This is a genomic window from Collinsella aerofaciens, assembly GCF_005844325.1.
In the GTDB taxonomy this organism is placed as follows: Bacteria; Actinomycetota; Coriobacteriia; order Coriobacteriales; family Coriobacteriaceae; genus Collinsella; species Collinsella aerofaciens_G.
The window spans coordinates 1-57,671 of record NZ_SPFY01000004.1; the positions used below are offsets into that span (position 1 = coordinate 1).

General features: G+C 62.1%; 47 protein-coding genes and 4 tRNA genes. 4 read left to right on the top strand and 47 right to left on the bottom strand.

Translation table 11 applies throughout. The features are described from left to right. Positions 1-114: 114 nt before the first annotated feature. The 29 genes from FGQ61_RS02160 to FGQ61_RS02295 all read right to left on the bottom strand — a co-directional run bounded on the left by FGQ61_RS02160 (position 115) and on the right by FGQ61_RS02295 (position 37,018). Entirely contained in the window at positions 115-1,458 is a 1,344-nt protein-coding gene (locus FGQ61_RS02160) for a bifunctional folylpolyglutamate synthase/dihydrofolate synthase (RefSeq protein ID WP_138374429.1), read from the bottom strand. Between the two features lie 277 nt (positions 1,459-1,735). Next, a complete protein-coding gene (locus FGQ61_RS02165) occupies positions 1,736-4,432 on the bottom strand; it encodes a valine--tRNA ligase (protein WP_138374430.1) in 2,697 nt (898 codons plus the stop codon). A 338-nt stretch (positions 4,433-4,770) separates the two neighbouring features. Then, positions 4,771-6,180: an ATP-dependent Clp protease ATP-binding subunit ClpX gene (clpX, locus tag FGQ61_RS02170; RefSeq protein WP_138374431.1), complete on the bottom strand. Its 1,410-nt coding sequence runs from the start codon at positions 6,178-6,180 to the stop codon at positions 4,771-4,773. Between the two features lies 1 nt (position 6,181). After that, entirely contained in the window at positions 6,182-6,802 is a 621-nt protein-coding gene (locus FGQ61_RS02175) for an ATP-dependent Clp protease proteolytic subunit (RefSeq protein ID WP_022095182.1), read from the bottom strand. Positions 6,803-6,963: 161 nt separating this feature from the next. Continuing rightward, positions 6,964-8,265, bottom strand: a complete 1,302-nt coding sequence (tig, locus tag FGQ61_RS02180) for a trigger factor (protein WP_171021479.1) — start codon at positions 8,263-8,265, stop codon at positions 6,964-6,966. A gap of 87 nt (positions 8,266-8,352) precedes the next feature. Further along, a tRNA-Leu gene (locus FGQ61_RS02185) sits at positions 8,353-8,436 on the bottom strand. A 427-nt stretch (positions 8,437-8,863) separates the two neighbouring features. Further along, positions 8,864-11,695 (bottom strand): molybdopterin-dependent oxidoreductase, encoded by a 2,832-nt coding sequence (locus FGQ61_RS02190; RefSeq protein ID WP_138374433.1) that lies wholly within the window; start codon positions 11,693-11,695, stop codon positions 8,864-8,866. Further along, the gene (locus FGQ61_RS02195) at positions 11,695-12,597 is read right to left on the bottom strand and encodes an FAD binding domain-containing protein (RefSeq protein ID WP_212745427.1); all 903 of its coding nucleotides are present in this window, start codon (positions 12,595-12,597) and stop codon (positions 11,695-11,697) included. The genes FGQ61_RS02190 and FGQ61_RS02195 overlap by 1 nt, the downstream gene beginning before the upstream one ends. 241 nt (positions 12,598-12,838) lie before the next feature. Further along, entirely contained in the window at positions 12,839-14,194 is a 1,356-nt protein-coding gene (gdhA, locus tag FGQ61_RS02200) for an NADP-specific glutamate dehydrogenase (protein WP_138374435.1), read from the bottom strand. A gap of 257 nt (positions 14,195-14,451) precedes the next feature. After that, positions 14,452-14,847, bottom strand: coding sequence for a putative Se/S carrier protein (locus FGQ61_RS02205; protein ID WP_138374436.1), 396 nt, complete (start codon positions 14,845-14,847; stop codon positions 14,452-14,454). A 15-nt stretch (positions 14,848-14,862) separates the two neighbouring features. Next, a complete protein-coding gene (mobA, locus tag FGQ61_RS02210) occupies positions 14,863-15,495 on the bottom strand; it encodes a molybdenum cofactor guanylyltransferase (protein WP_171021480.1) in 633 nt (210 codons plus the stop codon). Positions 15,496-15,650: 155 nt separating this feature from the next. After that, a tRNA-Sec gene (locus tag FGQ61_RS09565) sits at positions 15,651-15,747 on the bottom strand. A gap of 149 nt (positions 15,748-15,896) precedes the next feature. Further along, a complete protein-coding gene (gene selB, locus FGQ61_RS02215) occupies positions 15,897-17,864 on the bottom strand; it encodes a selenocysteine-specific translation elongation factor (protein ID WP_138374438.1) in 1,968 nt (655 codons plus the stop codon). Beyond that, complete coding sequence (gene selA / locus FGQ61_RS02220; RefSeq protein WP_212745428.1) at positions 17,861-19,318, bottom strand: L-seryl-tRNA(Sec) selenium transferase; 1,458 nt, start codon at positions 19,316-19,318, stop codon at positions 17,861-17,863. Before selA ends, selB begins: the two co-directional genes overlap by 4 nt. A gap of 52 nt (positions 19,319-19,370) precedes the next feature. After that, the gene (locus FGQ61_RS02225; protein WP_138374439.1) at positions 19,371-21,488 is read right to left on the bottom strand and encodes a molybdopterin-containing oxidoreductase family protein; all 2,118 of its coding nucleotides are present in this window, start codon (positions 21,486-21,488) and stop codon (positions 19,371-19,373) included. A gap of 122 nt (positions 21,489-21,610) precedes the next feature. Beyond that, positions 21,611-22,450, bottom strand: a complete 840-nt coding sequence (locus FGQ61_RS02230) for a formate/nitrite transporter family protein (RefSeq protein WP_138374440.1) — start codon at positions 22,448-22,450, stop codon at positions 21,611-21,613. 39 nt (positions 22,451-22,489) lie between these two features. Further along, the gene (gene hycI / locus FGQ61_RS02235; protein ID WP_117847581.1) at positions 22,490-22,993 is read right to left on the bottom strand and encodes a hydrogenase maturation peptidase HycI; all 504 of its coding nucleotides are present in this window, start codon (positions 22,991-22,993) and stop codon (positions 22,490-22,492) included. Further along, the gene (locus tag FGQ61_RS02240) at positions 22,993-23,574 is read right to left on the bottom strand and encodes a formate hydrogenlyase maturation HycH family protein (RefSeq protein ID WP_138374441.1); all 582 of its coding nucleotides are present in this window, start codon (positions 23,572-23,574) and stop codon (positions 22,993-22,995) included. The genes hycI and FGQ61_RS02240 overlap by 1 nt, the downstream gene beginning before the upstream one ends. Next, the gene (locus FGQ61_RS02245; RefSeq protein ID WP_006234107.1) at positions 23,575-24,357 is read right to left on the bottom strand and encodes an NADH-quinone oxidoreductase subunit B family protein; all 783 of its coding nucleotides are present in this window, start codon (positions 24,355-24,357) and stop codon (positions 23,575-23,577) included. A gap of 2 nt (positions 24,358-24,359) precedes the next feature. Continuing rightward, positions 24,360-25,076 (bottom strand): formate hydrogenlyase complex iron-sulfur subunit, encoded by a 717-nt coding sequence (locus FGQ61_RS02250; protein WP_070097519.1) that lies wholly within the window; start codon positions 25,074-25,076, stop codon positions 24,360-24,362. Position 25,077: 1 nt separating this feature from the next. Further along, entirely contained in the window at positions 25,078-26,850 is a 1,773-nt protein-coding gene (locus FGQ61_RS02255; RefSeq protein ID WP_118259006.1) for a hydrogenase large subunit, read from the bottom strand. 3 nt (positions 26,851-26,853) lie between these two features. Continuing rightward, a complete protein-coding gene (locus tag FGQ61_RS02260) occupies positions 26,854-28,413 on the bottom strand; it encodes a hydrogenase 4 subunit F (RefSeq protein WP_138374442.1) in 1,560 nt (519 codons plus the stop codon). A 3-nt stretch (positions 28,414-28,416) separates the two neighbouring features. After that, positions 28,417-29,070 (bottom strand): hydrogenase 4 membrane subunit, encoded by a 654-nt coding sequence (hyfE, locus tag FGQ61_RS02265; protein WP_089571633.1) that lies wholly within the window; start codon positions 29,068-29,070, stop codon positions 28,417-28,419. 13 nt (positions 29,071-29,083) lie between these two features. After that, a complete protein-coding gene (locus FGQ61_RS02270) occupies positions 29,084-30,541 on the bottom strand; it encodes a hydrogenase 4 subunit D (RefSeq protein ID WP_138374443.1) in 1,458 nt (485 codons plus the stop codon). Positions 30,542-30,556: 15 nt separating this feature from the next. Beyond that, a complete protein-coding gene (locus FGQ61_RS02275) occupies positions 30,557-31,483 on the bottom strand; it encodes a respiratory chain complex I subunit 1 family protein (protein WP_022095201.1) in 927 nt (308 codons plus the stop codon). Between the two features lie 12 nt (positions 31,484-31,495). Further along, positions 31,496-33,514: a hydrogenase 4 subunit B gene (gene hyfB / locus FGQ61_RS02280; RefSeq protein ID WP_138374444.1), complete on the bottom strand. Its 2,019-nt coding sequence runs from the start codon at positions 33,512-33,514 to the stop codon at positions 31,496-31,498. Further along, entirely contained in the window at positions 33,507-34,124 is a 618-nt protein-coding gene (locus FGQ61_RS02285) for a 4Fe-4S dicluster domain-containing protein (RefSeq protein WP_022095203.1), read from the bottom strand. Before FGQ61_RS02285 ends, hyfB begins: the two co-directional genes overlap by 8 nt. A 78-nt stretch (positions 34,125-34,202) precedes the next feature. Beyond that, positions 34,203-36,425: a formate dehydrogenase subunit alpha gene (gene fdhF / locus FGQ61_RS02290; protein WP_138374445.1), complete on the bottom strand. Its 2,223-nt coding sequence runs from the start codon at positions 36,423-36,425 to the stop codon at positions 34,203-34,205. 74 nt (positions 36,426-36,499) lie between these two features. Next, positions 36,500-37,018 (bottom strand): 4Fe-4S dicluster domain-containing protein, encoded by a 519-nt coding sequence (locus FGQ61_RS02295; protein ID WP_138374446.1) that lies wholly within the window; start codon positions 37,016-37,018, stop codon positions 36,500-36,502. A gap of 427 nt (positions 37,019-37,445) precedes the next feature. Here FGQ61_RS02295 and FGQ61_RS02300 point away from each other — a divergent pair, with 427 nt between their 5' ends. Next, positions 37,446-37,769 carry a type II toxin-antitoxin system RelB/DinJ family antitoxin gene (locus tag FGQ61_RS02300; protein ID WP_055286157.1) on the top strand — a complete coding sequence of 108 codons (324 nt, stop codon included), beginning with the start codon at positions 37,446-37,448 and terminating at the stop codon, positions 37,767-37,769. Next, complete coding sequence (locus FGQ61_RS02305; RefSeq protein ID WP_195211959.1) at positions 37,762-38,238, top strand: PIN domain-containing protein; 477 nt, start codon at positions 37,762-37,764, stop codon at positions 38,236-38,238. The genes FGQ61_RS02300 and FGQ61_RS02305 overlap by 8 nt, the downstream gene beginning before the upstream one ends. Positions 38,239-38,348: 110 nt before the next feature. On the opposite strand, the gene FGQ61_RS02310 is transcribed toward FGQ61_RS02305, so the two are convergent. From FGQ61_RS02310 to FGQ61_RS02385, 16 genes are all read right to left on the bottom strand, one after another. After that, positions 38,349-39,350: a hypothetical protein gene (locus tag FGQ61_RS02310; RefSeq protein ID WP_138374447.1), complete on the bottom strand. Its 1,002-nt coding sequence runs from the start codon at positions 39,348-39,350 to the stop codon at positions 38,349-38,351. A 333-nt stretch (positions 39,351-39,683) separates the two neighbouring features. After that, positions 39,684-39,757 (bottom strand) — tRNA-Gly (locus FGQ61_RS02315). Between the two features lie 6 nt (positions 39,758-39,763). Beyond that, positions 39,764-39,840 (bottom strand) — tRNA-Pro (locus tag FGQ61_RS02320). A gap of 91 nt (positions 39,841-39,931) precedes the next feature. Continuing rightward, positions 39,932-41,290 carry a branched-chain amino acid transport system II carrier protein gene (gene brnQ / locus FGQ61_RS02325; protein ID WP_138374448.1) on the bottom strand — a complete coding sequence of 453 codons (1,359 nt, stop codon included), beginning with the start codon at positions 41,288-41,290 and terminating at the stop codon, positions 39,932-39,934. 67 nt (positions 41,291-41,357) lie between these two features. Continuing rightward, complete coding sequence (locus FGQ61_RS02330; protein WP_138374449.1) at positions 41,358-42,497, bottom strand: aminotransferase class V-fold PLP-dependent enzyme; 1,140 nt, start codon at positions 42,495-42,497, stop codon at positions 41,358-41,360. Further along, positions 42,494-42,745, bottom strand: a complete 252-nt coding sequence (locus FGQ61_RS02335) for a putative Se/S carrier protein (protein WP_117847551.1) — start codon at positions 42,743-42,745, stop codon at positions 42,494-42,496. Before FGQ61_RS02335 ends, FGQ61_RS02330 begins: the two co-directional genes overlap by 4 nt. A gap of 19 nt (positions 42,746-42,764) precedes the next feature. Further along, positions 42,765-43,391, bottom strand: coding sequence for a sulfurtransferase-like selenium metabolism protein YedF (gene yedF / locus FGQ61_RS02340; RefSeq protein WP_138374450.1), 627 nt, complete (start codon positions 43,389-43,391; stop codon positions 42,765-42,767). A 59-nt stretch (positions 43,392-43,450) separates the two neighbouring features. Further along, positions 43,451-44,500 (bottom strand): selenide, water dikinase SelD, encoded by a 1,050-nt coding sequence (gene selD, locus FGQ61_RS02345; RefSeq protein WP_138374451.1) that lies wholly within the window; start codon positions 44,498-44,500, stop codon positions 43,451-43,453. 70 nt (positions 44,501-44,570) lie between these two features. Next, complete coding sequence (locus tag FGQ61_RS02350) at positions 44,571-45,335, bottom strand: acyl-CoA dehydratase activase (RefSeq protein ID WP_138374452.1); 765 nt, start codon at positions 45,333-45,335, stop codon at positions 44,571-44,573. A gap of 50 nt (positions 45,336-45,385) precedes the next feature. Then, a complete protein-coding gene (locus tag FGQ61_RS02355; protein WP_138374453.1) occupies positions 45,386-46,549 on the bottom strand; it encodes a double-cubane-cluster-containing anaerobic reductase in 1,164 nt (387 codons plus the stop codon). Between the two features lie 154 nt (positions 46,550-46,703). Then, positions 46,704-47,987: a double-cubane-cluster-containing anaerobic reductase gene (locus FGQ61_RS02360; protein WP_138374454.1), complete on the bottom strand. Its 1,284-nt coding sequence runs from the start codon at positions 47,985-47,987 to the stop codon at positions 46,704-46,706. Positions 47,988-48,432: 445 nt separating this feature from the next. Continuing rightward, entirely contained in the window at positions 48,433-49,503 is a 1,071-nt protein-coding gene (locus FGQ61_RS02365; RefSeq protein WP_138374455.1) for a sulfate/molybdate ABC transporter ATP-binding protein, read from the bottom strand. A 3-nt stretch (positions 49,504-49,506) separates the two neighbouring features. Continuing rightward, positions 49,507-50,949: a molybdate ABC transporter permease subunit gene (gene modB / locus FGQ61_RS02370; RefSeq protein ID WP_232219771.1), complete on the bottom strand. Its 1,443-nt coding sequence runs from the start codon at positions 50,947-50,949 to the stop codon at positions 49,507-49,509. Positions 50,950-51,017: 68 nt separating this feature from the next. Then, positions 51,018-51,887, bottom strand: coding sequence for a molybdate ABC transporter substrate-binding protein (gene modA / locus FGQ61_RS02375; protein ID WP_138374456.1), 870 nt, complete (start codon positions 51,885-51,887; stop codon positions 51,018-51,020). Between the two features lie 203 nt (positions 51,888-52,090). Beyond that, a complete protein-coding gene (locus tag FGQ61_RS02380; RefSeq protein ID WP_035138021.1) occupies positions 52,091-52,570 on the bottom strand; it encodes a MogA/MoaB family molybdenum cofactor biosynthesis protein in 480 nt (159 codons plus the stop codon). Between the two features lie 10 nt (positions 52,571-52,580). Then, positions 52,581-53,843 (bottom strand): molybdopterin molybdotransferase MoeA, encoded by a 1,263-nt coding sequence (locus FGQ61_RS02385; protein WP_138374457.1) that lies wholly within the window; start codon positions 53,841-53,843, stop codon positions 52,581-52,583. Positions 53,844-54,053: 210 nt separating this feature from the next. On the opposite strand from FGQ61_RS02385, the gene FGQ61_RS02390 reads away from it, so the two are divergent. Together FGQ61_RS02390 and FGQ61_RS02395 are read left to right on the top strand one after the other, a co-directional pair. Beyond that, complete coding sequence (locus FGQ61_RS02390; protein WP_171021481.1) at positions 54,054-55,475, top strand: chloride channel protein; 1,422 nt, start codon at positions 54,054-54,056, stop codon at positions 55,473-55,475. A gap of 87 nt (positions 55,476-55,562) precedes the next feature. Then, positions 55,563-56,525, top strand: coding sequence for a diacylglycerol/lipid kinase family protein (locus FGQ61_RS02395; RefSeq protein WP_138374458.1), 963 nt, complete (start codon positions 55,563-55,565; stop codon positions 56,523-56,525). Between the two features lie 87 nt (positions 56,526-56,612). Here the strand turns inward: FGQ61_RS02395 and FGQ61_RS02400 are convergent, their stop codons facing one another. Beyond that, positions 56,613-56,993: a peptide chain release factor family protein gene (locus FGQ61_RS02400; RefSeq protein ID WP_171021482.1), complete on the bottom strand. Its 381-nt coding sequence runs from the start codon at positions 56,991-56,993 to the stop codon at positions 56,613-56,615. An 82-nt stretch (positions 56,994-57,075) separates the two neighbouring features. Beyond that, positions 57,076-57,654 (bottom strand): xanthine phosphoribosyltransferase, encoded by a 579-nt coding sequence (locus tag FGQ61_RS02405; protein WP_022095227.1) that lies wholly within the window; start codon positions 57,652-57,654, stop codon positions 57,076-57,078. Positions 57,655-57,671: the final 17 nt, after the last annotated feature.

Sequence of the window (57,671 nt, forward strand, 5' to 3'; positions counted from 1 at the left end):
ACCGCAGGAAGCTTGGATACGCCTAGGCGCGGTCCAAGAAATCGTCCGCACCCCCGATGGGCTGCTAGAACCCAAAAACAGGAACTATTTCACCGCAACTGATGAGGGGATGGGTTAGCGAAGCAGGCCGGCTACTTCGCCGGCTAGGGTGATGGTGCCGGCTGCTACGAAGGACTCGCCCGCGGCATCGAAGGCAGCGAGGGCCTCGGACACGCTCGGGTATACGCCCACGAGCTTATCGGCATCAACGAGGGCGGCGAGCTCCTCTGCCGGCAGGGCGCGATCGGAATCGGTCTGGGTCACGACCACGCGGGGGAACGCCGGGATCAACACGCCGACGATACCCGCCACGTCCTTATCGGCCAGCGCGGCACACAGCAGCGTGGGGCGATTCTCTACGCACGGATCGATCTCGTCCAGCGCGCTCACAAAGTTCTCGCAGCTCTGAGGGTTATGGCAGGCGTCGATCAGCTTGAGCGGATCGGTGCCCAACACATCAAATCGACCCGGCGTGGGACAGCCCATAAGCGACACATCGAGCTTGTCATGGTCGAGCTCGCGGCCCAGATAGCCCTCGCACAGCATAATCGCGCACGCGGCATTCTGCGGCTGATAGGCCGGCTTGACCATGCTCGACGTATAGATCGCACGCGGCGTAGTGCAGCTAAACTCAACCGTATCGCCCACATGAGCCGGCACTTTAGTCGTGGTGTGGCTCACCACGAACGGCACGACGCCGCACTCACGGCAACGGGCATCCATCACGCGCTGAACGCTCGCCTCGTGCGTACCCTCACCCAAAACAACCAAGCGCCCGGGTTTGATAACCGCAGCCTTCTCACCCGCAATGGCCTCGAGCGTGTCGCCCAAAATGCGTGTGTGATCGAGCCCAATGCCCGTAATGGCGACAGCCACGGGATCGGTCGCGCTCGTGGCATCCCAACGCCCGCCCATGCCAACCTCGAGCACGGCAACATCCACCGCGGCCTCGGCAAACACTACAAGCGCGGCAGCCGTCAGCAGGTCAAACGGCGTGATGGTATAGGCGCGCTCCCCCGCCGCCACACGACGGGCATTCACGCGACGCCCCGCCTCGACAGCTGCCGAAACGCCACGGGCAAAGGCCTCGTCGCTCACTACGCGTCCGTCAACCTCCATGCGCTCGGGATAGCGAACAAGCTGCGGCGACGTATACAGCGCGGTCTTGAGCCCCTCGCCGCGAAGGATAGCAGCCGAAAAACGCGTAGTCGAAGTCTTGCCATTGGTGCCGGCTACCTGAATGCAATCAAAATACTCATCCGGACGCCCCAGCTCATCGAGCATATCGACAACCGTCTCAAGCAGAGGACCAGCATCCCCAGAAATCCGCCCCGTATCGGCAGCCAGCCCAACAGCCTCACCAAACGAAAGCAACTCAAACGAGAACGGCACAGAATACGACCCCGAACGCTTAGGCATAAACCAAAGTCCCCTCAACATAAAAAGAGGCCCGAATCAACAACGAGCCCCTCCCATACAAAATATCAGCCAAACACCGCTTTGCAGCAGAATCAAGGCCACAACCCAGTGGCCCTTACCGGCAGGCAGCAAACGCCCCGTAACCGCTATGGGAGCGGATTGGGGCTTTGCTCGATACAAGTTCCGCACGAGCCGAAGGCCACTTAATGTGGCCTTCGTGCGAGCAGGACTGTCCGCAGTAGCGAGCAAAGCCCCAAACCGCGTCCCCCAGTAACGCTTACGAGAAGTCAGCAACCTGGGCAGTCAGCGCCGCCAGGATCTCCTTGAGCTCAGCTGCACGGTCCCTCTTCTTCTGGACCACGGCAGGCGCGGCCTTAGCCACAAAGCCCTCGTTGGCCAGCGTCTTCTCGCAGCCGGCGAGCTCCTTCTGGGCCGCGGCGATCTCCTTCTCCAGGCGTGCCTTCTCGGCCGAAAGGTCGACCTTGCCCTCGAGCACCACAAAGACCTCGACGCCGCTGTCAACAACAGCGATGCTCGCAGCCGGCTTCTCAACGTCGGTACCCATAACCAGCGAAGCGGTGTTGGCCAGCGGCTCAATCGTGGAGCGTAGGCTCTCGAGCTTCTCGATGTCCTCGGCACCAGCGCGCACGACAACGTCAAGCTCGGCCTTGGGGCTCAAGCGATAACGCGAACGGGTAGCGCGGGCGGCAGACACGACGGTACGGCACAGCTCAAACGCGCGCTCGGCGTCCTCGTCAACATACTTGGCGTAGTCGGCGGGCTCGGGCCACTTGGCGATCATGAGCGCCTCGGCGCGGTCCACGTTGCCCACGGCGTCCAGATCGAGCACGCTCGCCGGCATGTTGTCCCAGATCTCCTCGGTGACAAACGGCATGAGCGGGTGCATCAGGCGAATGGAGGTGTCAAGCACAAAAATCAGGTTGCGCTGAGCCTGCAGACGGCCCTCGCCCTTCAAGCGGGCCTTGGTGACCTCGACGTACCAGTCGCAGACCTCGTTCCAGAAGAACTGCTGCACGCCGCGGGCCATATCGCCAAAGGTGTAGTTCTCAATACCCTCGGTGACCATCTTGACGGCCTTGGCCAGGCGGCTGAACATCCAGGCGTCGGCCGGCGTCTCAACGACGGGCTCGCCGGGCGTGTAGCCCTCCATGTTCATGAGCAGGAAGCGGCTGGCGTTCCAGATCTTGGTCACAAACGACTTGGCCTGCTCGGTGCGCGAGCTGTCGATAAGCTTCTTGGTCTTCTTATCGATGTTCGCGTCGAACTTAACGTCCTGGTTGTTGGTGCACAGCGTAAGCAGGTTGTAGCGCATGGCGTCGGCGCCGTACATGCCAATGAGGTCCATGGGGTCAACGCCGTTGCCCTTGGACTTGGACATGCGGCTGCCGTCCTTGGCAAGGATCGTCGGGTAGATGACGACGTCCTTAAACGGCACCTCGTCCAGGAAGTACAGCGAGCTCATGACCATGCGAGCAACCCACAGCGCGATGATGTCGCGCGCGGTGACGAGCGCTGTCGTGGGGTGATGTCCCTCGAGCAGCTCCGGCTTTTGCGGCCAGCCCTGCGTGGCGAAAGTCCACAGCTGAGAGCTGAACCAGGTGTCCAACACGTTCTCGTCCTGATGCACGTGATGACCGCCGCACTTGGGGCACACGTCGGTGTCCTCGGTAAGGGCGTCCTCCCAGCCGCAGTCCTCGCAGTAGAACACGGGGATGCGGTGGCCCCACCACAGCTGGCGGCTGATGCACCAGTCCTTGAGGTTCTCCATCCAGGTGGTGTAGGTCTGCGTCCAGCGCGCAGGGTGGAAGGTGACCTTGCCGGAGTTGACGGCGTCGAGCGCCGGCCCCTTGAGCTTGTCGACGGCCACAAACCACTGCTCGGAAAGCCACGGCTCCAGAGCGGAGTCGCAACGGTAGCAGTGCATGACGGAGTGGTCGAGCTCCTCGACATGGTCGAGCAGGTCGTGCTCCTCGAACCACTTGATGACGGCTTCGCGGCACTCGTCGCGGTTCATGCCGGTGAACTCGTCGTAGCCCTCGACGACCACTGCGTGCTCGTCGAAGATGTTGATCTGCGGCAGGTCGTGGGCCTGACCCATAGCGTAGTCGTTGGGGTCGTGGGCCGGGGTGACCTTGACAAAGCCGGAGCCAAAGTTGGCGTCGACATGCCAATCCTCAAAGATGGGGATCTCGCGGTCGACGATGGGGAGCTTGACGGTCTTACCCACAAAGGCGGCCTTCTCGGGGTCCTTCGGGGAGACGGCAACGCCCGTGTCGCCGAGCATGGTCTCGGGGCGCGTGGTGGCGACGACGATGTAGTCCTGGCCGTTGACCGGCTCGGTCAGCGGGTAGCGCAGGTGCCACAGGTGGCCCTTCTCGTCCTTATACTCGGCCTCGTCGTCCGAGATGGCGGTGGTGCAGTTGGGGCACCAGTTGACGATGCGCTTGCCGCGGTAGATCAGGCCGTCGTGGTACCAGTCGCAGAACACCTTGCGCACGGCCTGGGCGTAGTCCTCGTCCATGGTGAAGCGCTCGTTATCAAAATCAACGGAGCAGCCCATGCGCTTGATCTGCTCGACGATGATGCCGCCGTACTCGTGGGTCCAATCCCAGCAGGCGTCGACAAACTTATCGCGACCGATCTCCAGGCGGCTGATGCCCTCGCTCTTGAGCTTCTTGTCGACCTTAGTCTGCGTGGCGATACCGGCGTGGTCGGTACCGAGCACCCAGCGCGTGGACTTGCCGCGCATGCGGGCCATGCGGATGATGGCGTCCTGGATGGAGTCGTCGGTGGCGTGACCCATGTGGAGCTTGCCGGTCACGTTGGGAGGCGGAATGGTGACGGTGCAGTCGCCCACGCCCTCACGGCGCTTGTAGTAGCCGCCGTCGAGCCACTTCTGCAGGATCGCCGGCTCGTTGGTCGACGGATCGTAATTCTTGGGCATTTCTTCCATATATCTCTCCCTTGCCCGTCGGCGTGTCCGCCTGCTTGGTTTTCGCTCGGTCAGGTCCTGGGCTCGCACGAAGAGCACATTTAGTGCTCTTCGGCTCGTGCGGAATCTACGAAAACCAAGCAGGCGGACACGCCTTAGGTATCGATTACTTCAGTCTGAAGGTACTAACTTGACAATCTCACAGAATAGCACAGGCATACCTGCCGAAAAGGGACAGGTTTATTTTGGTAGGTTTTATCAGGGGAAACGACATTTGCCCATATAAAACCGACCAAAATAAACCTGCCCCTAAATGGCAGGTCCCGCGGAGGTTGCCGCGGGACCTGGATTCAAGCTATTTACCCGTAGATGCGCTGGGGCTGCTCTTCGCCCTTTACGGAGGCTTCGGTCACAACGACCTTGGAAACGCCCTCCTCGCTGGGAAGGTCGAACATCGTCTGCTGCAGCACGTCCTCGCAGATGGAACGCAGGCCGCGCGCGCCGGTCTTGCGAGCGAGCGCCATACGGGCGATCTCGTGCAGGGCGGCGTCCTCAAACTCAAGCTCAACGTCCTCGAGCTGGAACATCTTGCGGTACTGACGCACCACGGCGTTCTTGGGCTCGGTCAGGATCGACACCAGGTCGTCCTCGTCGAGCGCCTGCGTCTGGGTGACGACGGGCGTGCGGCCCACGAACTCGGGGATCATGCCAAAGGCGTTGAGGTCCTGCGGGAGCACCTGACGCAGCAGGTCGTTCTCGTCGACCGAGGTGGGGCCGGCGATCTCAGAGTTGAAGCCCACGCCCTTGTTGCCCACGCGATCGGCAATGATCTTGTCCAGACCCACAAAGGCACCACCGCAGATGAACAGGATGTTGGTCGTATCGATCTGCAGCAGCTCCTGCTGGGGATGCTTGCGGCCGCCGGTGGGCGGAACGCTTGCCACCGTGCCCTCAAGAATTTTAAGCAGTGCCTGCTGAACGCCCTCGCCCGAAACATCGCGGGTAATGGAGAGGTTCTCGGCCTTGCGGGCGATCTTGTCGATCTCGTCCACGTAGATGATGCCCACCTGCGCGCGTTCAATGTCACCATCGGCGGCGTTGATAAGCTTGAGCAGGATGTTCTCCACGTCCTCGCCCACGTAACCGGCCTCGGTGAGCGCGGTGGCGTCGGCGATGGCAAACGGCACCTCGAGGATGCGCGCGAGCGTCTGGGCAAGCAGCGTCTTACCGGTACCGGTGGGACCGAGCAGCAAAATGTTGGACTTGGCGAGCTCCACCTCGTCCATATCATCGTCGAGCTGCGAGTCCAAACCGTCGTCAAAGGCCGAAAGCGCAGCGCCGCCCTCGATCACGCGGCGGTAATGGTTGTACACGGCAACCGACATGGCGCGCTTGGCGTCCTCCTGGCCCATGACATAGGCCGAAAGCTCGTCATAGATCTCATGCGGCGTCGGCACATGCGTAATGACTTGGCGGGCGTCGTCCTCGAGCTCAAAGCCCTCGGCCTCGGGATCCACGGCGGGCTGGGATGCAGCCTGACTGTGGTCGTTGAGGAAGCCCGGCAGCTTGCCGTTGCGGGCAGCGTCCATAAAGTCCGAAGCCAGCGACTCCTCCAGAATCTCGGAACAGGCGGCGACGCACTCGTCACAGATAAAGATGTTGGTCGGGCCCTTTACGAGGCGACGGACCTGGCCCTGCTCTTTTCCGCAGAAGGAGCAGCGGATGGGGTTGCCGTTCTCGTCAAAGTTGTCCTGCATGTTACCGGTCATCCTAGGCGTCCTTCGCGGCGAGGTCGCGCGAGGTGACAATGCGGTCGATCAGACCGTAGTCGAGGGCCTCGGCAGCCGTGAGGTAGTTATCGCGCTCGGTATCGGCCTGGACCTTCTCGATGGGCTGACCCGATGCGTCGGACAGAATCTGATTGAGCTCGCGACGGGTCTTCTTGATCTCCTCGGCCACAATCTCGATCTCGGTCTGCTGGCCCTGCGCACCGCCGCTGGGCTGGTGAATCATGACCTTGGAGTGCGGCAGGCAGAAGCGCTTGCCCTTGGCGCCGGCCGAAAGCAGCACGGCTGCCATGGACGCGGCCATACCGACGCAAATGGTGGAGACCTGCGGCTTAATGAAGTTCATGGTGTCCAGAATCGCCAGGCCGGAGTAAACCTCGCCGCCGGGCGAATTGATGTAGAGCGAGATATCCTTCTCGGCATCCTGGCTCTCAAGATGCAGCAGCTGGGCAACGACCAGGTTGGCGCTGACGGAGTTGATTTCCTCGCCCAAGAAGATGATGCGGTCGTTGAGCAGGCGCGAATAGATATCGTAGCTGCGCTCGCCGCGCGGCGTCTGCTCGATAACGTATGGCACGAGGGCGGAATCGAACTTGGCGATCATACGCATCTCCATTTCTCTTACGGACCAAATTGGTTCTAGATAAACGTACGGTGCCCGCATGCTATGCATTGGCTGGCACCGTACGAAGCAACCGGATAACCGGTGTATAACTTTACCCCATCACGGGCGCACGCATGCGCTCGCGAGCAAGGTGGCGAGAATTACTCGGCGTCCTTGGCGGTCTCGTCGACCTCGGTCACCTTGGCGTTCTCGACCAGGTGGTCGACGGCCTTGGAGCGACGGATGGACTCGCGGACGGCAGGCATACGGCCATCGGCGATAAACTCGGCCTTGGAAGCCTCGACGTCCTTGACGCCAGCCTTCTCGAACTCGGCGTTGACGTCGTCCTCGGTGACCTCGATCTTGAGCTCACGGGCGAGGGCGTCGAGCGCCAGGGACTCGCGGGCAACGTCGTTGGCCTGCTTGTGCAGGTCGCCGACGAACTGCTCCATGGTCAGGCCGGAAGCCGGCAGCCAGGTGTCGAGCGTCATGCCGCGGGCAGCGAGGTTGGACAGGAAGTTCTGGCCAAGCTCCTCAAAGACGGACTGCTCGTAGTCGGCATCCATCTCGTCGAGCTGCAGACGCTCGGCGAGAGCGGAGACGCAACGGTTCTCCTTCTCGGCCGGGAGGCGGGAAGCCTTGTCCTGCTCGATCTCAATCTTGATGGCGTCGCGCATAGCGTCAATGCTGTCGAAGCCAAAGTCGGACTTGACGAGTTCGTCGGTGAGCTCGGGGGTGTTGCGGACCTTGATGCCCTTGACGGTGACCTCGACGGTGTGGGTCTCGGCCTCCTCGCCCTCCTCGACCTCGTCGGTCCAGGTGACGGACTTGACGTCGTCAACGTTGGCGCCGATCAGGGCCTCGTTGAACTCCTTGGGGTTGCTATCGCTACCGGCGATGAGCATGCGGCCCTCGGCGGCAAAGTTGTCGGCGTTCTCGACGGCCTTGAGGTCGACGGTCACATAGTCGTCAGCCTCGACGGCGCGACCCTCGACATCCTCGAAGGTGGCACGGTAGTTGAGGAGCATCTCAACCTGGTTGTTGATCTCGGACTCGGTGACCTCCGCGGGAGGCATCTCGATCTCGACGGCGTCGAAGGAGGAGAGCTCGGCAGCAGGACGCAGGGAGAACTCGACGGTGTAGGTGTAGTCCTCGTGATCCTTGGCGAGGTCGAGCTCCTTGTAGTCACCGTTCTTGGTGGGGACGATGTCCAGCTCGTTGAGGACGGCGGGCTCGTTGGCGGCGATCAGGTCGTTGGTGGCCTGAGCGAGGGTAGCCTCGGCGCCAAGAGCGGAGTCGATGACCGGACGGGGGGCCTTACCGGCGCGGAAGCCCGGGAAGCGGTACTTCTTGGCGGTGTCCTTGTAGGCCTTCTTGATCGCGGCGTCGACGTCGGCGGCCGGGATGGTGACCGTAGCGGTGAGCTTGGCGTCCTTGACGTCAGAAGCGGTGATGTTCAACACGTTCCTCCTCATACTGCCCAGCTTATCTGAGGTGCTGGTACCTTTATGCAACAAGCGTCGCGAGGGCATAAGCCGACGCGGGTGCGTTGGTGCGGGCGAAAGGACTCGAACCTTCACGGGAATCCCACCAGAACCTAAATCTGGCGCGTCTACCAATTCCGCCACGCCCGCATGAGCGCACAGATTAGGAATGATAGCAGATACGAACGACAAGCGCACGCACACCTTTTACAAGCTCACGACCTCACCACGAGTACGCATCGGATCCCCCGCCGCCCCACCGAAGTTGCGGTGGAATAGGGACTGTTTGGGGCTCCAGTCCTCCAAAACAGTCCCTATTCCACCGCAACTTCGGTAGGACTCGGCAGTCTGGCGGTGCTGGCCATGTGCCGGAAAGCGTGTCCCGGTTTGGGGCCTCGGAATGGGACACGATTTCCGCTATAGCCATCAACCGGAAACTGCAACCCGTTTTGAGCCCCTATTCCGGGATGCACTTTCCGCCGAGGGCCTCAAACGGAAACTGCAGCCCACAATTCGGTCGAAAAGTGGGCTGCAGTTTCCCAGGGCTAGGCAAAGAGCGGCGGATGCGTCGCCTCGCCTACTCCCCCAGCAGCGCTTTCTCGGGCGTGATCGGCAGCGATCGAACCTGATGTCCGGTGGCGTGTGCCACGGCCGAGGCCACGGCGGCGAGCGGCGTGTTGATGACGACCTCGCCGATCGACTTGGCGCCAAACGGGCCCGTCGGCTCGTAGCTCGGCTCAAAGGCCACGCGAATGCTGCCGATATCCAGGCGCGTGGGTAGCTTGTAGCTCATAAAGTTGCCGGTGCGCAGGCGACCGCGGTCGTCGTGCTCGACGATCTCGTAGAGCGCATGGCCTATACCCTGGGCAATGCCGCCCTCGGCCTGGACGCGCGCGAGCGCCTCGTTAATAACGGTGCCGCAGTCCACAGCCGCCGCGTAGTCCACCACGGTCACCTTGCCGGTGGCCTTATCGACCTCGACCTCGGCAATGCCGGCCATAAACGGCGGAGGCGAAACGGGCAGGCAGGCAGAGGCATGCGAGGTGAGCGCGTCGCCGCCCGCGATGTTCTTGACGCACAGGTTGGCAAAGTCGCGCAGCGTGAGGTAGCGGTTCTGCTCACGCGCGGCACGCTCGTCGGACAGGCGCACATACTGACCATCAAAGACCACATCGGCGGCGTCCACGTCCCACATCTGGGCGGCCTTGGCGCAGATCTTCTCGCGCAGCTCGGTCGCGGCGTTCTTGGCTGCCAGACCCGTCACGTACGTGCCCGAGCTCGCGTACGAGCCGGCGTCGAACGGCGAAACGTCGGTGTCCACGCCGCGCACCACAATGAGCGAGCTTTCAACGCCCAGCTCCTCGGCGGCAATCTGCGCCAGGATCGTGTCGACGCCCATACCGTTATCGGTGGCGCCGGTGCCGATGGTAATAAAGCCGTCCTCTTCCAGGCGCATGTCGATGCCGGCGATATCCACGTTGGAAATGCCCGAGCCCTGCATGGTGAGCGCGCAGCCCAGAGCACGCACGCGGTCGCCCAGGTCGACGGCTAGCGGCTTGTCGCGCCAACCGATCATGTCCATCGCGCGCAGCAGGCAGCGGTCGAGCGCGCAGGCGTTGAGCTTCTCGTTGTAGTACTGCGGCATGATCTCGCCCTCGTGCACCATATTCTTAAGGCGCAGGTCGGCGGGATCCATGTGCAGCATGTCGGCGAGCTCGTTGACGGCACTCTCCACGGCAAACTGGCCCTGGGTGGCACCGTAGCCGCGATACGCGCCGCCACGGTTGGTATTGGTGTAGACGGCGTCCCAGCTAAAGCGGCTCGCCTTCACGTGGTTGTAGATGGGCAGGCTCTTGTGGCCCGAGAGGCCGATCGTCGTGGTGGCATGCTCGCCATAGGCCCCGGCGTTGGACAGCGTATGCAGATCGATGGCCGTGATGGTGCCGTCGTTCATGGCGCCCAGCTTAACGGTCATCTGCATCTGGTGGCGCGAGTTGCCCGCGGTGATGGTCTCCTCGCGGGTGTAGCAGCAATAGCTCGGACAGCCGGTCTGCTGGGTGACGAACGCCACGAAGATCTCGCAGCAGCCCGTCTGCTTGGAGCCAAAGCCGCCGCCGATGCGCGGCTTAATGACCTGCACCTGCGACTGCGGGATGTCGAGCGACTGCGCGACCATGCGGCGCACGTGGAAGGGCACCTGCGTGGAGGTGGTCACCGAGATGCGGCCGAACGCGTCGGTCGTCGCGAAGGCGCGGAAGGTCTCCATGGGCGCGGTCTGCGTGGCCTGGCTGGTGTAGGTGCGCTCAAAGACGATGTCGCTCTGGGCGAACGCCTCGTCCAAGTCGCCATAGTCGCTCATGCCGCTGCATACCAAGTTGCGCGGAACGTCGCCGCCCTGCGGGAACATAAAGGTCACGTCGCCCTCGGGGTGGACCACGATGTCGTTATCGAGCGCCTTGGTAAAGTCGAGCAGGGGCTCGAGCACCTCATAGTCGACCTTGATGAGCTTGAGCGCCTTGTCGGCGGCCTCCTCGGTTTCGGCGGCGACGATAGCCACCTCTTCGTTTTGGTAACGGACGAGATTCTCGAGAATCAGGCGGTCGTAGGGACTCGGCTGCGGATAGCTCTGGCCGGCGATGGTAAAGCGGCGCTTGGGCACGTCCTCGTAGGTGTAGACGCCCACCACGCCGGGAACCTTCAGAGCGCGCGACGTATCGATTGAGCGGATATTGGCGCGGGCATAGGGGCTGCGCTTGAGTTTGACGATGAGCGCACCGGCGGGCACCATATCACCGGTGTAGACGGGACGACCCTCGAGCAGGGCCTTCGAGTCCTTCTTGGGCTGCTTCTTGGTGATCTGCTTGTACGCGACACCGTCGGAGCTCGTCTCGTTGACGGGCAGCTCGGGCATCTCAAAGCCCACCTGCACGCCGGACTCGTTGAGGAAGCGAACGATGGCGCGCAGCTGGCTCTCGTAGCCGCTGCAGCGGCAGAGGTTGCCGGCGAGCTGGCGCGACAGCTCCTCGCGCGTGGCGACGAGGCTCGGGTCCTCCTTGGCAGCGCGGGCAAGCGCCAGCACGTTCATGATGAGGCCGGGGGCGCAAAAACCGCACTGCTCAGCGCCTTCGGCAGCCATCGCACGGGCCAGCGCCTCAGACTCGGCTTTGAGGCCCTCGAGCGTGGTGATGGTGTGGCCCTCGACGCGAGCGGCGGGAACCGAGCAGCTCAGCACCGGGTCGCCGTCGAGCCACACCGTGCACAGGCCGCAGTTGGTGGTTTCGCAGGCGCAGCGCACCGACGCACAACCCTGCTCGCGCAACAGTGCAAAGAGCATGGTGTCGGGGGCAATCTGAACCTTGACCTTACGGCCGTTGAGCGTAAAGGAAAGATCGATGAGTTTGGCAGCCATTAGCGCACCTCGCTAGAATCGACGCCGGGCACGCGGCGGCAGGAATACTCGTCCGTGGCAAACTTGGGGATCTGCACGGTCTCGAGCTCGCGGGCAAGCGCGGCCGAAAGCTCGATGCCGGCGGCGCGGCGCACGGCCTGCACGGCAAGCGGGGCCGAGATGCGGCGGCGGTAGGCGGCCGAGCCCCACAGGTTGGTGCCGTAGCTCAGGGCGCGCACAGAAGCGGCCAGAGCGCGAAGCTCGTCCTCGGAAGGCTGCTCGGCAGTAAGGCCGCATGCCTCGCCCTGCAGCAGGGTCGCGCGCAGCGGGCGGGCGCCCACGGTGACATGCCAGCTGTTGTTCCACCAGGCGGCAGTGACGTTTAAGGAGGGGAAGTCGGTCGCGGCCTTGCGCACGACCTCGTAGCTCGCACGGTAGTCGTGCTTAACGACTACGATGTGCTCGATCACGTCGCGCACGTAACCCATGTCCACGAACTCGGCGAGCGGCACGCGGCCGGCGCCCGTCAGCTCAACATAGGAATCGAGCGCGAGGAAGGCAGTGAGCACGTCCGAGAAGCCAAAGCGGCCGTAAATGCTGCCGCCCACCGTGGCGGTATTGCGCAACTGCACGCCCACGATATCGTGGACGGCAAACTCAAAGACATGGTTGACAAGCGCGTTGAGCTCGGCATGACGCTCGAGCTGGCGCAGGGTACACATGGCACCGATGCGAAACTCGGTCTCGGTCTCCTCGATCTGATCGAGTCCGCAGGCCGAAAGGTCAATCGCCGTCGCGACGCGACGCGAGCCCAGGCGCATCCAAATGCCACCGCCCACAATCTTGTTGTTGCGGTTCTTCTGTAAGAGCTCATAGGCTTCGGCCGCATTTCCAACACGGACGTAGGTACCGAACTTGAGCACGTTCTCCCCCATCTCTTCACTTGTCCAGTACTTTTAAGTGTACCAAACGAGGGGCCGCACACCGTTTTAGGACAAAATCCACCCACCCATCCATAACTTGCGGTGATATACGGACTGATTAGCCGTTCTGGGGCGCTAAACAGTCCGTATTTCACCGCAAGATATGAGGAGTCCTCCGGGATAGAAAAGGCTCCCAGCCGGATAGCTGGGAGCCTCATCACATGCTATGTCGCGCGAAGATTTAGCAGACGCCCTGGGCGAGCATAGCGTCGGCGACCTTCAGGAAGCCGGCAATGTTGGCACCCATGACGAAGTTGCCCTCCTCGCCGTACTCCTTGGCGGTGTCGTCCACGTTGTGGAACATGCCGCGCATGAGCTGCTCGAGCTTGCCGTCGACCTCCTCGAAGGTCCAGGACAGGTGCTCAGCATTCTGGCTCATCTCCAGGCCGGACACGAGCACGCCGCCGGCGTTGGCAGCCTTACCAGGCATAAAGGCGACGCCGTTCTCCTGGAAGTAGGTCGTGGCCTCGATGGTCGTGGGCATGTTCGCTCCCTCGCCGACCACCTTGCAGCCGTTGGCGACGAGCGCCTGGGCGTCCTCGAGCAGCAGCGTGTTCTCGCGAGCGCAAGGCAGTGCGATATCGCAGGGCAGCTGCCACACGCCGCGGCCGTCGCCCTCGTGCCACACGGCGTTAGGCTTCTCGTCAACGTACATGGCGAGCGTAACGCCCTTGTCGTGGCCGGAGCGCTTCTTGTTGTAGACGTGCTCGAGCACGGTGTAGTCGATGCCGTCGGGATCCTCGACCCAGCCGTGGGTGTCGGAGCAGGCCAGCACCTTGCCGCCGAGCTGGGAAACCTTCTGGACGGCGTAGATAGCGACGTTGCCGGAGCCGTGCACGACGACGTTCTTGCCCTCGAAGGAGTCGCCGCGGCTCTTGAGGTACTCGTCCACAAAGTAGGCCAGACCGTAGCCGGTGGCCTCGGTACGGGCGAGCGAGCCGCCAAAGGAGAGGCCCTTGCCGGTGAGGACGCCGGTCCACTCGTTGGTCAGGCGCTTGTACTGACCAAACAGGTAGGCAACCTCGCGGCCGCCAACGCCCAGGTCGCCGGCAGGAACGTCGGTGTTGGGGCCGATGTGGCGATAGAGCTCGGTCATGAAGGACTGGCAGAAGTGCATGATCTCGTTGTTGGACTTGCCCTTGGGGTCAAAGTCGGAGCCGCCCTTGCCGCCGCCCATGGGAAGGGTGGTCAGGCTGTTCTTAAGGATCTGCTCCAGACCCAGGAACTTGAGCATGCCCAGGGTGACCGTCGGGTTAAAACGCAGGCCGCCCTTGTAGGGTCCAATGGCAGAGTTGAACTCGACACGATAACCGCGGTTGACCTGAACCTTGCCCTGGTCGTCGACCCAGGGAACACGGAACATGACGATGCGCTCGGGCTCGACGAGGCGCTCCAGCAGAGCGGCCTCCTCGTACTCGGGGTGGGCGTCGAGCGCCGGCTGGATGGTGCCGAGGATCTCGGTCGCGGCCTGGATGAACTCAGGCTGCTCGGGATAGCGGGCCTTGAGCTCTTCGAGAACTTTCTGCGTGTAGCTCATGCTTCCTCCAATTGATGGAAAAGAAAAGTGTCGTTCGAGGCGCCCCATGCGCCGCGAGCTTTATCGAGTATGGATAATATCGCACTGTTGCGGCAAAGTTACGCATAAGCCGACGAGCGGATGTTTCGTTTTGATTACGATGCAGGTAGAAGCGTTTTTGAGTGCCTGACGTGCAAAACCCGTGTTTCAAACCTGTTTCGTCCACGTGTTCCAAACCACCACATTGGGGACAGGCACCTTTGTGGTGGTGTTGGTGGTTAGAGGACGAGCTGGTGGTAGTCGGCGGGGGTTACGCGGCCCTCGGTGGCGGCGCGGAAGGCGGCGAGGGCATCGCCCGAGAACGGCATGGCCCAGCACAGTCCGCAGCCGGCGGTGATGGAGCCGGGCAGCGGCATGATGCGCCCAGGAACACCGGCGGCAAGGCACAGCTGTTCGCATTCCATCACATCGAAGGTGCTGTCGAACGACACGATGATTTTGCGTTCATGGTCGAGAGCATCACCGGACGGGCCTTCGCGGTGTGCATCGCGATACGCCGCGGCGGCCGCTTCCTCTTCCGCAGTATGTCCACAGCCACCGCAACCGCAGGTACAGGGTTCGGACCCGTCGCAAGTGCAAGGTTCTCCCGTGTCGGGACAAATATCGTGAGACATGGCAACTCCAATCGTCTAGGCGAGTAACTCGGCCGCCGCAAACTCCTCGGGCGTATTGACGTTCTCGAAGCAGAGCGTCGAGCCCGCGGCCTTAACGATCTGCGGCTCATCCATATAACCAGCTTGAACGCGATTGATCAGGCAGCGAATGCGCTGGCGGTCGCAGGCGAGCAGCTCTTGGGCGGCCGGCGCACAAGCGTCACGGCGCCAGACGGCGCAAAGCGGCTCAATCCCCCGCTCCTCGCGCGGCACGCACACGTCGAGCGCCTCGGCCTCAACACGATCGGCAAGCGCGCCGATAAGTTCCGGCGAGACAAACGGCATATCGCAGGCGACGATCGCCACGAGCGGCAATCGGGCCGCGGCCAACGAGCTCGCGATGCCGCGCATGGCACCGGCGGGACCGTCGACGTCCATCACCACGCGGGGGCGCAGGCCATCAAACATAAGCTCCTCAAGATAGGCAAGCTCACTGGGACGCGAAGTCGTCACGACCAACTCGCCGGCAACCTGAGCCAGGCGGCACAGCACGCGCTCGATCAAGGGCTCGCCGCAAAACAACATTCGTGCCTTGTCACAGCCCATGCGCGAGGACATCCCGCCCGCTTGAACGACGCAAGAAAGATCGGCCCGTCTTACGGTAGTCATACGGCAAACCACCCCCATCGGCATGCTCAAAACCCGGCACGCGAAGCCAAATACCGTCGCCGAAAAAGCGGGCGGTACGGCAAACCTGTGCAAAAACAAAACAGCGCCTTTGCGGCACGCAGCAAGACCGCGAGCACAAAAGCGCTGGTAGCGTATGGCGGGAACGTATGTGAATCGAACACATCCAAGACGTTTTGCACGCCTCGCAACGGTTTTGAGGACCGCGGAGCCCACCGGAGCCCATCCGTTCCCAAGTGCGGCGGTATTTTACCAAACCGAAACGGCTCCATCCCAAAAAGACGAACAAGAAGTTGCGGTGGAATAGTTCCTGTATTTGCTGCCAAAGCCTCCAAATAGGAACTATTTCACCGCAACTGAGGAGGTGGGAGCGAGTGACCGGCCTAGCGCAGGGACCTCAGGCCGCCGGCGTCCTTGTCGAGCACCGTAAAGCGCACGGCATCCAGGTGCTCCAAGATGCTGATGGCACGTTTGCGCGACACACCCAGCGCCTCGCGCAGCACGCTCGTGGTGGCAGCACCGCCGGCTTCGGCGATGACGGCGGCGACGAGCTCGCGCGCGTGAGCCTCAGCGGCAGCGGACAGGGCAACGTCGCGCTCGACCTTAACGATCGAGCGGTTGAGCGAAAGCTCGCGCAGGGCACGCGTCATGGCGTCGCGGCCGAGCTGCAGCTGTTCGCCCACCTCGGGAAGCGCCGGTGCATCGAGGCCGGCTTCGTCCAGCAAGGCAACGATACGTTCGCAGGCCTCGCGCACCACACGCGCCGCGGCGGCAGCGGAGTGCGGGTCGAATACCTCGGCACCCTCGGCGGCGCACACGCCACGCGAGCAGCCCTCGGCAATCAGAGCCGCGGCAACGACTTCATCGGCGGCAGGCCACGCAGCATGGGCGACGGCGCCGGGCGTAAAGCCCGTCTCCTTAGGAGACGCTGTGTGCATGGCTGACAGGGTCGCCGCCAGTGCGTCCATCGCAGCGTCGAGCACAGCGGCATTCGTATACAGCGTACCGCCCGAGCCGGCAAGCTCGCGAACAACACCTCGCGCCACCAACCCGTGCAGTGCGGCATCGACCTCGCCGACACCAAGATCCAAAGCCTCGGCAACATCAGCCGTCGTAACCGGCAGCGTCTGCAGCGCCAGCCAAGCGCCCACACCGCCCGCGATATCGCCGGACTCAAGCGCCGCATACAGCGCACGCTCTCCTTCGGCAAGCTCGCGCGAGCGACGGCAGCGCGAAAGCAGCACGCGCCCGCCGCCAATAAGCATCACGGGCGAATAGGACAGCACCACGGCATGGTCCCCGGCGCGCAGCGGCAGCGAGTTTTCCAAGCGCACCTGAACAATACGGGTCTCGCCCACCGCCATGGGGGCCTCACCCTCCATGAACATGATGCGACCGACAACCTCGGCTGTACCCGCCATCACGTGCACACGCGCACCCGACTCGAGCACACGCGGCTTGGCTCCCTCGCGACCCAAATACGTAAACGCCATCATAAATCGCATCGTCTGGCCAAAGCGGCCCGCCACACCGAGCATCTCACCGCGATCGAGCGCGGCGACGGCATCGCCCACCAAGTTGAGCGCCACACGCTGACCGGGCAACGCCCGCAGCGTATCGCCATGCACCTGAATCCCACGCACGCGACAGGCCGTACGCGACGGCAGCGCGACAAGCTCATCCCCCACCGCGACGGGCGCATCGTGCAGCGTTCCCGTCACCACGGTACCGGCGCCCTTGATCGTAAAGCAACGGTCGATGGGCAGACGCGGTGCGGCATCGGTGAGCTCGGCACGAGCACGGCAGGCATCCCAGCAAGCGGCAACCTGCTCGTCGAGCGCAACCAGCAGGTTATCGATTCCCGCGCCGGTCTTGGACGACACGGGCACAATCGGCGCGCCCTCAAACACGGTACCCGACAAAAAGTCATCGACATCGAGCTCGGCAAGCTCGGTCATCTCGGCGTCGGCCAGGTCGCACATCGTCAGCGCGACCACCATATGCGTAACGCCCAGCAGCTCCAGCACATGCACGTGCTCGCGGGTCTGCGGCATCACGCCCTCGACAGCCGAAACCACAAGCACCGCCACGTCGATGCCCGTGGCGCCCTGCACCATGGCGCGCAAGTAATGCGCGTGGCCCGGCACGTCGACCAGGCCAACGATCTTGCCACTCGGCAGTGCCAGCTCGCCAAAGCCCAGCTCCACGGTCATACCGCGACGGCGCTCAACCTCCAGACGGTCGGGATTCTTGCCGGTCAACGCCTCGATCAGTGCCGACTTACCATGGTCAACGTGGCCCGCCGTGCCAACGATAACGGGACACTCTACCAGCGCTTGAACCTCACTCATCGAGCAATCGCCTTCTCAACGCACGCGACGAGCGTCGATGCCGCCGTCTCGATATCGCGGTCGCCAACGAGCGTGCGCACGTCAAACAAAATGCGATCGTGCGAGGTTCGCGTGACGACCGGCGTGTCGAAGTCCTGGACAAGCGAGCGCTTGAGCGCGTCGACTGTCAGGCGCTTGTCAACAAGACGCACGGCCACGCACATCGTGGGCAGCTCAACGGTAGGCAGCGAACCGCCACCGGGCGTCGAGGACTCCTCGACAATCTCCAACTCAACGGCGCACGGGCAACCCGCCTTATCGAGCCCGGCGGCCATGCGATCGCGGAGCTTGCGGGCACGACGCTCCAGATGAGCCTGCGGAAGCGTGAGCATGTTGAGTACCGGCACCTCGCGATGGGCCACATCCGCCCCGTCCATGTAAATGCGCAGTGTAGCCTCGAGCGCCGCCAGTGCAAGCTTACCCGGACGCAGGGCACGCATAAGCGGATGCGACCCGCAGGCCTGGACCAGATCGCGACGACCCATGATAATGCCCGCCTGCGCGGCGCCGAGCAGCTTATCGCCCGAGCATGACACGATATCGAGCCCCGCCGCGACCGAAGCCGGCGTGGTTTCTTCGCCTCCGCGCACCAAGATGTCGTCGGGCAACAGCGCGCCCGACCCCTGGTCCTCGTAGAACAGCAGGCCATGCTTGTGGGCCAGGGCGGCAAGCTCCCGAGAGCCTACCTCCTCGTGAAAGCCCTCGATGCGATAGTTGGAAGGATGAACCTTGAGGATCATGGCCGTATCGGGTGTGATGGCTTGCTCATAATCTGCCAGGTGCGTGCGGTTGGTGGCGCCGACCTCGACGAGTTTGGCGCCCGAAGCCGCCATGACATCGGGGATGCGGAAGCTGCCGCCGATCTCGACAAGCTCGCCGCGGCTGACGATAACCTCTTTGCCCGCGGCATGGGTCGCCAGCACCAGCAGCACCGCGGCGGCGTTGTTGTTGACCACGAGCGCGTCCTCGGCACCGGTGAGTGAGCGGATGAGCTGCGCGGCATGCTCCTTGCGCGACCCTCGCGAGCAGGTGTCGACGCTGTACTCGAGCGTGCTGTAGCCGCGCGCGACCTCGGCCACGGCCTTTGCCGCCGACTCCGCGAGCGGGGCGCGGCCCAAGTTGGTATGGATGACCACACCCGTGGCGTTGACGGCAGGGCGCAGGCTCGGCAACGCGGAGCGGTGCGCACGCCACTCGATGGCCGAGGCAAGGTCGCGCTTAGAGCGCGGGGCAGCACCGGCGCGAATGGCTGCGCGCTCCTCGTCGAGCTCGGCCGTCACGGCGGCATGCACCACCGCGTCGCAGGTCTCCCCCGCCGCCTTCACTACCGGCCACTCGGCAAGCAGCTCGTTGACGGAAGGAATGGCGCGCAGGCGGGCGCGTACCTCATCGGACATGTTCTGGCTATCGCTCATGTACGGCCTTTCAAAAGAAACGTGGATCAGTCGAATGCATCAGCTGAGTCAATTACTCGCTATTATCCTCGCGTGCCGCGATCTTTTCCACGCGAACGGCGTTTTCCTGGGTGAGCGCGGCGCCCGTCAACGGGTCCCAACGCAACGGTGTATGGTCGAGCGGGCCCACGCCCAGGGCTTGAGCGCCACCGGCATCGGCGCCAAACGAACGCCCACCGGGGGCGGCCGAGGTGAAGATGCACGCCGGATGCAGATAGGGCGTCGTCTCCACGCGCACGCGATCGCGGCCCATGTCGCTCACAAGCTCGACGACCTCGCCATCGGCGATACCCATGCGAGCGGCGGCATCGGCATTCATCTGCACGGCATCCAGATCCGATCCAGCCTCGGCGGCACCTTGGGCCGCAAGCCTGCGCGAGGTGTGCGACTCAAAGGGACGGTTACCGCTAATGAGGCGAAACATCCCCGGGGCAGGCTCCACCATGGGAGCGATCCAGTTGGGTACACGACCCAGACCGGCTCGTTCCCATACGTCGCTTGCCAGCGCAATTTTGCCGCGATCCAAGGGAATCACCGGCTCGCCCGTACGCGACGGCAACGCAACACCCGTGTCGGCCCAGCCGCGCTCCTTGAGCTCGTCCAGATTGATCCCAAAAGGCGCCACCTGGGCAGCCGCCAGATCGTCAGACGTAAACTGGAAGTACTCGCCCATGCCACACGCCTGCGCCAGACCGGCAAAAATCTCCCGACCGGGACGCGTGTCGTCATGCTGCACGGGCAGCACGGCGTTGCGGTAGAACACGCGCGCGTCGTTGACGCCCGCCACCGTTCCCACGCCGCGGTCGGCCTCCAGATACGTCACGTCGGGCAGCACGAAGTCAGAAGCGCGCGCTGTCTCGGACCAGCGAATATCAATCGTCACGAGCAAGTCAAGCTGCTGCAAAATACCCAACCAAGCCTGCGCATTGCCATAGCCCGCACCGGGGTTACTGGCATAGACGATGAGTCCACGCAAATCGCCGGCAAGAATCGACTGACCGATGGTCGTGCACAGACCGCGCACCGGATCGACCAGTGGATAGCGCTCGGACCCCAGCTTGGGCCCGCGCGGCACCGGCGGCGTCGCAAAGCGTGCGGGATCGAGGTCGCCCAACGCAAGCGGCGTGGGCGGGTTGAGGGCACCGCCCGCGTGTCCGATGCAGCCCAGCAGCACATCGACCAGACAAATCGCGCGCGCGGTCTGGGTACTGTTGGCATACGCGATACCGATGCCGCCATGAAAGCCCGCATCCACCACAGCGGCAGGCGCGGCGGCAGCGAGATCGCGCGCCGTGGCGACAATCTCTGCGGCCGGCACGTCGCACATCGATTCGGCCCACTCGGGTGTCCAAGCACTGGCCGCCTGCGCCAGCTCGTCAAAGCCTGTGGCGTAGCGGTCCACGAACTCGTGATCGTACAGGTCCTCGGCTACCAGCACATGTGCGATACCCAGCAGCAACGCCAAATCGCATCCGGGACGCACGCGCAGCCAGCGGTCGGCAAGCGCGGCCGAACCGCTGCGCCGGGGGTCAACCACGATGATCTTCGCCCCGCGCCGGCGCGCATCGTTGAGTGCGTCAACGGCTCCCATCGTCGACGAATCGACAATGGAACGCCCCAAATACATGATGCAATCGGTATGCTCCAGGTCGGAAGCGGGGCTGTAGCCCAGGCTGTGCTCCCAACCGGTAAGCCGGCTTACCTCGCAGGCGCCATCGGCACCGTATACGTTGGGCGAACCCAGCGCATGCATAAAACGAAACGCCCAGTAGCGGTCGAACGAGGGCACACCAAGTGTCATGCCCAGCGCGCGCGGACCATGCCCGTCAACAATCCCCCCAAGGCGCGCAGCGATCTGCGTAAACGCCTCGTCCCAGGAAATCGCATCGAACCCCGAGCCATCCTGGCGGCGACACATGGGGTGCACGATGCGGTCGCGCTCGTCAAACGGCATTGCCAGGCGATGCCGTCCGCGGGCGCACAGGGCACGCGCCGCGCACGGATGCCCCGGCACCGGCAGATCGGCCACCACACGCCCATCCTCAACATGGGCTGCAAAGGCGCAATCGGCATAGCATCCCCCGCATGTGGTCACCACGGCGCGACCGTCACGCTCCACAGCAGATGCCATCTCGATTACCCCTTTCGCAAGCCAAACACAACAGGCAAACAGCCCAGCAACGAGCCCCAGACCCAAAAAGCCTCCCGCACGGCAACGCCCCGCGGGAGGCCCAACGTCAAACAGACGGCACCTTACGCCTCGGACTTCTTGGCGTAGATAAACCAGTAGCCGAGCGCGACCAGAACCGCGCCGCCCACGATGTTGCCCAGCGTGGCGGCGAACAGGTTAAACGCAATGCCCGCAGCATTGAGTGCATCAGCGCCAGCGACGTCGGCACCGTAACCGCATGCATGCATCACGGCGCCCATAGGCAAAAAGTACATGTTGGCGACGCAGTGCTCAAAACCGCAGGCCACAAAGGCGGCGATGGGCAGCAGAATGCCCACGACCTTATCGACCACGGTCTTGCCGGCGGTACCGATCCACACGGCCAGGCACACAAAGATGTTGCACAGGATGCCGCGGAAGAAGATCGTCACCCAGTCGATCGTCACCTTGCCGGCGGCGACGCTCACCATGGAATTGGCGACCGCCTCGCCGTTGAGCTTGTAAATGCCGGCCATATACACCAAAAAGACGATGAACAGAGCGCCGACAAAATTGCCGACCCACACGACGACCCATGCCTTGAGCATCTGAGCCAGGGAGATCTTTTTGCTCTTGAGCGCGCAGACCATAAGCGAATTACCGGTAAACAGCTCGGCGCCGCACACCAGTACCAGCACCAGGCCCAGGCAAAAGCACAGACCGCCCACGACGCGCTGGGCACCCCAGCCCAGCGTGCTGTCGCTCAAGAACACGGTAAAGAACAGGCCACCGAAGGCAATAAACGCACCGGCGAACATTGCCAACAGAAAGGCCTTTGCGACCGGCAGGTTGGCCTTGGTCACGCCGGCGGCCTCGGTCTTGGCCTCGATCGCGGCGGGCGCCAGGCAATCGGGAGCGGGATATTCTGCCTTGGAATCTGCCATGTCAATCACTTCTTTCCTAATCAGCAGGGACAAGCGCACCTATTGCTCTTGTCCCAAGCGGACAAAGTGGGAAAAGTCGTTGGCGGCCACGGCGTCGTACACGGCGTCGACGGCGTCAAAGACTTCCGGGGACATGGGGTTGTAGAACTCCGTGTCGCCCGGCTGAATCCCTATGAAGACGATATCTTCGCACGATTGCTCAATCTCTTCGATCAGAATCGACAAGGGAAGCGAATGCGTGGTGAACATCGACTTGCGCGCGACGTCGGTCTTATCGAGCAGGCGGATGGCACCGACGGGCAGCGCCATGTCGGCGGCATCGACCAACACTAGGCGCGGCGGACGCTCGCGCTTGACCTCGATGATGTCGTCCTCGGGCGTCTGACCACCGTCGATGGTGTACCAACCGGCGATGGGCGTGTCCTCCATCTTTTTGGAGAGCACGGGGCCAGCGGCATCGTCGGCGCGCAGCACGCTTCCCGCCGTGAGCACAATGCCCGCAAACGGGGCGTCGTTCACACGGCCATCCACAACGCGACCCATTACTGCAACCTCCCCGTCAGATACACGCCCGACACATCGCGCACGCGCTCAACCAGATCGCGAAACTTCATTAAGAACGCAACCTGCTGGGCATGCAGGCCAAAGTCGTTATCGAACACCGAGATGCCGGCCTTGGCCGAACCGCGAAAACCGCGATCGTCGAGCAGCGTGTCACAGGCCTCGAGCAGCGACGGCACCGCCGCCTTGTCGAGCTGGCACTCGCCAAAGGAGCGGATGGCCTCGAACTTGGTCTTGGCCTCCCCCTCCGGCAGCGCGTCGATAAGCGTATAGAACACGTTCACCGGCACCGACAGGCGCGGCTCAAAGCAGTCGAGCACGCCGGTGTGGTGGCCCACGGCGAGCGTGTAGTACAGCACGTCGCAGGCCTCCTGGGGAACGTCTTCCTCGGTCTCCACAAACTTACGCGTGAGCTCATAGAAGACCACCTGGTCGGGCGTATGGCCCAGGCAGGGGTCGGCGACGCCCTCGGCGGCCTCGTCGCTTGCGCGCGAGGCATCGCCAAAAGAGCCGCCGAGCATGCCGGGGCCCGCAAAGTAACCAGAGCGGTCCGTGAGCTCCATCTAGCGACCTCCGGCCAGTACCAGATCCTGTAACGCCGAGTACACCTCAACGCGGCGAGGATCATCCTGCTTGTCGATGAGCAGCGCCATGGCACCGCGGATATCGCCCTTGGGCGCGCCCTCGAGCGTATCCATAAACTCGTTGGCCAAGTCGCGGCCGTAACGGTAGCCGCTCATGGCGCGAGCCTCGCGCTCGATGGCAACGCGCAGCTTGTACGGCACGCCGGGGTGCAGGATATCGGCCTGCTCGCCGGCGGCCTCCACCGTGGTCTCGGCATGGAGCTTTTGGTCCAGCAGGCCAAGTGCCATGGCAAAGCCGTAGACGGTCTGCGCGGGGCTGGGCGGGCAGCCGGGGATGTAGACATCGACCGGCAGAATCTTATCCGTACCGCCCCAGACGCAGTAGTTGTCGTAGAAGATGCCGCCGGTGCAGCCGCACGCGCCATAGGACACTACGATCTTGGGATCGGGTGCGGCCTCAAAAGCGCGCAGGGCCGGCATGCGCATGGCACGCGTCACGGCACCGGTGTACAGCAGCACGTCGGCGTGACGGGGCGAAGGCACGACCTTGATGCCAAAACGCTCGACGTCAAAGACGGGCGTGATGGAACCGAAGATCTCGATCTCGCAGCCGTTGCAGCCGCCGCAGTCGACACGGTAGACGTACACCGAGCGCTTGATCTTCTTAAGAAGGGTCGCCTTGGCCTTCTCGATGCTCTCGTCGAGCTCGATCTTGGTCGGGCGGTACTGAAGCCGCTCGGGCAAAAGCGTGGGTTCGGCCATGGTTACTCCTCCTTCGTTTCAAAATCCATGATGATGCCCTCGACCGGTGCAGGACCGGCGGGGATCTCGGGCGCATCGGGGTTGAGCTCGCGGTCGATATACTCCGGGTTCACGCCGTGGCCGCCCAGATACTCCATGCCGGGGCCCTGGGGCTCACCGGACGCAAGCGTCTCGTTGGCAGCCATGCCGGCAGCGTTGCCGGTCTTTACGGCCGAGGCGGCGCGCAGGGCGTCGAGCTCGCGCTTGCACTCCTGGCACATACCGACGGTACGGGCAGCCTGCTCGGCCTCCATGCCGCCGGCCTTTTGCAGCAGGCGCTTGGCGTAGTCGATCTCCTTGTGCGGGGCAAACGGCTTGCCGCAGCGCGAACAGTGCTCGAGCGTGTAGACGCTCTTGCTGGTGAGGTCGTCCTTGCTCATGACGGCCAGCTCAAACTCCTCGGTGAGCTTGATGGCCTCCATGGGGCAGGCTTCCTCACAGCGGCCGCAAAAGATGCAGCGGCCATAGTCGATCGACCAGGTAATGGTATCGGCCGCAAGGTCGGTGTCCATGCGAATGGCATCGGCCGGGCACGCCACGCCGCAGGCACCGCAGGCGATGCAGAGCTCGGCATTGTGCTCGGGTTTGCCGCGCATGTCCTTGTTGGTAGGGAACGGCGCAAACGGGTACTTGACCGTCGCGTCGCCGGCCTTGGCGTTAACCTTCCAAAGCTTCAGCATATTAGAGCGCCTCCTCATCGAGCGGAGCGGCCATGGTGCCCTCGCCCGCAAGCGGCGACTTGTCGCGCCAGACGTTCTCGAACTGCTCCTTGTCGAGCACATGGTCGCGCTTGGCGGCGACATCGGTCACCGTCACGCGGTCGGTGCAGGAGTAGCACGGGTCGAGCGAGCCGACGATCAGCGCCGCGTCGCCCACGGTGTTGCCGCGGAACATGTAGCGCAGGACCGGCCAGTTGCTGTACGTGGCGGCCTTGGCGCGCCAGCGGTAGCACTTCTGGTTATTGCCGAGCATGGCCCAGTGCACGTCCTCGCCGCGCGGCGCCTCGGTGGCACCGATGGCGTACTTGTGCGGGGTGTACTCCCAATCCGTGGTGAGGATGGGGCCCGACGGGCAGTTCTCGAGCATGGTCTCGATCATGTCGATCGAATCGTAGACCTCCTGGATGCGAACGGCGGTACGGCCGAAGGCATCGCAGGTGTCGGCCGTGGCGGCGTGCATCTTTTGGATGTCCGGATCGGCGTAGCCGTCGAAGGGATGGTCAAAGCGCACGTCGCGGGCATAGCCCGAGCCACGCATGAGCGGGCCGACCGGCGAGAAGTCGCGTGCGATCTTGCGGTCCAAGATGCCGATGCCACTCGTACGCTCAATGAAGTTGGGCGTGGAGAGCAAGACGTCGACGAGCTCCTGAACCTCGGAGCGCAGCTGGTGGATGGTCGTGAGCGTGGAGAGCTTCTGCTCGGCCAAAATGTCGCGACGCACGCCGCCGATCACGTTGAGGCCGTAGGTCTTGCGGTGACCGGAGAGCTTCTCGGCCAGGTCCATGGACTTCTCGCGGACGCGGAAGAACTGCTGGAAGCCGGAGTCGAAGCCGGTGTAGTGCGATGCGAGGCCAATATTGAGCAGGTGTGAGTGCAGACGCTCGACCTCGAGCATGATGGCGCGGATGTACTGGGCGCGCGGCGGGACATGGATGCCCTGTGCGCGCTCGACGGCCTCGGCATAGGCCACCGAGTGGGCGCAGCCGCAGATGCCGCAGATGCGGTCGGCGAGGAACGTCACGGCGTCATAGTTCAGGCGCGTCTCGGCGACCTTCTCCATGCCGCGGTGCACGTAGAACAGACGGTAGTCGGCGTCGACGATCGTCTCGCCCTCAACGAACAGGCGGAAGTGGCCGGGCTCGTCGGAGGTGATGTGCAACGGGCCCATGGGGACAAGCGTCGTCTCCTTGCCCTTGGTATCGGCCAAGAACTCGTAGTTTTCCATGTCACTCGCGGGAGCGGGACGGAAGCGGTAGTCCATGGAGTCCTTGCGCAGCGGGTACAGGCCGCTGGGCCAATCGTCGGGCAGCACCAGGCGACGACGGTCGGGCAGACCCTCGGGGATCAGGCCAAACATATCGCGCAGCTCGCGCTCGCCCCACACGCAGGCGGGGACGAACGGCGTCACGGACGGGAACGTCATCTTGGCGGGATCGACCTCGGTGCGCACGGTCACCCAGCCGGGGTCCTCCCCCTCCATGGAGATGACGTAGTACACGGCGTAACGGCCGCACAGGCTGCGCTCATCGTTGCCGATGATCACGGGAATCCAGCCGTAGCGCTCGTAGTACAGGTAGTGGACGGCCTCGGGCAGCTTGTCCTGCTTGACGGTAATCGTCAGCTGGTCCTCGCACTGCCACTCAACCTTCTCGATGCAGCCCGGAACGGCGCGGCGCAGGGCCTCGACATGGCTCTCGCAGCGACGGGCATACACCTTGTTCTCAGTTTCAATCATTCGTTACTTCACCTCGCTCTGAGCGGTCTCGGTACCGAACACAGCGCGGTACATCGGCGTCGCGTGAAGTTCCTCGGTGCTCTGCTCGAGCACGATGCCGGTCGCGGTCTCCACACCGTGCACGAGGGGCAGCGGGGTGGCGATGCCAAACCACAAGATCATGACAGCCAGGATGATTTCGGGAATAAGCATGAGCGCCGGAGCCTCATGCTTGCCCATGCCCTGGGGCGCATGGCCGAATACCGACTTGAGTGCGATACGGGTGAGCGCGGAGATGGCCACGGTAAGACCGAGGGCGACCACGACGACCAGCCACATGGGACCGGCGGTAACACCGGCGACAAAAGTCAGGAACTCGGAGATAAACATGCCAAAGGGCGGGAAGGCGCCAAGACCGAGCAGCGCCAGGACGGCGAGCGCGGCGGTTGCGGGGGCAACCTCGACGACACCCTGAATCTTGGCCAGGCTACGCGTACCAAAGGCGTGCTGGATGTTGCCGGACACGCAGAAGGCAAGCGTCTTGGTAAAGCCGTGGAACACGCAGTGCAGCAGGGCCGCGGCGATACCCAGCGGGCCACCGATACCCAGGCACAGGGCGATAACGCCCACGTTCTCCACAGACGAGTACGCAAAGCGGCGCTTGAGGTCGTCCTGGCGAAACATCGAGAGTGCCGCCACCAAAATGGACAGCGTGCCGACGATCAGCAGCAAAAGCTGCGGATACTCGGCGCCCACGGCCTGGATGGTAAAGCCGTAGAAGCGCATGATCACAAGCATGGCGCACTTAAGCAGCACGCCCGAGAGCAGGGCCGAGACAGGGCTCGGGGCCTGGGAGTGGGCATCGGGCAGCCAAGTGTGCATGGGGAACAGGCCGGCCTTGGTGCCAAAGCCGATCACGATAAACGCAAAGGCGAGGCGCATGAGCGTCGGGTCGAACTGGTCGGCATACGGCAGCACGCACGACAGGAACGCGGCCTCGTGGGCGTTGGGAATCACGTCGGCGGCGTTGGCGTAGATCAGCAGCGTACCGAACAGGCCAAAGGCCACGCCGGCGGTGCAGACCATCGCATACTTCCAAGAAGCCTCGAGGGCCGTCTTGTTCTTGTAGATACCCACGAGGAACACGGTGGAAAGCGTGGTTGCCTCCACGGCGGCCCACGTGAGGATCATGTTGTTGGACAGGCACGCGAGCAGCATGGTGAACACAAACAGGCTAAACAGCGCAAAATACTGCTTGGCGCGCTCGGCGGGCATGGAGCCCTCCTCGATATCGGCCTTTACATAGGGCAGCGAGAACAGCCCCGTAAGAAAACCGATAAAGCCGATGAGCAGCACAAAGATGGCGCCCAGCGAATCGAGGTGGAACCACAGGCCAAGAGCGCTCGCGGTTTCGCCGCTCATAAGGACGTCGCCGGCCGTCATAATCGACAGCACCAGGACGGCTGCGACGGAGACCAGGTTGAGACCGGCAAACACGTTATAGGACGTGTTCTTGGGCAAAAACGCCATGACCAGCGAGAACACCAAAGGAGTCGCGAGCAGGGCGAGAATCAACGTTTCCATGGACTACCCCCTCAGCTCGGACAGGTCGCGCGCATCGAGCGAGTGGGAGTCGTCCCAAATGCGACGCACGACGATGGACATGATGATGACGGCAAAGATGGCGTCGGTGGCGATACCGATCTCGATGATCTCGGGAGCGGTGGGGGCCAAAAGCGCGAGCGTCACGTGGCTGCCGTTTTCCATAAGGCAGTATCCAAAGATCTGCTTCATGATGTTGCGCTGCGAGATGATGCAGGTGAGGCCCACGAAGAAGTGAGCGAAGCTAATAGCGAGCGCAGGCGTTGCGACCTCGGCCGTGGGCAGGCTGATCTGCGTCACAACGGCAAAGCAGATCGCGACCTCGACGGCGATGATGCAGATGGCCCACGCGGGCTTAAGGCCGGCCTTGAGCGATGCGTCGCTCGGCTCGCCCATCTTCTTGTATGCGCGGTTGAGGATGTAAGGGACCAGGACGACCTTAGTGATAAAGGCAGATCCGGCCCACATTAGCAGCTCCTGCGCACCGGTGGTGACACCGAGCGTGGCGAGAAGCCCCACGAGCACCAGCGACTGCACCGCATACCAGCGAATGGCGTGCTTGATGTTCTTGGAGACGACCACCATGGTGGACGTGACAATCAGAAGGCCGCCAAGGATGTTGACGATCGAATAACCCATGTCGTTCTACCTCCTAACCGATCCAGCTGGCCGAAAGCGGGCCGCTGACGATGACCATGATGATGAGCACGATGAACACGAACGCCATCGCGCGGGGAAGCGGGGCTCCCGCAGCGACCTCTTCGCTCGGCTCGCCGGGCAGGCAATAGCCCATCCACTTGAGGAACCAGGCAAAGGTGGCGACGGTCTCGGCGACCATGATGCACACGAGCACCAGGATCGCCACGTTGCCGGCACCCACAGAAAAGCCGCCGGCGATGATCTGGAACTTCGAGAAGAACGTGTTCATGGGCGGCACGCCGGCAATGGCGAGCGCGGCGACACCAAAGCCCACGCCCGAGATCGGGTACTTCTTTACGATGCCGCGAAGCTTGGGCAGCATACGCGTACCGAGCGTAAAGGAGAACGAACCGGCGATCAGGAAGAACAGCGTCTTGGCGAAAGCATGGTTAAAGATGTGGCACACGGCGCCATCAAAGGCCAGATGGCTGCCAAAGACCGAAAGGCCCAGACCAAAGAACACATAGGAGAGCTGAGCGATCGTGGAGAAGGCCAGCAGGCGCTTCATGTCCTTTTGCGGCAGGTACATAAGGAAACCAAAGAGCATGGTGACCATGGCGTCGATAATGGCGACCCAGCCCACGATCTCGGGAATCTCGCCGGCAGAGACGAGTGCACGCGCGAACACGCACACGCCGACCTTGACCATCGAGGCGCCATGCAGATAGGCCGAAACAGGCGTCGGCGCCTCCATGGCCGAAGGCAGCCACATGTACATGGGGACCTGCGCGGACTTGGCCCAAGCGGCAAAGAGCACCAGCAGAAGGACGATAGCCTTGAGCTTGGCGTCGAGGCCGGCAATCGCGGTGATGGCGAAGGTGCCGGTGTGGGCAAACACGATGGCGGCGCCCAGATACAGGCCGAGCGCACCGATATGCGTGATAATCAGGGCCTTCATGCCGGCCTTCTTGGCCGTAGGCGACATGTAGTAGCTGATGAGGCCCCAAGAGCAGGCACCCGTGATCTCAAAGAACACGAGCTGGCCCAAAAGGGTCGAGCTGTACACGAGGCCGGCCATGGCGCCGATGAAGGTCGCGAGGTACGCGTAGAAGCGACGACGTGGTGCGTCGGGATGCTCACGGTTATTCTCGCTCATATAGGGAATCGAATAGATCACGACAAGCAGGCCGATACCCACAAAGGCGGGCGCGAGCAGCGTGCTCATGCGATCGAAGGTGAATCCCATGACGAGGGTCTGCCCAAACGAGATCAGGGGGACCTGCGTGTCGGGCATGCCGGCACCAGCGAAATTCGCGGCGAGGGCGATGGTGCAGACCGTCGAGACGGCGGCACCCAAAACGCTGAACCACTTGGCGTACGGACGGGGGAACAGGGCGACGAGCACCGAGGCCACCATCGGGGCCGCGATAGCGACCAAGCCGAGAAGGGACAGACTGACTGCAAATGACATTGTTTCTCCCTTCTCCTACACGCCGACGACCACGAAGACAAACGCCAGAACGGCGATGCCCACGACGGCCCAGGTCTGATTGCCAAGCACCTTAAAACGCGAGCGCGAGCAGGAGTTTTCGATCACGCCGCATACGACAAAGTCGATCAGGCACTTCACCAGGAAGATGACCGCGCCCAGAACGGCAGCGGCGCCCACGGTCGCTGGCTCGCCCCAGGGGACGAAGATCGCGCAGAACCAGGCGACGACCAGGACCTGCTTCATGGACATGGCGAGCTTGGCCATCGCAAGCGACGGGCCGGAAAGCTCGGCGAGCGGACCTTCCTGAAGCTCCTGCTCGGCCTCGGCCTGATCAAACGGCAGCTTGCCGAGCTCCATGTAGCAGGCAATCGCAAAGGCGATGCCGGCGAGGATCACGGCGACCGGCGCGTCTATGGCGCCCGTCATGATGTGCTGGCCCATGGTGGCGATGTCGGTGGAACCGCAAACCAGGGCGGCGGCAAACAGCGCCAGCAGCATGGACGGCTCGATGAGCACGCTCATGAGCAGCTCGCGAACGCCGCCGATACCGGCGTAGGCGTTGGATGAATCCACACCGCAGAGGGCGAAGAAGAAGCGGGCGAGCGCCAGGCTGTACATGATGGTGATGGCGTCACCAAAGACCGGGATGGGGCTTTGTGCCGTAAAGAGCGGCAGACCCATCGCGAGCATAAAGGCGACGGCGAAGAACAGCGGCGGCATAATGCGCAGCGCAAAGCTCGCGTCCTCGCTCTGGGACTCGGGGCGCGCAAAGAGCTTGGCCAGGTCGCGGTAGTCCTGCATGATGCTGGGGCCGCGACGGTTGTGCATCTTGGCGCGGATAACGCGGCCGAGACCGGAGAAGAACGGCGCGACGGCCATGACGACCACGCCCTGCAGAACGGCAAGTACGATGTTGTTCATGCTCTCCCCTCCTTAACCCATTTGCACGGCGAGCACGAGGAACACCACGAGTGCCGCGACGATGTAGCAGATATAGATGCTGTAGTTGCCGCCCTCGAGCTTAGTCGCGAGGTCGGCGAGCTTCTCGACACCCTTATGCGGGGCATCGACGAGAACCTTGTCGGGTACGGGCTCCACAGCCTCGGCCACACCGGTGAGCTTCTGGAAGAAGCGCGCGATGGACCAGCAGACGGCCGTGCAGCGGTCGCGCAGCGTGTAGAGCGGCTGCATAAACCAGGACACCTCGGAGGCAAAGGTCGTGGCCACGACGGGCATATGCTCGTTGGGAGCATAGCCGCATGCCCACGGCTGGGACTTCTGCACCTTACCGACGGTCTTGAGCTTGCGATAGCCGCAGGCAAGGCCGACGAGCACCACGAGCGCAATAGCGATCGCGGGCGTGGAGGTGACAGCGCCGGAGTACTGGTTCATGAGCTCCATGCCCTCGGCGGCAAACACGCCACCGTACGGATGCAGCACGGACGCGGCGACATCGACCAGCACGGGAGCGATCACGGGAGCACCAATGCCCAGCACGACGCAGATGGCCGCGAGCAGGCCCTGCGCAAACACCATGGGGGCGGGAACCTCCTTGGCATTGGCCGCGGCCTCGGAGCGGGGCGCGGAGGCAAAGGAAACGCCATAGGCCTTGACAAAGCACGTGACGGCCAGCGCGCCGGTAATGGCAAGCGCGACGGCAGCGAACACGGCCACGATCATGACGGCCTTGTCACCCTGCATGGCGGCATTAAACAGCGACTGATAGGTAAACCACTCGGACACAAAGCCGTTGAAGGGCGGGATGGCCGAGATGGCAAGCGCGCCAACGAGGAAGCAGATGGCCGTTGCCGGCATACGACGGAACAGGCCGCCCATCTTCTCCATATTGCGCGTACCCGTGGAGTACAGCAGTGCACCGGCGCCCAAGAACAGCTCGCCCTTAAACATCGCGTGGTTAAACGTGTGGTAGAGGGCGGCCATCAGAGCCAGGACGGCGATGCCGACCGAGTTGAGCGCCATAGCGGCCATGGAGGCGCCGACGCCGAGCAGAATGATGCCGATGTTCTCGACGGAGTGATAGGCCAGCAGGCGCTTGATGTCATGCTCCTGCAGGGCGAAGGCCACGCCGAGGACCGACGAGATCGCACCGAAGACCATGACCATAAGGCCCCACCAGACCTGAACGCCCGAGGCGGAGAGCAGGTCGAGGCCCACCTTGAGGATGCCGAAGATACCGATCTTGATCATGCCGCCGGACATGAGGGCCGACACGTTGGACGGCGCCTCGGGATGCGCCTTGGGCAGCCAGCCGTGCAGCGGGATGATACCGGCCTTGGCGCCAAAGCCAAAGAAGGCGAGCACAAAGCACACGGATGCGACCGCGGGGCTAAACTGCGTAGCGCGGAAATCCGCAAAGGCAAACGAGCCACCGGCGAAGTTGGTCATGGTGAGGAAGCTCGCCATGATGAGCACAAAGCCCACGTGCGCGATCACAAAGTAGAGCCAACCGCCATGGATGGAGTTCTCGTTCTCCTCGATCACGACCAGGAAGTACGAGGTCAGCGACATGAGCTCAAAGGCGACCAGGAACCAAAACACGTTGTCGGCGGTGATGACGAGCATCATGGACGCCACGAAGGTGTTAAAGAAGAAGCCGGCGCGGCCCTTTTTGCCCGGGTACTCATCAAAGTAGTTGAGACCGTAGATCGAACCGGCAAACGCAAGCACCGAGATGAGCGCCACGAACAGGCCGGACAGCTGATTGAGCAGCAGCTGGAAATGGGCAAACGGGAAAAACACGATGGTATCGACCGACGTGACATTGCCCAGCACGGCCTGGATACCGGCCACAAACGAAAGCACCGCGGCGACGGCGCCGATAAGGCAGCCGGCGGTCTTGGCGGCGTTATCGGCCTTGATCAGCAGAACCGAGGCGAGCGCACCGATGCACGAGACGGCAAGCGATGCGATAAACAACGTCATGCTATCCATTGTTTACGCTCCCTTCTGCTTTCTCGGACAGGCCCTGGGCCACAGCGGTAACGTCGACGACGGGACCGTTTTCGATCGAGCGCAGGCGCTTGGCCTCGTCGAGCTCGCGATCGGCCGCGCCGCCCATGACGGTCAGTGCCTTGGTGGGGCACGCCGCCACACAATGCGGGCCGTCCGGATCGAAGGCGCACAGGTCGCACTTGACAGCGCAGGTGTACTGGCCAGGAGCCCACGTAAGCAGGCTGCTCAGGGACTTAGGATACGAAGGCGTCGGGTCGCACATGCCTGCGACACCGGCGATAGACGTGCCATCGGGATGGATGGCTCCGAAGGGGCACGCGATGGCGCACAGCCTGCACCCGATGCACTCCTGCTCCTTGACGTGGATGCGATCGCCATCGTGCTCGATGGCATTCACCGGGCAAACCTCAGCGCAGGGGGCACCCTCGCAATGGTGGCAGGCAAGGGCGGCCGAAATACCGCCGGTCTTCACGAGCGCCAGACGCGGCGTATCCTGAAGACCCTGCATCCGGTGGGCGTCGGCACAGGCGGACTGGCATGTTCCGCAGCCGATGCACCTCTCCGGGTTGATGTCGATGAAGCGGTTCATCCCCACTTCCTTTCAAAATAACGGGCCGGGCTCCCGAACGTACGGGACGCCCGGCCCAAAAAGCCAACGAGAACGGGACTACACGATTTGGTTCACGTGCGTCTCATCGTCGAACTTGGCGGCGCCGGGCTCAACGTCCTGGGGAGCGGCGGCATCCACCAGAGCCTGCTTGAGCTCGGTGTACTGACGCTCGACCTCGCCCTCGGCCCAGACCTGGTCGGCGATAGCGTCGACCTGGCAGGCGGAGAACTTGTCCTCGGGCGTATGCGAGACCGGGTCGACCTTGTGAATGGTCAGCTCGTTGCACTTGCCGATCCACCACTGGTAGGTCATATAGACCGTGCCCTTGTTGATGCGATCGCTCACGTCGGCGCGGCTGTATACCTGGCCGCGGCGGCTGTGAATCGAGACGATGTCGCCGTTCTTGATGCCGCGCGCCTGGGCGTCCGCGGGATTCATGCGGACAAAGCCGGGCTCGTCGGCGAGCAGCGCCAGCGTCTTGCAGTTGCCGGTCATCGAGCGGCAGCTGTAGTGGCCGACCTCGCGGACGGTGCACAGGATGAGCGGGTACTCATCGTCGGGAAGCTCGGATGGCGCCTCCCAGTCGTGCGCCATCAGGTTGGCGCGGCCGTCCTTGGTGGTGAACTTACCACCAGCGAACATGTCGGCCGTGCCGTGGTCGTTCACATCGGTGCTCTTGACGGGCCACTGGGCGTAGCCACCCTCGGGAGCCATCTTCTCGTAGGTTGCGCCCACAAAGTTGGGGCACAGGCTAATGCACTCGTTCCAGATCTGCTCGGTGTTGTCGTAGTGCATGGGGTAACCCATACGCGTAGACAGGTCCGCGAAGATCTCCCAGTCGTGACGGCACTCGCCCTTGGGCGGAACAGCCGCGTCAAAGTGCTGGAAGCTACGGTCGGATGCGGTAAAGACACCCTCGTGCTCGCCCCAAGAGGTGGCAGGCAGGATGACGTCGGCGAGCATGGTCGTCTGCGTCATAAAGATGTCCTGGCAAATAAACAGATCCAGCTCGGAGAGCGTCTTGCGCATTCCGGCCGAATCGGGCTCGGTCTGCACCGGGTCCTCGCCGTAGTTGTAGAAGCAGTGCACCTTGCCCTCGTCGACCAGGTGGCCCAGGTCGGTGAGCTTGTAGCCCTCCTCGAGCGGGAGCTTTTCCTCGGGCACGCCCCAAGCCTTGGCAAACTTGGCACGCACTGCCGGGTCGGTGACTTTCTGGTAGCCAGGGTACAGGTTGGGCAGCATGCCCATATCGCAAGAGCCCTGGACGTTATTCTGGCCACGCACGGGCGCGAGACCGGAATTGGGTTTGCCGATCTGACCGGCAACGCAGGCGATGGAGGCGATGGTGTGCACCGTCTTCAGGTTCTGCTTCTGCTGGCATACGCCCATGCCCCAGCCAATGATGGCAGAGGGCTTCGCCGTGGCGTACATCTCGGCAGCTTGGTGGATCAACGCGGGCTCGACACCCGTGATGTCCTGTACGGATTCGGGAGTGTAGTTCTTGATGGTCTCCCACCACTCGTCAAAGCCGTTCGTGTGCTCGGCGACGAATTCCTTGTCGTAGAGGCCATCGTTGACCAAGCAGTTGGCAAAGGCGTTGAGGAACGCAACATTGCAACCGTTCTTGATCGGAAGGTAGAGATCGGCGATACGCGCGGTTTCGATATGGCGCGGGTCGGCGACGATGATCTTGCAACCCTTTTCTTTGGCTCGCACGATACGCCTTGCGACGATGGGGTGCGAATCGGCAGAGTTATAGCCGAAGAGGAAAATGCAGCCCGCATCCTCCATACCGGGGATGGAGCATGACATGCAACCTGAACCAACCGTGTCCATCAGACCGAGGACAGTAGGGCCGTGTCAAGTACGGGCGCAGTTGTCCACGCTGTGGGTGCCGATGCACGCACGCGTAAACTTCTGCATGACGTAGTTCGCCTCATTGCCGCCGCCTCGCGAAGAGCCGGTGGTCATGACAGCGTTAGGACCATATTCGTCAATTATGGCCTGCATCTTAGATGCGGTGAAATCCAGTGCCTCGTCCCAGCTTACGCGCTCAAGATCCGCGCCCTTGGTGCGGCGGATCATCGGGTGCAGTACGCGAGGAGTCAAGATCTTGGTGTCGTTGATGAAGTCGTAGCCGCTCATGCCCTTAAGGCACAGCTCGCTCTGGTTGGTGATGCCGTTGAGCGGTTCGGTACCCACGACCTGGCCATTTTGGACCAAGAGGTTAAACTGGCAACCGGCGCCGCAGTACGGGCAAATCACTTTATGCTTCTCCATGACACCCTCCTTCCTTTCTCTGCTACCGAATACTCGGTACTTATTTGACAATCATTGGGCCTGTCGCCCGACGCTTACGCCTCGTTTTCGATGGTGGCGCGGGCACGCTCGGCAGTCAGTTCCGCCAGGCGCTCCTCGTCTACCAGGGTGAGGCCCTTGGTCGGGCACGCCTCGGCACACGCCGGACCGCCGGGACGGTCCACGCACAGGTCGCACTTGAGCACGAAGCTCTTGGTCTGCGAACCCACGCGCACGTCGCCCATCAAGACGGGGACCTGCGTGGTCGCCACACTCACGGCGCCAAAGGGGCAGGCCATGACGCAGCTCTTGCAGCCGATGCAGTTGTCCTCGTTGATGCCGATGCGATGGTTCTTTGGATCAAAGAACAAGGCGCCCGTGGGGCAGGCCTTGGCGCACGGAGCGTCCTCGCAGTGATGGCAAGCCACCGGTGCGGAGATCTCGTACGTACGCGTCACGCGCAGGCGCGGCGCGGCGATGTTGCCGGGAATATCGTGTGCCTCGATGCACGCCGCCATACAGGTTTGGCACCCAATGCAGCGTGAAGAATCAGCCACGACTCGTTTATTGCCCATGTTGTTCACTCCCTCCTGAATCCCATGCCGGAGAGACCCTGCCGACGTTGCCCCGGACCGCCCGTGGTCCGGCATCGGCGTATCGAGTGCATGCGGCGAAACAGGCACTTCGATAGAATTCCTCCAACGATATACAGGTTAAATATACGCAGTTGCAGGGGGCAAACTTGAGCATAGGCCCTGCAATACGGGTGTATTGCAGGGGTTTTGGCAGGTTGGAATTATTCTCTAGAAGCTATAAAGGTGAGTGTATTACATGCGTACGCCTCAGAGATTTTTATGCGCTCTCATTTTGGATGTACTACGCTTGTATTCGTGTTTATGGTTATCAACTTGAGTGAAATAAAGTAATCGTTATAAGATGCTCAAGTATCGGCACATGCCGCATTTGACCGACTATATTGCACGCTCATTAAGGGGGCCAGTGATGTCATCGACTCAAAAAAGAGCCATCCTGCAGGTGCGCATTCGCGAGGAAGACAAGCAGCATGCCGAGCATCTCTACGATGCCATGGGCACATCGCTCGCCGAGGCTGTCCGCTTATTTGTCGCGCAAAGCATTTTGATGCGCAAGCTCCCCTTTCAGCCGGTCGCCGTGCGCTCAAAGGACGGCACCGCCGCCTATGGATCGCTCAAAGCATATGGTGACCCCAATCGCCGCGCCGAGGAGCGCAATGCCTGGATTGAATACCTAGCCACAGAAAGCGATGAGTCGGTTTTGGGTCCCGAGGAAGTAGATATCCATGAGTAGCACCATCATCGACGAGACCGTCATCCTGCGCTACCTGCTTAACGACGACGAGGTCCTGTCACCGCGCGCCGCCAAGGTCATCGCCACGCGCACCGCTCGTGTCTACCCCGAAATCATCACGCGCGTCGTGGTCACGCTGCGCGACGTCTATAAGGTTCCCCGCGTTGAGATTGCCGCGGCCATGAAAAGGCTGCTCGATGACGTCATGGTCGACGAGCCCACCGTTGTCGCCCTTGCCGTCAAACTCTTTGGCAAGACCCATATGGACTTTACCGACTGCCTCCTTGCAGCCCGAACCGCCATCTACAACGATGATGTCGTGAGCTTTAGCAAGCCCATCATCCAAGGCATGATCGATTACCGCCGCAAGCGCCAAACCGTGGCCGACGTTCGCGACCGCGCCGCCGAAGCCCGCAGCCGAAGCACCGACTCCACCATCGACAAACTCCGCCATCACGGTCGCCACTAACCCCATCCCCACCTGAGTTGCGGTGAAATACGGACTGATTTATGCCTTTAAAGGCCACAACAGTCCGTATTTCACCGCAACTTATTGAAGGTGGACCGCGAACGATTTCGCTATCGGGAGTCTGCGTAGGGTTTTATTGTCGGAATGCCGTAACCGCGCATCATGGCACCGAACGATTCTACGTCGTAGGTGTCCGAGAGTTTGAAATGAATGACGTTGTGGCCCATGGCGCGAAGGTTCGCGTCGCGCATGAGGGCCGCTCGATACGTTTTTGCCGCCGCCCGCTCTGGATCATTTTGAGCCTCGTCTTCAAACTTGCCTAGCCCATGCAGCTCTGCCAGCGTCCATGAGCCGTCTGGCATCTGCCAGCCATAATCTGCTAGATAATAGCCAGCGTTTCCCGGTCGCGTTATCTCAACTTGAAGCTCGGGCGCGGCAACCCCAGCGAGAATCATCGCTGCTCTCGCCTCAGACTCGCCGCCATTGTCTGACCTGCCGTCCATATACTCAAAAACGTCAAAAGCACGCGCGATGCCATGCAGCCCTCGACAATTTGCCTGCGCATATGCTCGCAGCTCTTCGCGTTCGACATCGTACTCACGGGCCAAGCCATCGACATAACCCAGCGCATAGCGAAAGGCGCTCGATCGCGCGATATCAACAACCGTTCGACACGGATCCGTCAGTGTAAACAGACCAAGCCGCCACACTTCGCCCGGGCGCCAGCGCTTGTATTCAACGAACTCATACGTATCACGCCTTGTAGACCGTGGCAGCAGCACTTGCACTTTATCCAGAAGCGTATACGCCGAGCCGATGCCGTAGAGCAACGCTGCTGTCGCTCCGCAAAACACAGCATCCGGTTCAACGACCGCAATAGCGGATGCCAGCTGAAAGATACGATCTTCAACCCCAAGATTATTCCAATAGACCGGATCCGCATACACATGGTTGTAAAGACGAAGCATGAGCTCTTCCTGCATAAGCTCGCGCGCACGGCGTTCATCCCAAGGATCAATTGTTATAAGCAGCTGTCCATCTTGATGAATTCCAACGGCCGAGAATAGCATCCTTGCATAGGACTGCGGAAAATGTTTGCCTTTATCGAGCATGGCCAACCCCATAACCATCACGGCGGAGAGAATACCATTACGCTATCGCATGCTTCCGTCCGCAGGCCTTGCCAAAAGCTGACCAAAAGCTTGACGTCGCAGGTCAGAGCTTCAAAAAATATTTCCACTCTCGGTAGACGGTCGCTACGATCCTCCCAACGGCATCAAAATCCAACCTTACAAATAGTTGCGGTGAAATACGGACTACATGGGCCATAAAAGCCGAAAAACAGTCCGTATTTCACCGCAACTTAGGTGGGGATGTGGGGTCCCCGGCACGTTTACGAAAACGGCTCTGATCCCAAAGGGAATCAGAGCCGTTAAGCTATCTTATGGAGCGGGCGACGGGAATCGAACCCGCGTCATCAGCTTGGAAGGCTGGGGTTCTACCATTGAACTACGCCCGCAAGATATGGTCGGGACGACAGGATTTGAACCTGCGACATCCTGCTCCCAAAGCAGGCGCGCTACCAAACTGCGCCACGTCCCGAAGGTGTTGAGCAGCTAAGGTCTAAACCTTGCGTGTCCCAAAGCGAAGGAAATTATAGGGGAGACTCCCCGCCTGTGCAAGCGCAGAAACCCTAGCTCCTCGAATGTGCGACAAACTTGCTGTGGAGCAGACCGATCACAAACGCCACCACGGCAACCGGCGCCCACGCGGCTCCAATGTCCGCCAGCGGCAGCGCATCGAACGGCAGCCACGCACCCGCAAAGAACGCGTCTCGAACCGAGGTAATCACGCTCTGCACCGCGACAACGCCGCCGACCCAAACCCACACCTGCGGATGCGCGTCGCAAAAACCGTGCACCAGGCCCATAAGCACCAGCACGATGGCAACGGGATACAAGGCGTTGAGCATGGGCACCGAGAACATAAGGATCACGTCGAGGCCCACGTTGGAGAGTACGCACGAAAACGCCGCGAACACAAAGGCGAGAATCGCGAAGGGGCGGCGCATGGCCTCCTCGGAGGCCTCCGCTCCCCCCTCGATCACATACGTCTCGCAGAAGTAACGCGAGCAGCAGCTGATGAGGCCGATGCACACGTTCATGCAGGCGAGGAAGAAAATCGCAAATACCACAACCGTGCCGGCAAGGCCAAAGTGCATGGAGGCCGAACGAGCAAGAATTGCAGCGCCGTTGGTGGCGTCGGGCATCACGGTGCCGAGCTGCATACCGGCAAGCGCTAGGCCGCAGTAGATGATGGCCATGAGCACGCCGGCGATCACACCGGAACGCGAAATCTCGAAGGCCACGCGTTTGTCATTGGTAACACCCAACTCGTGGATGGTCTCGGCGATGATGATGCCGAAGGCGAGCGACGCAAGCAGGTCCATGGTCTGGTAGCCGGTCAAGAAGCCCTGCACGGCAGCACCGGCATCATAGGGAGCTTGCGGGGCGGCAGCCGGTCCCAGCGGCGAGATCACGGCGGCACCCACGACCAGCACGATGAGCGCAATGAGCGCGGGACCCGTAATGCGCCCGAGTACGCGCGTGATAACGCCCGGACGCAGCGTGAGCGCAAACGCGACGACAAAGAAGCCAACGGCAAACACCAGGCGAGCCGTGCCGAGTGAAACGCCCTCGGGCAGTAGCGGCACCAGCATCTCAAACGCCGTGGAACTCGTACGCGGAATGGCAAGGCACGGACCGATTGCCAGATATACTGCCGCAACAAAGAACTCGCCAAACTTGGGGTGCACGCGGCCGGCAAGCTCGCGCGCCGTTCCGGCAAGCGCCACGGCAATAAAGCCCATGACGGGCAGGCCGATGGCGGCGATGAGAAAGCCGAGCATGGCGACCGGCGTGGCAGAACCAGCCTGCAGCGCCAGCAGCGGCGGAATAATGAGGTTGCCGGCGCCAAAGAGCATCGAGAACAGCGCAATGCCGACGGTAACGACATGGTCGGAGCGCAAACCGCGCGGAGCGGATGAGGCCATATGCACACCTTTCGGGTCGAAACAAAAACGGGACGGGCAAAAGGCCCGTCCCGCAAGTATATACGCTCTAGCAGGCTAAATCGCGCAAAGCGTCAATCGCGGTGTCGACTTCCTCGTCCGTGTTGAAATACCCAAACGAGAAGCGGACGACGCCCTGGCGCTCGGTCCCCAGCGCGCGGTGCATGAGCGGAGCGCAATGGGCACCGGGGCGCGTCGCAATCCCCCACCCTTGCATGAGCGCGTCCGAAATCTCGGCAGAGTCGATATCGGCTACGTTGAGCGACACAATCGCAGAGCGCGCCTGCTGGTCAAAGGCACCGTAGAGCTTAATCCCCGGAATCTTGCGCACACCGGCAAGGAAGCGATCAGCGAGCGCACGCTCGTGGGCAGCAATCGCCTCGACCCCACCCTGGGCCTCGATAAAGTCGAGGCCGGCAGAAAGGCCCGCGATGCCGTGGCCGTTGAGCGTGCCCGCCTCAAGGCGCGTGGGCCACTCAAGCGGCTGCAGCGCATCGAAGCTGTGCACGCCCGTGCCGCCCATGGCCCACGGAGCCACGTCAATGCCCTCCGCCACGGCCAGGCCGCCGGTCCCCTGCGGACCCATGAGCCCCTTGTGGCCGGTAAAGCACACTATGTCGAGGCCCATGGCCTGCATGTCGACACGCGCCGTACCGGCAGACTGCGAGGCATCGACGATCACCAGCGCACCGGCCGCATGGGCGATGGCCGCCACACGCACAATGTCGACAGCGTTGCCGGTCACGTTGGAGGCGTGCGTCACAACCACGGCACTCGTACCGGGCGTGACTAGCCGCTCGAGCTCGTCGTAGTCGAGCACACCGTTTGCGTCACAGCTCGCATGCTCAACGGTCACACCCCGCTCCGCTGCCAGGCGGTTGAGCGGACGCAGCACGGAGTTATGCTCGAGCACCGTGGTGACCACGCGGTCGCCGGGGCGCACCACGCCACAGATGGCGGTGTTGAGCGCCGCCGTAGAGTTGGGCGTAAAGCACACATGGTCCGCCCTCGGGCAACCCAAAAGGCGCGCGAGCTTGGCACGGCAACCGTGAATGGTACGAGCGGCGTCGAGGGCACCCGACGTGGCGCCGCGCCCGGCATTGCCGAGCGAGCACATCGCTTGCGTCACGGCATCGATGACCGCCTGCGGCTTGTGCATGGTCGTCGCCGCGTTATCCAGGTAGATCATCGCACGACCTCCCACATGTCGATCACCGTAAAGCCCTCGGTGGGAACGCCCGCCGCGGCGAGTTCGCCGCGCAGCAGTTCCTCATCGGCAGGCAACGCCTTCCACGCCAAACCGCAGCCGGCAGCGACCTCCCCGGGCACGGGAATCGTCCGCCCGGGAAGACCGCGCTCGATGCACAGGGATTCACAACCCATGGCGGCCGCCGTGGTAGGAAACGTGATGACAAGCGCCGGGCGCTTCTCCCTCATGGCAACTCCAACCAATACGCTACGGGCGCACGACGCGCACGGCCTGCTCCATCTTCTCCACGATCACGTACATGTTGGTGACCTCGCCCACCGCAAGCTGGTCTTTAATGCCATAGTGGTCGAGGCAGGTGCCGCAGGTGAGAATCTCGACACCCTGCTCCGCCAGGCCCTTCAGGTCGTCGAGCACCGGCGAACCCTCGACGGTGAGCTTGGCACCGCCGTTGTAGAACAGCATGGTCGCGGGCAGTTCCTCCTGCTGCGTCACGGCAAAGATAAACGCCTTCATGAGCTTGTAGCCCAGCTCGTCGTCGCCACGGCCCATGCAGTCGGTGTAGACGGAAATGACGAGCTTGCCCTTGCCGGCGCTGGCATCACAGAAGGCAGCGCCATCCTGCTCGGGATCGGCCACGGCAACGGCGCCAGAGGTCGCCACGGTCACGTGCCACTCGGCGTCAGAAACCTTCTCGACCAAGGCCGTGCAGCCCTTCTCCTGCGCCATCTTGGAGATGTTCTTGACGGCGGTCTCGTTATCGACCGAGGTCACGACTGTGCCCTCGCCATCGAGCTGCTTCAGGGCTTTGAGCGTCTTGACGACGGGCAGCGGGCAGGCATCGCCCATGGCATTGACTTCAATTTTGGTAGACATAGTTTTTCCTTTCAAAAGGGACCGCCCAGAACAGTAGGCGGTCGCATAAACGGTTTTCCTTAATGCACAACGCGAACGGCAGGACCGCCCGGCACCGGCTCGCACACGCGGCCGATCGTAGCGGCAACGCGCCCCTCGGCATGTAAACGACGCGCAAGCTCATCCGCATCCGCCGCGGGCGCCGCAATAAGCAAACCGCCCGAAGTCTGCGGATCGTACAGCGCATCCAGCATGCCCGGCTCCAGGTCATCGTCGGCAGCTACACGCGGGCCAAAGAAGTCCTGGTTGCGGTAGGAGCCCGCGGGGATAATGCCCAGACGCGCCATGTCGAGCACCTGGTCAAAGAGCGGCACCGCCCCCGACGCGAGCTCGATTTGCACGCCCGAGCCCTCGGCCATCTCGCACGCATGCCCGATCAGACCAAAGCCCGTAATGTCGGTGCAGCCGTGAAGCTCAAGTCCCTCGGCCAGACGAATCGGAGCCTCGTTGAGGGTGCGCATCGAGTCAAACATGGCTGCGGCCTCGTCCTGCTCGATGAGCTCGCCCTTAATGGCCGTGGTGATAATGCCCGAGCCGATCGCCTTGGTCAGCAGCAGAACATCGCCCACGCGTGCGCCGCTGTTGGCGAGCATGCGGTCGAGCGCGACAAAACCACTCACGGACAGGCCGTACTTGGGCTCGTCGTCGTTGATGGTATGGCCGCCCGCGATGGAGCAACCCGCCTCGACGCACTTGTCGGCGCCGCCCGCCAGAATCTGGCCGGCGACCTCGATGCCCAGGCAGCTCGGGATGCACAGCAAGTTCATGGCATGGCTCGGCCGCCCGCCCATGGCGTAGATATCCGACAGCGAGTTGGCCGCGGCGATCTGGCCAAAGAGGAACGGGTCGTCGACCATCGGTGGGAAGAAGTCGATGGACTGCACGAGCCCCAGGTTCTCCCCTACGCGGAAGACGCTCGCATCGTCGGAGGTATCGAACCCTACGAGCAGGTTGTCGTTATGCACATTGGGTAAATCGCCCAGGACCTGGGCGAGGGCTCCGGGAGCCAACTTAGCGGCTCAACCGCTCGCGGCCGTCATGGACGTGAGCCTAATCTGATCGTCAGCCATCGATACCTCCTCTCATCGGTCAATCATTTTCTCCCAGTATACGCATGAATGCGAGCCTGCGGCGGATGCATTAATTGAGCGCCTGTGCGCGAATCGCCGCGCCAATCGCTCCGGCAAAGCGAGCCTGGGGCGAGGTGGTCACCGGCGACCCCAGCAGCTCGCCCAACCGCTCCACCACGAAGGCGTTCTCGCACAGGCCACCGGTCAGGTAGTACGGGGCGCCCGCGGCCTGCCCGGCCATGGTCGCCACGCGCGAGACCACGCTGTCGATCACGCCACGTGCAATGTTCTCGCGCGGCTCACCGCGACCGATCAGGCTGATGACCTCGCTTTCGGCAAACACCGTGCACATGCTGCTGATCTTGGTGGGCTCACCGGAACGCGCAAGGTCGGCCATCTGCTGTTGGGAAATACCCAGACGGTCGGCCATGATCTCCAAAAAGCGCCCCGTACCGGCAGCGCACTTGTCGTTCATGGCGAACTTGGCCACGCGGCCACTTTTAAGCTGAATGACCTTGGTGTCCTGGCCGCCCACGTCAATCACCGTGCCGTGATCGCCAAACAGGCGCACGGCACCGGTGCCGTGGCAGGTGATCTCGGTCACGACCTTGTGCGCATAGGGCACGGCGACACGGCCGTAGCCGGTCGCGATCACGCGCACGTCGTCGGCAGCCACGTCATAGTCGGCTGAAGCGAGCTCGCCGCGCAAGCGCTCGGCCGCATCGACCGACGAATACCCCGTCGGCATGACGCAGGTCCACGCAATGGCGCCGTCCGTCTCCACCACTGCAGCCTTCGCGGCCGTCGAGCCTATGTCGATACCAATGCCAGCCACGGCATCCTCCTTCTATGCGGCAAAACAACTATCCCTTTGCCGCATTTGTCCTACAGGGTTTCGATAAAGGCGGCGATGCGGGTCTCGATCTGGCCCATGTCACCGTTGCTGTAGTCGGTCTCGATCTTCATATACGGAATACCCGCACCCTCGACGGCCTCCTGCATGCGCGCGCTCTCAACGTTGAAGGTGTGGCACGCCTGGAGCACGCTCTCTACCACGCCATCGACATGGTACTTCTCGCACATGGTCAGCGTGTTCTCCATGCGGCCGTCGTTAGGCGTCATGACCGAGCAGTTGATATCCAGGTAGCGGTCGGCGATGGCGCGCAGAATGTCGGGCGCGTCCGGGTCGATCATCATAGCCGCCGTGCGCTCGCCCGAGCAGTCGTCCATGCACACGACCACGCCGCCGTTGGACTCGATGGTGCGGCCAATCTTGTTGATCACACCGCCCACCGGGCAACCGGTGATCAGAATGCGCTTGGCGTCCGCCGCAACCGGGCGCTCGCCCGCGTCGTAGGCCTCGCGCAGCATGGCGACCTTTTGCTCCAGCTGCTGCGTATAGGCCTCAATATCAAAGCTGAACGTACCGGCAAACATAGTGCTCATCAAGTCGACGCCGCTCATGGCCGCCGGCTGATTGGCCTGCAGCGCAAACATCTCGAGCTGGGCCGCACGCAAGCGGTTGCGACGACGGACGGCAGCACGCAGGTCATCGTCGGTAATCGTGATGCCGTAGAAGCCCTCGAGCTCCTCCTTGAGCAGGCGGCACTCCTCGTACCAGCCTTCACGCTCGTAGGCGCGATCACGACCCTGCGGAAGATGCAGAATGTGCGTGCGCTTGAGCTCGTTGAGTAGCTCGTACATCTTCTTCTTGCCGTCGCAGGTGGTCTCGCCGATGATCATGTCGCTAAAGTACGTAAACGGGCACTTTTGCGAGTAGGCAAAACCGTAGGTCGACTTGATGAGCGGACACAGATTTGCCGGCAGCACCTTCTCGGCCTCGGGAATCACCTCGTCGGATGTACCGCACAAGGCCACACTTGCAGCGCCCGCGGCATCGATGATCTCGAGCGGCGTATAGCTGCACAAAAAGCCGACCAGGCGATTGCCCGCCTGCTTGTAATCCTTAACGCGAATAAACGCCGCCTTGCGCTGCTCGTTGAACTCCTCAAACGTGGATGGCAACGGCTGCTCCATATTTTCCGACATATAACTCCTTAACAAACCTTTTAACCAACCAAGGAAACGGCTTTCCCAGGTGCCCGAGGTTGCCGTGAAAAAGGAGCGCCGCGTACTTTGGTACGCAAGCGACGGTTTGAACGGCAAGATCGGGTGCCTGGGGAAGCCGCCGGGACGAATAGTCCTAAATGGTTTCCAAGAAAGCCTCAATCCTGGTTTGCAGTTGGCCTGCATCCTCGCCGGCGTAGTCGGTCGTGATGTGCATAAACGGAATGCCGGCCTCCTCGGCAGCCTTCTCCACGGCAAACGACTCCATCTCGTAGAGCGTGCAGAACTGCAGGGCCACGTCGACGATGCCGTCGGCATGCAAGTCCTTGGCCATCTGGACAATGTCCTTCATACGCTGATCGTTGGGCGTAAAGACGGCGCAGTTAATCTTAAAGTAGCGCTCGGCGATGGCGTCGAGCATCTCTTCGACCGTCTCACCGGACTCGTCGACCAGGTCCTTGTAGTAGCGCGAGCCCGTGCAGGACTCCTCGCCTACCACAACGCCGCCGGCCTTCTCGATGAGGTTGAACAGCTTCCAGTTGGGCACGGCCATGGGCGTGCCGGTGTACAGGATGCGCTTGGTCCCCTTGGGCGCCACGCCCTCGCCGGCCTCAACGCGCTGCTCGCACTCGGCGGCCATCTCGTTGATGGCTCCGGTCAGACGCGGCGTATCGTCCATAAAGGCGGCCTGAACGGTCAGCAGGCTGTCGAGACCGCTGATGGGCGCCGGATCGGCAGCGCGCGTGGCAGCCAGACGCTGCAGGGCGCGACGCTTCTCGTTGACGGCGTGGATGGCAGCCTTCAGGCGCTCAGGCGTAATCGTGACGCCGCACTCGTCCTCGATCTTGGCGGCGAGCTTCTTGACCTCGGCCTTCCAGGTCACGAGCGTCGACTCGTCGTGCACGTTGGGAATATCCATGACGTGCATGTTCTTTTGCGTGGCAAAGAACTCGTAGGCTTTCTTCTTACCGTCGCAGGTGTTCTCGCCTACCACCAGGTCACTCGACTCAATGTAGGGGCAGACCTCGCCCAGCTTAAAGCCGGCAAAGCTCTTGATAAGCGGGCAGGTGTTGCGCGGCAGGTGCTCCTCGACCTTATCGGTTGCCCAATCGGCACCCGAGCACAGGCCCACGGGAATGCCGTCACAGGCAAGCACGATCTCCTCGGGCACGTACACGCAGAACGAGCCGACGATCTTGGTGGCCTCGCCGGCCTCCTTCTTGTCGAGCATCTCCTTAATACGGCCGCTGTGGATGTTGGTGGCGACAAAATCCAGGTAGGACGTGGACTTGGGGCGATTGTTCTGCGTCAGGAACATATCGCCGTACATCTGGCCCACGGCGCCCAGCAGCATGTCGTGGTCGGCAAGATTCATGCCGAGGCTCTCCCACATCGGATGGAAATCGAATTCTTCAGCCATGACGGTTCCCCCTCTCGAACCAAATACGGATAACTACGGTATTGCTGCACGGTGGGTGGCGAAAACCCAGCCGTGCTCAAACCCGGAATTTTGGGGAACCTGCTTTGCAGCTGATTATTTAGTTGTGCGTCGTCTCTCCCGGAGCCGTGAACATACCTGCTCATATGCGGCTCCGAGCCATATACAGGGCGCGCACGGCAACGCGACGCGAATATGTCTTATGCGGCATCGGCGCGCCCTCCTTTTCTCGTCGAAGGTAACTATATCAACGGTTGTCGTCAAGACGAACACCGTCGACACGCGTACGACAACGTTGGGATGTGAGCATCTCGCTGTCTGATAATTAATTATCAGACTGATAAGGTTTAGTCATGTAGAAATCGGCGAACGGCGAAGTGAAAACAAAGCGGTCGAGGACTACCTCCTCGACCGCATCGCACCCGCATTATCGGCAAACGAGATGAATCCTGCTTGCATCAAAATGCATGCGCAGAGTCTCACCCGCCTGCGGCAGCTCTTCCACGGGTACACTCACCTTATTCACCTTCCACTGCAGACGCGTGGGCGCATCAGCACGCGGCACGTCCAGCAGCACCAGCCGCTCAAAGCGCGAATCGCTCACACGGGCCACGTGCAAATCGTAGCTGTTGCGACCGCGCTCCGCGCGATTGTCAACATGGAAGTAGCTCGCACGAATACCGAGGTACGTCACGTTATCGGGAACCTCATGGCCCACGTTAAAGGTCATGCCCCAGTCCAGGGCTTCAACTTCCTGAGACCCGATCTTGCGCGCCCGGCTTGTGTTCTTGCAGCCCGTCAGGCGCAGCGCCGCCAGCGTCTGCGGACGGCGGACCACGTCCTCGACGGAGCCGATCTCCTCAACATGCCCGTCGTGCATCACGCAGATGCGCTGGCACAGGCGGCACGCTTCGTCGATGTCGTGGCTCACGTAGAGCACGGTGCGGTTGCATACATCGAACAGGTCGAGCATGTTTTGCTCAAGCGCGCTCTTGAGATACGCATCGAGCGCGCTCATGGGCTCGTCGAACATAAAAATGCCCGGATGCGCCGCCACCATACGGGCAAGCGCCACGCGTTGCTGCTGCCCGCCCGAGAGTCGCGCGGGGTAGCGATCGACAAAATCGGCCAGACCGAAAATGCCCAAATAGCGCTCGGCGAGCTTTTTGCGCGCGGCGGCGTCGCCAGCATCCTTTACACCGGCGCATACGTTATCGGCCACCGTCATGTTGGGAAACAGCTGATAGTTTTGAAACAACAGGGCGCATTTTCGCTCCTGGGGTGACAGGTTGATGCCAGCCGCCGAGTCAAAAAAGGTCACGCCGTTGACGACGATCTTGCCCTCGTCGGGCGTCTCCACGCCGGCAATGCAGCGCAGCGTGCAGCTCTTGCCGCAGCCCGAGGCACCAAGCAGCGCCACACGCTCCTCGCCGGCCTCAAGCTGCATATCGAGCATAAACCCCGGATAGCGCTTTTTTATGTCCAGAACGAGTGACATGGCCTATCGACCTCCCTGCATAGCGGGCTCATCGCGCATGAGCTCGGCCAGTGCCTCGCGATCGATACGCAAGGCATCACCGCCCGCCGGGTCGAGTGAATCGCCCTGTCCGGCGAGATCTTTGGCCTGCTTACGTTCCGCACGGGAAAGGCCACGCTCGCGGTATTTTTGCGAATGCGCCGTGTACATGTTGATGAACAGGATGACTAGGAAGCTGAACGCTATTACGACCACGACCCAAAAGAGGGCCACCGACGTATTGCCGCCCATCCATTCAAAGTAAATCGCAATGGGAATGGTCTGCGTAATACCGGCATAGTTGCCCGCAAAGAACAGGGTGCAGCCAAACTCGCCCATGGCGCGGGCAAAGGCGAGCACCGTGCCGGCGGCAATCGAGGGCCAGCCGAGCGGCATCATGAGTTTGGTGAAGATGCGTCGCTCGGACCAGCCCAGCGTGCGCGCCGCATCGAGCATTTGCGTGTCGAGGCTCTCAAAGGCGCCGAGCGCCGTACGGTAGACCAGGGGAAACGATACCACCACGGCAGAGATCACCGCCGCCGGCCACGTAAAGACAATCGAGACGCCGTGCGCGATAAGCCACTGGCCCACCCCGGTCGAGCGGCCAAACAGCATAAGGAGCAGAAAGCCGCAGACCGTGGGCGGCAACACCATGGGGATGGTAAAGACCGAGTCGAGCAGGCCCTTGATGCGACTCGAGGTGCCCATGGTCTTCCACGCGGCAAACAGGCCCAGCGCAAAGGAGATCAGCAGGGCAAGGCCGCTCGTTTTAATGGACACCCAAAACGGTCGGTAGTCGATGCCGCCCAATAAGGAGGCCAGAGAGGTCAAGGGCCCCTGCTCATCCCGCAACACGACAGACGATGCTTCTACCATTTGAGCGCTATCAAGCCAACGCGCGCCGCCTTTGGCATCACCCGAGGCTGATGCAATCACCACATAGCGGCCCCCATCCGCACCGCGCTCGTCAAAGCCATAGGTATACCCGCCGGCATCAAACGTTGTTTCCGCCGTGACATACCAAGGAAGATCCACGTCCCCTAGCTGCGCACCTCCCATACAGTTTGCGCTGTCGAGCTCACAGACGAGGGCCTTGAGACCCGATACGCACTCGTTGTTCTGCGGATCCAATCCATACCTCTCGATCGCCTTGGGCGATATCCACACCACAACGCGATCGGCAGCAGGCGCCACTACAAGGTCCACGTCCTCGTCAACGGGAAACCGGTAGCCCTCAGGCTGGCCCTCCATGGCACGAGCGGTCCCCTTGGCCAACCGCTCAAAACCCTCGATCCCATAGGAAAGCCCATGAGCAGTCGCAGCAACCTGGGCCCCGTCCTCAGCGTCCCCAGCAAACGCAAATCCCGGCACCCAGCAAAGCGCGAAGGTCAAAGCACAGGCGACAAGGATGCGGAATCTATTAAGCACGAAAAGCTCCAAGCGAATATAAGGACGGAGTGAGACACAAAACGATGGAATTATCGCGCCAAGCCGCACTACGCGGAAAGCTCAAAGCCGTACTTAGCCCAAATCTTCTGAGCCTTCCTGTTGGACAGACAGAAGTCGATGAACGCCTTGGCTTCGTCGGCGTGCTCAGAGCTCTCGGCAACGGCACCCGGATACACGATGGGCTTGTGCGAATCCTCGGGACACACAAAGGCCTCCTCGATGCCGTCGTAGCGGAAGATATCGGAGCTGTAGACAAAGCCGGCCACGCAGTCGCCCGTGGACACATAGGCGGCGGCGGTACCAACTTTGTCGGCCAGGGCCACCTTTTCGGCGATCTCGGGCGCATACTCGCCGTCGTCGCCCTCGGTGCCGGTGTAGAGGCCCACGGAAGCCAGCGCCTGGTTGGCGTACTTGCCGGCGGGGACGGTCTTGGCGTCGCCAATGGCGATCTTACCGTCCAGGTTCGCGACGTCGGCGATGGCCTCGACCTTGGTGTCGGAGCCCTCGGCGCGAATGATCACGAGATCGTTGACGAACATGTCCTCACGCGTGTCGGCGTCGACGAGCTCGGCGGCCTCGGCGTCGTCCATGGTACCCTTGGAAGCGGTGATGAGCACGTCGACGGCGGCACCGGCGCGCATCTGCTCGACAAGGTCGCCAGACGCCTTAAACTGCGTGTCGGCAAAGGTGGTGCCGGTCTGGTCGGTGTAAAGCTCCTGAACCTCGGGCAGAGCCTTCTCGAGCGAGTTGGCGGCAAAGACCTGCAGCTCGACAGCCTTCTTCTTAGAGAAAGACTTGGCGGAGCCGGCATCGGAACCAGCGGGCTCGGACGTCTTTTTGCCCGAGCAACCGGCAAGGCCAAGGCCGGCGGCAGCAGAAAGCGAGACGAAACCGCGGCGTGAAACCATATCGAACATATTCAACCCTTTCGGATCTTGTGCCCGGGTACCCCACCGCGGGCTTTAATCTGCAATCAGATTATACTTCTGCGCGAATAATGAAAGTGAGAAATTATTCTCGTCAGAGAATATAGTTTCGAATTACCGTGCACCTCGGCGTCGCTTCGGCGGAAAACAAAGGCGGAGCAGCCGTTCAGGTCGCCCCGCCGCAGGTAAACCGCTTAGTTGGTATGTCCGCCGCCCGCTGTCATCTGAGCCGCATGCTCCAGCTGGTCTGCTATGGCCTCCCAGCTTTCGCGGGCGGCCTTCGTAGAACCGGGAAAGTTTACGACAAGTGTATGACCTCGTTGCATGCAAATAGCGCGCGAGAGCATAGCGCGGCGCGTCTTGGTCATCGAATACGCACGGATTGCCTCGGCAATACCCGGCACATCGCGGTCACAGACGGCACGCGTCGCCTCGGGTGTTACGTCGCGCATCGAAAGCCCCGTGCCGCCGCAGGTGAGCACGACATTGGCGTGGCACTCATCGGCGGCTTCCGCAATGGCATCACCGATCTCGCTGACGTCGTCACGCACGACCACATGCGAGGCGACCGTCCAGCCCTGTGCCACGATAAGCTCCTCGAGCGCAGCACCCGCCTCGTCCTGGGCAAGATCGCGCGTATCCGAGCACGTCACAATCGAAATCTTCAACTCCATAGCATTCCTCCTATAGCACCGTGCCCTCAGGCAGGTCGACGCGAACAACGTCCACGGCATCTCCCGCCTTGAGCTCGCACGGTCCTTCGTCAATACGCAACAGGCAGTTCGCACGCTGCATAGTTCCAAGCAGCGCCGAATTCTGTGTCTTAGCCTCGGTCACCAACAACTCACCGGTCTCGGGGTCGCGCAAAACCGTGGCGCGATCGAAGAAGCGGCGATGCTGTCGCTTTTTCACGCCGTGCGTGAGCGTCGCCTGCTGCACGGGACGCGTACCCTCGGCAAAGCCGCGCATCTTGCGAATCGCCGGGCGGGCGAGCATCTCAAAGCCCACATACGCCGCGGCCGGATTGCCTGAAAGCCCCAGGTAGGGCTTACCCCCGAGCAAGCCAAACGTGATGGCCTTGCCCGGACGCATCGAGATGCGGTCAAACAGCACCTCGCCCTCGCGCCGGACGAGCGCCGTCACATAGTCGTAATCGCCCGCCGAGGCGCCACCGCTCGTAATGACAAAATCGCACTCTCGCGTGGCGCGATGTACCAGCTCGGCAATCGCTTGCTCATCATCGGGCGCGATGCCGTAGAACACGGGCTCGGCGCCGGCATCGAGTGCCTCGGCCATCAGCGCCGAGGAGTTGGAATCGCGAATCTGACCACGCGCCGGTACCTTACTCGGTGCGACCAGTTCCGTGCCCAGCGAGATGATGCCCACACGCGGGGCAGCGTGCACCTTCACGCTCGCGTATCCGGCGCTCGCCAGCAGACCCGCGCCCGCCGGAGCCACGACCTCGCCGGCGTGCATCACAACATCGCCGGCATGGGCCTCCTCGGCAGCAGAGCGAACGTTCTCCCCTACCTTGGCCGGCGCCGAAAAGCGAACGTGCGAGCCCTCGTTGCCGTCACCGTCGAGCACATCGACGATCTCGTACTTCACCACGGCATCGGCACCCTCGGGCACCGGCGCGCCTGTCATGATGCGGACCGCCTCGCCCGCACCGATTGCGCCCTCAAACACATGGCCCGCGGCCTCGTGTCCGATAACGTCGAGCGTCACCGGCGCCTCGCCAGATGTCTGCACCAAGTCCGCCGAGCGCACGGCATATCCGTCCATAGCGCTGTTGGCAAACGGCGAGATATCGATATCGGCCACCGCGTCCTCGGCCAAGGGAAAACCAGCCGCCTGCCACACGGGAATCTCGACGAGATCGGTCGGAGCAACGTGCGACAGGACAATCGACTGTGCGTCCTCCAGTGGAATGAGTTTCTCTGCCATATGCACCTCTTAATGCCACGGCGCACAACAGGGGCGCCAATTCTTTATGCTTGTCTCAGTATAATCCCCCAACGCACGACCGCGACTCGGCCTGTACCCGCAAATACACCTGTCGGTTGCAGGCCGCGAAACAGAATGGAAACCAACCCACCGGCTCGTCGCGTTTACCGCGTTTTATAATGCTTGCGTTGCAACCTAAAAGAGGAACGTATGGCTCATAACGACAAACCCGAAAGCGCAAACAAAGCGCAGGATCATTCCCAGCCGCTCGACGACGGCGGCTTTTTCTCCCTTAATGACGTCATCACGGCAGGCAGGCATCAACTTACCCGCTCCGAGCATCTCTTGGCTGCCGACACGCGCCGCAACGCCCGCAACCTACTTGCGAGCGCTAAGTTGCTCGTACTCGTCGTCATCGTCTCGCTCGCCATGGGCGTTGCCGCTTGGGCGTTTTTGGCCTCGCTGAATATCGCGACCGATTATCGCGAGCACCACGTGTGGATTTACGCGTTGCTTCCCGTTGTGGGCGTTGCCACCGCATGGGTGTACAAAAACCACGGCCTTGCCGCCAAACGAGGTAACAACCTGGTCATCGACTCCGCCCTGGGCACACGCCTTATCCATATGCGCATGGCCGTCCTCACCTTCGTCTGCTCCACACTCACGCACCTAACAGGCGGATCGGCCGGCCGCGAGGGCGCCGCGGTGCAGATTGGCGGCACCATCGCCAGCAACATCTCGAGCCTCGCCCACCTCAAAAAGCATGACCACCACGACCTCATGCTCGCCGGCATCTCGTCGGCCTTTGGCGCCGTATTCGGTTCACCCCTCGCCGGAGCCTTCTTTGGCATGGAGATGTGCTTTATCGGCAAGATCGACTACACCGCGGGCGTCTACTGCCTGGTCGCCTCGTTTACCGGCTACTTTACATCACTTGCCCTGGGTACCGAGTACGAAGCGAATGTCATCGCCAGCGTTCCCGCTATGACGCCCACAACGGTCGTCATCGTTGTTATCAGCGCCATTATCTTCGGTCTGACGGCACGCCTCTTTGCCTGGTCAGTTCGAACCGTCAAGAGCCTGTACGGTCGCTTTATCACCAATTATCTTATTCGCGCACTCATAGGTGCACTCGTGGTTTTGGCCGCCTATGCCCTCCTCGACGCCTGGGACTACGCCGGCCTTTCCACGTGGCTTTCCGGCGCCGGATTTGCCGGCAACACCACCCTGGCGGACGCAGTCATCAAGTTGGTCGTCACAGCGCTCACCCTGGGCGCCGGCTTCCAAGGCGGCGAGGTCACGCCCCTGTTTGGTATCGGTGCGGCGCTCGGCGGCTGGATCGGTTGCCTCGTCGGAATCGATCCCAGCTTTCTAGCAGCGCTGGGCATGCTCGGCGTGTTCTGCGCCGGCCTTAACGTGCCTATCACCACCTGTATGATGGCCATCGACCTGTTCCACGGCACGGCAGCCGGGTTCTTTGTCATCGTGGCCTTTATCAGCTACCTAACCGCCGGACACCGCGGCGTGTACCCCGCCCAGCGCATCATCTCGCCCAAGCGCCGTTCGCTTATTGTGGATGAGGGCGGTACGGTAGCGGATGCTATCGAGCGCCACAACGACCTGATAGAGTAGACGTAAGTATTCGACGTGCAGCCACAATCGGGGGCAATTCGACCTGAGCGCGACCGCACCGTCACGTCATACGCCGGGAGTCGCCCCATGCACGCAACTGATTTTGGCCTCACGCTCATCATCGCCAACCCAGCCGCCCAGTCGGGTGCGGCGCGCGAAGTTGCCGAGCGCCTGCAACGCTTTTTGGATATGACCGCGCGCGCATCCCAGTTTGACCTGATGCTGACCGAGCGCATGGGACACGCCAAGGAGCTGGCCGCACAGGCTCAGGGCTATCGCACCGTTATCGCCCTTGGCGGCGACGGCGTGATTCACGAGGTCGTCAACGGGCTTATGACGCAAGAGGAGGACACCCGCCCCGCTCTTGCCATCCTACCCGTGGGCTCCGGCAACGATTTTGCCCAAACGCTCGGCATCGACGATTTCTCCGGTAAGGATTTTGGCGCGCTGCTCACCTGCGAGCTGCAGCGTCAGGACATCGGGCGCATTCGCTTATGGAACCCCACAAGCGGCAGCGGCGAGGCTACCGTTGAGTACTACGACCAGACGCTTTCGGTCGGCATCGATGCCGCCATCGGCCTTGGCACCACCGAGCTACGCAAAAAGACGAGCCTCACCGGCGCGCCGCTCTACACTCTTTCGGGACTTGAGCAGTTTGGCCTACGCTATCGCAATTACCCCATGACAGTCAGCTTTGACGGGGCGCCCGCCGAGCGCGTAAGGGCGATCATCATGGCGATTCAGCTGGGTCCTACCTATGGCTCGGGCTATCGCATCTGTCCCGACGCCGACCCCTGTGACGGCATACTCGACGTCTGCTACGCCTGCGGCCCCGTCCCTCGCGCGGTTGCCCTGCCTATGTTTCTTTCGGCCAAGGACGGCCACCATACCAAGTTGCCGCCGGTTCGCATGCGCCGCTGCCGCCATGCCGAGCTCACCTTTGAGGAGCCCGACTACCCCATTCAGGCCGACGGCGAGCCCGTTGTCGCCTCGCGCATCGAGGTCGACATCCTCGCCGGCGCCCTCCACGTCTGGCACCCCACCCGCTAACCCCACCTAAGTTGCGGTGAAATAGGGACTGTTTATGTAGCTAAAGCCGCAAAACAGTCCCTATTTCACCGCAACTTATTGATAAGATCATTCCTCCCCGCCCGGCTTGCGACGGTTGGCCTTTTTAATGGCGTTGAAGTGCTTGTCATTGAGCCTGCGCTGGCGAGAGCGCTGAGGCACCTTGGTCTTTACGCGTCGGCGCGGCGGACGGCCACGACGCTCAAGCTCTGCACGCAGCTTACGCAGACAGCAGATACGGTTCTGGAACTGGCTGCGGCTCTCGCGCGCCGTCACGGTAATTCCCGAAGGGATATGTTTCATGCGCACCGCCGAATCCGTCGTGTTGACGCCTTGTCCGCCCGGACCAGTCGCGCGAAACACCTGCACCTCGCAATCGCGCGCCAACTCCTCGGCCGACATCTCGGCATAGCGCGCATACTCGCGCCATCCCATCTTGTTCTCGTCCATATCAACACCTCCCCTCATACAAAAAATGTGACAAAGGGAAAGCCCTTTGTCACATCGCATACCAATCGCTTGTGTTGCGCGCTTAGGCGAAGGTGATCTCGCCGGTCTCGCAGTCCATATCGGCAATACGGGCCAGGCTCTCGACGCGGAAGCCGCGCTCGCGGAGCTTATCGCCGCCGCCCTGGAAGCCCTTCTCCACTGCAATGCCAATACCGGACACCTCGGCACCCGCAGCCTCGCAGATCTTGATAAGGCCCTCGAGCGCGCAGCCATTGGCCAAGAAGTCGTCGATGATCAGGACCTTGTCGCCCTCAGACAGGAAGCGCTTGCCAACGATGACCGGGTACTCCTTCTGCTTGGTAAAGGAGTAGATGGTCGTGGCATACTGCTCGCCGTCTAGGTTGATGGACTGTGCCTTCTTGGCAAAGACCACCGGCACGCCGCCAAAATGCTGGGCTGCAATGCAAGCCATGCCAATGCCCGAAGCCTCAATCGTCAGAATCTTGTTGATCTCGACACCCTCGAACAGACGGGCCCACTCGGCACCCATGTGGTCAAATAACTCAACGTCGCACTGGTGGTTGAGGAAGGCATCAACCTTAAGGACGTTACCGGCCTTTACGATGCCGTCATGGCGAATACGATCCTCAAGCTCCTGCATGGCGCAACCCCTTCTCG

Coding starts and splice junctions, on each gene's coding strand:
- FGQ61_RS02310 (WP_138374447.1), bottom strand. CDS start 39,350: ATGCTCGATAAAGGCAAACATTTTCCGCAGTCCTATGCAAGGATGCTA.
- hyfB (WP_138374444.1), bottom strand. CDS start 33,514: ATGGATAGCATGACGTTGTTTATCGCATCGCTTGCCGTCTCGTGCATC.
- FGQ61_RS02330 (WP_138374449.1), bottom strand. CDS start 42,497: ATGATCTACCTGGATAACGCGGCGACGACCATGCACAAGCCGCAGGCG.
- FGQ61_RS02400 (WP_171021482.1), bottom strand. CDS start 56,993: ATGGACGAGAACAAGATGGGATGGCGCGAGTATGCGCGCTATGCCGAG.
- FGQ61_RS02160 (WP_138374429.1), bottom strand. CDS start 1,458: ATGCCTAAGCGTTCGGGGTCGTATTCTGTGCCGTTCTCGTTTGAGTTG.
- FGQ61_RS02230 (WP_138374440.1), bottom strand. CDS start 22,450: ATGGCAGATTCCAAGGCAGAATATCCCGCTCCCGATTGCCTGGCGCCC.
- gdhA (WP_138374435.1), bottom strand. CDS start 14,194: ATGAGCTACACGCAGAAAGTTCTCGAAGAGCTCAAGGCCCGCTATCCC.
- clpX (WP_138374431.1), bottom strand. CDS start 6,180: ATGACCGGTAACATGCAGGACAACTTTGACGAGAACGGCAACCCCATC.
- selA (WP_212745428.1), bottom strand. CDS start 19,318: ATGAGCGATAGCCAGAACATGTCCGATGAGGTACGCGCCCGCCTGCGC.
- FGQ61_RS02300 (WP_055286157.1), top strand. CDS start 37,446: ATGTCATCGACTCAAAAAAGAGCCATCCTGCAGGTGCGCATTCGCGAG.
- FGQ61_RS02390 (WP_171021481.1), top strand. CDS start 54,054: ATGGCTCATAACGACAAACCCGAAAGCGCAAACAAAGCGCAGGATCAT.
- FGQ61_RS02250 (WP_070097519.1), bottom strand. CDS start 25,076: ATGCTGAAGCTTTGGAAGGTTAACGCCAAGGCCGGCGACGCGACGGTC.
- FGQ61_RS02225 (WP_138374439.1), bottom strand. CDS start 21,488: ATGGCATCTGCTGTGGAGCGTGACGGTCGCGCCGTGGTGACCACATGC.
- FGQ61_RS02405 (WP_022095227.1), bottom strand. CDS start 57,654: ATGCAGGAGCTTGAGGATCGTATTCGCCATGACGGCATCGTAAAGGCC.
- FGQ61_RS02380 (WP_035138021.1), bottom strand. CDS start 52,570: ATGGAGTTGAAGATTTCGATTGTGACGTGCTCGGATACGCGCGATCTT.
- FGQ61_RS02165 (WP_138374430.1), bottom strand. CDS start 4,432: ATGGAAGAAATGCCCAAGAATTACGATCCGTCGACCAACGAGCCGGCG.
- FGQ61_RS02260 (WP_138374442.1), bottom strand. CDS start 28,413: ATGGAAACGTTGATTCTCGCCCTGCTCGCGACTCCTTTGGTGTTCTCG.
- FGQ61_RS02270 (WP_138374443.1), bottom strand. CDS start 30,541: ATGTCATTTGCAGTCAGTCTGTCCCTTCTCGGCTTGGTCGCTATCGCG.
- yedF (WP_138374450.1), bottom strand. CDS start 43,391: ATGTCTACCAAAATTGAAGTCAATGCCATGGGCGATGCCTGCCCGCTG.
- FGQ61_RS02240 (WP_138374441.1), bottom strand. CDS start 23,574: ATGGAGCTCACGGACCGCTCTGGTTACTTTGCGGGCCCCGGCATGCTC.
- FGQ61_RS02395 (WP_138374458.1), top strand. CDS start 55,563: ATGCACGCAACTGATTTTGGCCTCACGCTCATCATCGCCAACCCAGCC.
- FGQ61_RS02205 (WP_138374436.1), bottom strand. CDS start 14,847: ATGTCTCACGATATTTGTCCCGACACGGGAGAACCTTGCACTTGCGAC.
- FGQ61_RS02190 (WP_138374433.1), bottom strand. CDS start 11,695: ATGGCTGCCAAACTCATCGATCTTTCCTTTACGCTCAACGGCCGTAAG.
- modA (WP_138374456.1), bottom strand. CDS start 51,887: ATGTTCGATATGGTTTCACGCCGCGGTTTCGTCTCGCTTTCTGCTGCC.
- FGQ61_RS02285 (WP_022095203.1), bottom strand. CDS start 34,124: ATGAACCGCTTCATCGACATCAACCCGGAGAGGTGCATCGGCTGCGGA.
- FGQ61_RS02365 (WP_138374455.1), bottom strand. CDS start 49,503: ATGTCACTCGTTCTGGACATAAAAAAGCGCTATCCGGGGTTTATGCTC.
- FGQ61_RS02385 (WP_138374457.1), bottom strand. CDS start 53,843: ATGGCAGAGAAACTCATTCCACTGGAGGACGCACAGTCGATTGTCCTG.
- selB (WP_138374438.1), bottom strand. CDS start 17,864: ATGAGTGAGGTTCAAGCGCTGGTAGAGTGTCCCGTTATCGTTGGCACG.
- FGQ61_RS02295 (WP_138374446.1), bottom strand. CDS start 37,018: ATGGGCAATAAACGAGTCGTGGCTGATTCTTCACGCTGCATTGGGTGC.
- FGQ61_RS02360 (WP_138374454.1), bottom strand. CDS start 47,987: ATGGCTGAAGAATTCGATTTCCATCCGATGTGGGAGAGCCTCGGCATG.
- FGQ61_RS02275 (WP_022095201.1), bottom strand. CDS start 31,483: ATGAACAACATCGTACTTGCCGTTCTGCAGGGCGTGGTCGTCATGGCC.
- brnQ (WP_138374448.1), bottom strand. CDS start 41,290: ATGGCCTCATCCGCTCCGCGCGGTTTGCGCTCCGACCATGTCGTTACC.
- hyfE (WP_089571633.1), bottom strand. CDS start 29,070: ATGGGTTATTCGATCGTCAACATCCTTGGCGGCCTTCTGATTGTCACG.
- FGQ61_RS02245 (WP_006234107.1), bottom strand. CDS start 24,357: ATGGCCGAACCCACGCTTTTGCCCGAGCGGCTTCAGTACCGCCCGACC.
- FGQ61_RS02335 (WP_117847551.1), bottom strand. CDS start 42,745: ATGAGGGAGAAGCGCCCGGCGCTTGTCATCACGTTTCCTACCACGGCG.
- FGQ61_RS02255 (WP_118259006.1), bottom strand. CDS start 26,850: ATGATTGAAACTGAGAACAAGGTGTATGCCCGTCGCTGCGAGAGCCAT.
- FGQ61_RS02355 (WP_138374453.1), bottom strand. CDS start 46,549: ATGTCGGAAAATATGGAGCAGCCGTTGCCATCCACGTTTGAGGAGTTC.
- FGQ61_RS02175 (WP_022095182.1), bottom strand. CDS start 6,802: ATGATCGCCAAGTTCGATTCCGCCCTCGTGCCATACGTTATCGAGCAG.
- mobA (WP_171021480.1), bottom strand. CDS start 15,495: ATGACTACCGTAAGACGGGCCGATCTTTCTTGCGTCGTTCAAGCGGGC.
- FGQ61_RS02305 (WP_195211959.1), top strand. CDS start 37,762: ATGAGTAGCACCATCATCGACGAGACCGTCATCCTGCGCTACCTGCTT.
- hycI (WP_117847581.1), bottom strand. CDS start 22,993: ATGGGTCGCGTTGTGGATGGCCGTGTGAACGACGCCCCGTTTGCGGGC.